This is a genomic window from Paenisporosarcina sp. NPDC076907 (genome assembly GCF_050269735.1).
In the GTDB taxonomy this organism is placed as follows: domain Bacteria; phylum Bacillota; class Bacilli; order Bacillales_A; family Planococcaceae; genus Paenisporosarcina.
On the sequence record NZ_JBNNIX010000002.1, the window covers coordinates 57,672 to 115,342 of the forward strand.

Here is a 57,671-nt window from a genome sequence, read left to right on the forward strand (position 1 = left end):
ATGTTGTTCTCCGCAACACTTCCTAAAGATGTGGAGAAACTATGCCATAAATATATGGACAATCCTCTGGACATCGAAATTGAAAAGACACAAAATGTAACCCAACAAATTGATCACTCTGTATACATCGTAAAAGAAGCAGAGAAATTTGCCTTGTTAAAAGACATTACGATGGTTGAAAATCCAGACAGCTGTATCATTTTTTGCCGTACAAAAGATAATGTCGATCAACTTGTGGACTTATTGGATGATGAAGGTTATACAGTCGATAAAATTCATGGCGGGATGGAACAAAATGAGCGTTTCGACGTGATGAATGATTTTAAACGTGGAGATTTCCGTTATTTAATTGCTACCGATGTTGCGGCTCGCGGAATTGATATTGACCGTATTACCCATGTCATCAATTACGATATGCCTTTGGAAAACGAGAGCTATGTTCATCGTACAGGTAGAACTGGGAGAGCAGGGGAAGTCGGAAAAGCGATTACACTTGTAACACCCTACGAGGATCGATTCCTTGCATCGGTTGAAAAGTATATCGGCTTTGATATTCCGTTGAAAGATGCGCCTTCAAAAGAACGCGTAGTTAAAGCAAAGGCTGCCTTTAAACAAAAAATGAATGAACAACCTGAAATCAAAGTCGATAAAAAAGAACAGTTAAATGAAGATATTACGAAATTGTACTTTAACGGTGGTAAGAAGAAGAAAATCCGTGCTGTGGACTTTGTCGGAACCATTGCAAAATTGGATGGAATGACTGCGCAAGATATCGGCATCATTACGATCCAGGACAATGTTTCTTATGTGGAAATTTTAAATGGAAAGGGACCCCTAGTTTTGAAGCAAATGAGAAACACAACAATAAAGGGGAAACTCTTAAAAGTTCATATCGCAAATAAATAACAAGATAATATTATTATGTAAACTAAATAACGAAACAAAACACAGCTTCCTAATCATGGAAGCTGTGTTTTTATTGAAGGGAAGAGAATATAAATCAATATATCGCTATAAAAATTTATGTTCTCTACTTGCACTCGATAAAAAAGAAGGTGGTCGGCTATTTCTTTCGCTTTCCGCGGACGAAACGCAAGCCTCCTCGACTCAGCTGTCTCTGACAGCGGAGCCTGCGGGGTCTAGCTTGTTCCGTTTATTCCGCAGGAGTCTTCAGAAATAGCCGACCACTATCCTATTAACTATTTTGAAGAGGAACGCTGACAGAGCGCGTTCTGTTGATTGGAGTGGAGGCGGCGAAAACAAGACTGCTCCTGCGGTTACTCCTCGCAAAGATTAGGACCAAATTGCCTTTGGTCCCAATCTTTTCAGCGGGAACAGCACGAACTGAAGGCCCCGCAAGAAATAAAGGAACGAAGACTAAGTGCGCCACATCGTGTTGCTCCTGCGATTACTCGTCGCAAAATGCAGGGCTAAGATATTTGGCAACGTCTTCGTGACCAACATCCTGTTGGCCCGAGGAGACTGAAGCCGTGCCCGCGAAACGCGTCCGCCGCAAGGGAAATCAACATTTTCTTACATTGCCACTTTTTAAGAGTATGCAGTTATATTAACTTGTTTTATTCTTTCTCTACAGTCAGACACAGCTGCCTAATTATAGCAGCTGCGTTTTTAATTGGTGTTGGCCGGTACTAAAAACCGAATGGCTTTTGGTTTTATGGTAATTTCTACTGGTGTTTGTAAATAAATTTCTCCATCCATATCCACATTTTTCGGTTCATCTGTTTTAATCACAATGTGTTTACCGGTATAGTGTGTCACGTTCATCAAATCGTCTGGCATAATGTCCGGCTGAGACAAAGAGAACCATTCGCGAATGGCTGTCATTGTTGACGATTGAATGAGGACCACATCCAATTGGCCATCAGAAGGGTCAATAATGTCTAGAGGGAAACGGTGGGTTCCGATTGATTTCCCATTCATGACTAGCAACATGACAGCTTGTTCCTTATAAGTAATCCCATCAATCTCTAAATGGATTGGAAATGGTTCACTTTGCTTGAACGTTTGTAACGCACTCATAAAATAGCTTAACTTTCCGTATTTCCCTTTAAGATCCGGATTAATGTTTTCTGACGCCTCCGCAATTAACCCAATTCCTGCAAAGTTCATGAACAGACCTTCATTGATTTGTGCTAAATCCACATCTCGAATGACTCCATTTACAATTTCCTCTGCCGCTTCTTTAAGGAAAGGTGGAATGCCTAGGGTACGGGCAAAATCATTGCAAGTGCCTCCAGGAAGCAAACCGATGATGGGGAAATTCTCAATCTTCTCCAATACTTGAACAGCTGTGTGCAGCGTGCCATCTCCACCCATCAAAAATAAAACATCCGCATACGATGCGTCCATGCATGCTTGTTTAAATTCTTCAGGAGATAGAGTCTGAACGATTGTTAGTTTGTGACAATGAGTTGCAATGACTGGAACTACATTTGATAGTGCTTGCTCTGCAGAGTCCTGCCCAGCTTGTCCATTAAATAATAGAACGCCATGTTTGAAACGGGGCATCTTTTCACCTTCTCATGAAGTATAATATTACTAAAATCAATTGAAATTACTATAACATACTTAATGGGAGTGATTGAATTGTCAAACCAAAAATTTGTTTATACCACGTATATCCGCACCAATCCAAATAGGCTTTGGCAAGCACTGACTAGTAGTGAAGATACTGAACGATATTTCTTTAACAGTAAAGTTCAGTCCACTTGGCAAGTTGGAGAAAATGTCACTTTTTTTAGGGATTCTAAATTAGATGTAATGGGTGAATTGCTAGAACTCGAGCATTGCAAAAAGTTATCCTTTACGTGGACATCCCCAGAAGATCCAACTTCGCGAAATGAGCCTACAGTCGTTACGTTTTTGATTAAAGAACTAGAAGAAACAGTGAAACTGACATTGATTCATTCTAATTTGGTGGAGAGCGACATCGTGGAAGATTCTGATACGTTTTGGGGACTTAACAATGGATGGCCGGCTATTTTGAGCAACTTGAAAAGTTACCTTGAAACAGGAAATACACTAAAGGCAATTCAAGCTTAATAGGCATACCACACAGTTTAAGAGGAAATTATCAACATTAGCCAGAGAATAAGTGTTCTGTTATACTCAAAAATATGTAAAATCGTTGTCTTCCACAAGATAGCGATTTTTTGTTTTTAAAAAGGAGTTTTCGTATGACATCGTTTTTTGAAAAACAAGCAAAATTACATAACGTACATTTAAATAAAGTGCAGCAAAAAGCAGTATGTGAAACGGATGGGCCACTGCTGTTATTGGCATGCCCTGGTTCAGGTAAAACAACTACATTGATTATGCGAATCGGATATTTAATTGAAGAAAAAGGCATAGAAGCCAAACGAATAAAAGCTATTACATTTAGTCGTGCATCAGCGAATGATATGAAAACACGTTTTGAGCAGTTTTTCCCTTCATTGAACCAACCTGGTTTTTCGACCATCCATAGTTTGGCATTTTCTATAACTTCGCGTTATTTAAAAAGTCGTGGGATTGCTTTCACCTTAATAGAAGGAACACCAATCACCAATGCACCGACGAAATCTCAACTACTGAAGGATTTATATAAACAATCACTGAAAGAAGATTGTTCTGATGATCAATTGCAAGAGATGGTTCAATTCATTAGTTTCATTAAAAACAAAATGATTCCTCAGACCAAATGGAAAGACGAAGAATTGCCAAATCCGGAAGCTGTGAAAATCACGATTCAATACGAAGCAATCAAAACCCAAAACCCTGCACATCTTTTGCTGGATTTTGATGATTTACTGGTACTTGCGTATGAAGCTTTATCTTACGACCAACACATTATGGCAAGTTTCTCAAAACTATATGATTATGTGCTAACTGATGAAAGTCAGGATACTTCAAGAATTCAGCATGCAATCGTGGAAAAACTGGTTTCTGGTCATCAAAACTTATGCGTCGTTGCAGATGATGATCAAACAATCTATTCTTGGAGGGCAGCAGATCCTTCCTATTTATTGAAATTCAAGGATACGTATCCAAAAGCCAAAATATTGAAAATGGAACAAAATTATCGTTCATCTTACAACATCGTTTCGGTTGCCAATCAATTCATTAAAAGGAATAAAAGTAGATATAAAAAAGAAATGTTTACGGAAAATAGACCGTCTCAAGATATTGCATTAAAACAACTTCATGATGATCAGGCCCAGATGAGGTATGTAATTTATGGACTACTTGATTTAAAGGAAACCGGCAGTGCTGCCATTCTATTTCGGAACAATGCGAGTGCCATTTTATATATAAGTGAATTGGAAAGAAGAGGCATTCCATTTTACATGAAGGATGTCGATCAGCGATTTTTTTCACATTGGGTAGTTGAAGATATCTTGAATTTCATGAGATTAACTTTTAATTTAGAGCGGAAAGATATTTTTCTTAAAATAGCACGTAAGTTCAATCTATATCTATCAAATGATCAAATCCGCAAATTTGAACGTGTCGAAGAGACAGGGAATGTTTTTCAGCTCCTTTCTCGACATGTACCATTAAAGGATTATCAAGTGCAATCGTTGCAAAACTATGCAAACGTATATGAGAAAATGAAAAATTCCCGACCGAAGAGCGTCATCCGTCTAATTAAAGAACAACTCGGCTATGAACAAGTCTTAAACAACCGGGCTGAAAAATTCGGATTTCGCATTGAAGTGTTAATGGATATGATCCGGACACTAGAACAAATTGCTGAGCCTTTCACGACGATGGAGGCATTTGCTAAACGTTTAAAAGAATTGGATGAACTTACGCAAAAAGCTAAGAAAACAAAAGATCCAAACGCTGTTACGCTATCTACATTTCACAGTGCTAAAGGATTGGAATTCGATCATGTCTATATGATTGATTGTCATAATGGTACGATTCCATCAGATGAAGATCAACGAGACAACGAGAAGCTTGAGGAAGCGCGACGATTATTTTATGTTGGCATGACAAGAGCGAGGAAACATCTTGAATTGTTGACGTATGCAGAGAAAGACGGGAAAGAGAAAGTGGAGTCACGATTTATCAGCGAAGTGAGGGGCATACTTCTGAAGAATGCGAAACAACCCGAAAACTTAAAAGAACAAACAGAGCCAGAAGATCCGAATACGATCCGCAAAGCAAGCGAAATGAAAGTCGGACTAGAAATAGTCCATAAAAAATTTGGCGTCGGTCAAATCGTTCAAATCAAACCAGACCGACTTGTTCTGCAATTCGGTGAAACATCCAAAGAACTGGTGACTCAAACGATCTTAGACAATGGTTTAATTGCAAAAAATCTTCCGTTGGTTAAGGCTTGATTGTTAAGTGAATGTTACACGAACGTCATGAAAGATTGGTAGTATTGGTAGGAATCTATAGAGGTTGGTGGTTTTTTTGAGTAAACGTATTAATTTAAGTCAAGGCAAACTGGAAAAATGGGAAGAGGCATTCGTGCCAGAGAAAGATGTATTTTTTCTTAGAGACCAAGATCTCCATTTACTGAAAGAATTCGGCATGAACTGTTTATTGTTCTCCAAAGAAGAATTTATGAAACACCCTACATATAAAGCGGTGTCATATGGGAGCAGTTATACGTACTGGACATTATCTCAAGATATTTCAACAGTTGTCGTATTGCCGCATCGTGTCTTTCCATTATTAAACCAACCAGTTAGAACAGCGATTTTAAAAATCCAACAACAAGTAGGACGAGGACTGGTATTTGAAGCCCGTTATTTCGAAGGCATTCTCAGAGAGCCTGCCAAAAGCTTATTGGCCCCTTACGAATTTGTTTCGAATGAACGCATATATATTGCCATCCAAAAAGAAGTTTGGAACCAATTGCCAAAATCATTAAAATCGGATTTATTGAACCGGATTGCTTTTGATTATGATACGCCGGGAATATTTGATCCGTATGTTCCTACTGAAAGTGTGACAAGTACGTATGTTAATACTTATCCAAATGCGCACGGAGCAAATTGCTTATCATCCACGTTATTTGCTGCCGCATCCATACAGGCTGGCTACACACTTGATTGGATTATTAAGGAATGGGTTCATCCGACAACCTTTTTAAATGGACTTACACAACTGGGATACAAAGAAGTTCCATTATCCATGGATGCCATTTTCCCACATGATATTCTTGTGTGGAAAGATGAGAAGAATCAAATTGTTCATGCAAGCTTCCATATTGATAAAAACTACTTTTTCAATAAGAATGGGCAAGTATTTTTCAATCCTTGGAAAACCGTCCACATGAGAGAGCTGGAAGAACAATGGAGTGCTTATAAAATACATGTGTACCGAAAATAAGAGGTTGTCTAAATGTGGAATATTCTCTAAACTGAAAGTATGAAGTTTGAGAGGAAGTGTCCACATGAAACAATGGACGAAATCAGTAGTTATTGAAGCACCAATTGAGACCGTGTGGCAGTATTTGGACGGGGATTTGGATAAAATGCAACAAATCATGCCAAACGTAGTAAGCAATACACCAGTACTGGTAACAGAAGAAGTTGTTGGCAGTGTCTTCCGTCAAGAATACCGAGAAGGCAAGAGGGTGGAAGCTTATGATGTACACGTGACTGAGTACAAAAATACCCCTACTGAAAAACACATGAAAGTTGCATTTACTCTTGCCAAATTATTTGATATTACAGCAGAATATGAATTAGAATCACTGACTGATGCTAAAACGAAATTTGTTTACACATGTACAAACAAACCGCTTAAATGGTTTATCAAATTATTCTTGGTATTTGCCAATGATAAAGTGGTAGTGAAATTTGTAGAACGAGTGAAACAGGTTGCAGAAAGTAATCGCGCATAACAATTTTGAGCGTCGCACGAAAGCGACGCTTTTTCATGTGTTTAAAGGAGAAAAGATATGGTACAAGCAATTGGAATAGATGTCGGTGGTACTTTAACCAAAATCGCCTACTTTGAAGAAGACCAACAGTTGAAATTGTTACATTTCCCTTCAGCTGACTTGCAAAAAGTAAGTGATTGGATTGCTTCTTTTAAAGAAGATATTCAAATTGGTTTAACTGGGGGACGTGCAGAACAATTAAAAACGTTTTTAAGGTCACATAAAAATCTTCATTACTTGGTTGAATTCGACGCAACCATTGCTGGTGTCAAATATCAGCTGAAAAAGGATGGTCAAGATTTCGCCGAGGCTGTCATTACCAATATTGGCACAGGAACATCCATTCATTCGCTGAGAGGGGATACCCATGTTCGAATTGCTGGAACTGGTATTGGTGGAGGTACGTTACTTGGAATGTCAGCGTTAATGACGGGCATTTATGAGTTCGAACAAATTGTTCAGCTTTCGGCAAGTGGCAGCCGTTCTGAGGTGGACATGTTAGTTAGTGATATTTATTACGGGAATAAAACGCCTATTGATGGTGGATTGACTGCAAGCAATTTTGGGGACGCGGGTTTAAGACCACTTCTGGAACGATCCAAAGAAGATATTTTAGCAACAGTTCAAGGCCTGGTTGGTGAAGTTATTTCAACATTAAGCATTCAATGTGCTGATGCTGAAAAAATGGAGCATATTGTGTATATTGGGTCGACTTTAGCTGAAAACGAACCACTTCAAAAGATTATTGGAAGCTATACAAAACGAAAAAACCGCACACCTGTTTTTCTTAAGGATAATGGATATAGTGGCGCGATTGGTGCACTTTTGAGCAAATTTGATGGAAACTGAAACGTTATTAAAAACTGATTTTTATAAAAATACATGAACATTTCATTTGCATTAACCTGGTTTTCATGTTACATTAATAGAGGATTATTTTTGTTCGGATATGAGTAAGACTTGTAAGAGATTTTATCTCCACGATTTGAGCAAGGATAGTAACACAATGTGTACTTAGTACACGAGGAGGAAACACACATGGAACAAGGTAAAGTAAAATGGTTTAACTCAGAAAAAGGTTTTGGATTCATCGAACGTGACGGCGGAGACGATGTATTCGTACATTTCAGCGCTATCCAAAGCGAAGGTTTCAAATCTCTTGACGAAGGTCAAGAAGTTACTTTTGAAATCGAGCAAGGACAACGTGGCCTACAAGCTACTAACGTAAACAAAGCTTAATTTTAAGAATAACCTATAAACAGATTCTCTTCGGAGAATCTGTTTTTTTGTACTTCATTTTCATAGAGGTATTCCAGCATAGTGGCTTTCCAAAAAACAGAGAAAAGGACTCATTCGCGTTATACGCTTATGAGTCCTTTTGCTTGATGATGGCTTTTCGTGCTAATTGATCGGCTGTGAGATTAGAGTTGTCGGGAACCCATTTAATAAAGAAGAAATCAAATGTATCGGCAATTTCAAGTGCCTTATCAAGTAATTCTTTATAAACAGGGTTTTTAGCGTATCTTTTTTCAACAGCAGCAACGACAATTTGTGAATCAGATCTGACGGATATCAGTTCTTTTGAAAGTTTCTGTGCTTCTTCAAGTCCTCGTAATAAGGCAATGAACTCTGTCGTATGATTATCATAAATCCCTACATATTCAGAAAAACGTAGTTGATGACCTTCGCCTTTGATGAAAATACCGATACCACTCGGGCCTGGATTCCCTGCACTTGCTCCATCAATATACACTTCAAGCATGAAAACAACTCCTTATTTTTCATCCACAGGTGTCATTCGTTTGGCAATATATCCAAATGGTGTACCTAGGATTGACACGAGGAACTTCAATACATAAGTAGAGATAAATACACTTAACCAAACGTCTGTCGGATAAACTCCCCAGAAAGCAATGGAAGTGAAAATCAAAGTATCAAGCAATTGACTGAGCATAGTTGATCCATTGTTACGAATCCAGAATGCACCATCAGATGGAAACAGTTTACGCAAGAAGCTGAATATAAGTACATCAGTGTATTGACTGACGAGATAGGCAATCATGCTTCCCAGCGCTATTCGTGGAATCAATCCGAAAATTGTGGATAGGGATTCTTGTGCAAAATCGTCAGCAGCTGGTTGGAACAGGAGCACCATTTGCATGATGACCGTCATCATTAAAAGAAAAATAAAACCTAACCATACCGCTTTTTTAGCTTCTTGCTTTCCATATTTTTCGTTCAATATATCGGTTACTAAAAAAATACTGCCATAAATCGCATTACCAAGTGTAGCAGTCAGACCGAAAATTTCAATTAGCTTTGTTACTTGTATATTCGCCAAAACAGTAGCAAATCCAACCCAGACGAATAAACCTGTTCTGCCAAAAAATTTATACATGATCAACACGAATAGCATGTTGACTATTGCAAATCCTAAGCCGAGCATTTCATTAAACATAAGAATCCTCCAGTAGTTTTGATAACGCGGGATGTTTACGAACCGCAAAAAAACGTGTTGTTTTCCAACTTGACTATTATAATGTCAGTTGCAAGCAAATGCAATGAGGGTGTAAGATAAAGTAGCACTTTCTTTGGATATGGATTGTAAAGCAAAGAAGTGTTTCATTTTTAATGAAAGGATGAAGCAATTTTGAACAAACTGACAGTTATCAGTGAAATTGATGATTTGCTTGAGACTTATTGCGATGGTTGCTTCATTAAAAGAGAACTCAAACTAAACGGTGGTAAAACGATGGCACACCGTTTTTGTATAAACAGTTGTACAGTTGGTGACCAATTGCAATTTTTAGGGCAAGAGCTCAACAAAGTGAAAATGAAATAATGAACAAGATAAAACCCACCAATCGATTGATTGGTGGGTCAACTTTATTATGTAATCAATAAGACATTTGCGGCTTGTGGACCTCGGTTACCGTCTATTATTTCGAAAGAGACAACTTGACCTTCATCTAACGTTCGGAACCCATCACCATGGATTCCAGTAAAATGGACGAACACATCTTCACCATCATTGTATTCAATAAATCCGTAACCTTTTTCATTGTTGAACCATTTTACTTTGCCTTGGTGCATGAACGTTCCTCCTCATAATATTCGAGTGAAATGTCAATTTCCAGAACCGCATATAACAAAATATTCTGCGAATGGATGGCTATACTATACATGAATTGTCGAAAGTAGTCAATTCACTGTCGATTCACTCTGTTGCGATTTTAGTTCCATCTGTGCAATGATACTATTAGTGACCTTTATTTGTCCTTGAAGGAAGGAAGATCAAATTGAATACGATTGAAAAATGCGAACAACTAGTAAAAGATATTTACAATCAATTTGACGCAAGTCATGATTTTCAACATATTGAACGCGTAAGAAAGAACGCACAAATTATTAGTCAGGAAGAAGGGGCAGTTCGTACTGATTTAATAGAACTTGCTGTACTTCTTCATGATGTCAGTGATGTGAAATACAGTGGCAGTGAAGGGAAAGCTAAAGAGAATGCCATACTGGATGAACTTGATTTGCCAATAAGTGATCGACAAGAAATTGTCGAGATTATCGAATCGGTATCATTCAGTGGCGGACATGAAAAAGAAGCCAAAACAATTGAAGCCAAGATTGTTCGTGATGCAGACAGACTTGATGCCATAGGTGCAGTGGGCATCGCCAGAACGTTTGCCTATGGCGGAGCGAAAGGCAGGCCTCTGTACGATTGGTCAGAGACGGCAAGAATGAACATGTCCGAATCTGAATACCGATCGAAAGAAACAGCATCCGTTACGCACTTTTACGAGAAATTACTCTTATTAAAAGATTTAATGGTTACCGAATCAGGGAAAAAATTAGCTTTGCAGCGTCATGAATTTATGTTGGCATTTATCGACCAACTGAAAATAGAAACGAGTGAAGAAAAATGAGTCATTTAATAGTTTCAAATTTAACCAAGACAGTAGGAGAAAAGACATTATTTGAAAACATCGATTTTACAATTTATGCTGGTGAACGAGCTGGCTTAATTGGTGTAAATGGAACAGGAAAATCAACCTTCCTTTCAATCATTTCAAAACAAATTGAGGCAGATAGTTTATCTATGGACCATCCAAATCAATACCGAATTGCATTTTTAGAGCAAGATCCGCAGTTTGATGATGATTTAACCGTACTTCAAGCTGTCTTTAGTGGAGACTCACCTGCCTTAGTAACGAATCGAAAGTATGAAGATGCTTTAAATAAATTAAATGAAGATTCCTCTTCTGTTGAATATCAAGATGCGTACATGGAAATCCAATCTCAAATGGATCTAAATAATGCGTGGGATATAAATTCGATGGCTAAGACAGCCTTACAGAACCTTGGAATAGATATGTTTGACCGTAAAGTGAACGAACTTTCTGGCGGACAACTTAAACGTGTTGCATTAGCAAAAGTGTTGGTGGAACCAGCAGATTTAATATTACTAGATGAGCCTACCAACCATCTTGATGTTCAATCGTCAAAATGGTTACAAGAAAGTTTAGCGCGTCTATCAAGTGCTATTATTTTCGTAACACATGATCGCTACTTTTTAGATGGCGTATCTACACATATCTATGAAATTGCTGACCAAACCATGTACACACATCGTGGAAATTATGGAGATTATTTAGAAGCAAGAGCTATCCGAGAAGATATGGCTGCTTCTTCTCAGTTAAAACTACAAAACCGTTTCCGTTCAGAGTTAAAATGGATTCGTCGTGGTGCCAAGGCAAGAACAACTAAACAAAAAGCACGTATCCAACGTTTTGATAAATTGGATGAACAAATGGAACGCAACAATGACAACACATCTCTAGAAATGAAACTGGCTACAACTCGTCTAGGAAAAAAAGTGCTTGAAGGAATAGATCTTTCAAAAGCATATGAAAACAAACAAATCATTAAAGATTTTTCTTTCCTATTACAACCAGGTGATCGCATCGGTATTGTCGGACCTAATGGTGCTGGTAAGAGTACACTTATTAATATGTTAGCTGAGAAAATTATGCCTGATAGTGGGGAATTGAGTGTTGGGCAAACCGTTAAAATTGCTCATTTTGAGCAAACGATACCTCCAATGAATCCAAATACTCGTATGATTGAGTATGTCCGAGAGTCTTCAAATGATATTGAAGGTTCAGATGGAGTTAGACATTCAGCTGCCCAAATGCTTGAACGATTCTTGTTCCCACTTAAAGTTCATGGCACACCGATTGGGAAATTGTCAGGTGGAGAACGCAAAAGACTTCATTTGCTTAAACTCTTAATGGAACAACCAAACGTTTTACTACTGGATGAGCCAACAAATGATTTGGACATTCAAACGTTGTCAGTGCTGGAAGATTTCATCGAACAATTCCCCGGGGTTGTAATTACAATTTCTCATGATCGCTTTTTCCTAGATCGTATCGCGAAAAAATTATGGGTTCTTGATGGAAAAGGAAATACACGAGAAGTACAAGAGATTTATTCTGACTTCCTGGAACAAGCACCAGAAATTCTAGTTGAACCAGTAGATATAGTAGAACAACCTGAACCAGTAAAAACGAAAGAACCGAAGAAAAAATTATCTTTTAAAGAACAAAAAGAATGGGAAACCATTGAATCAGATATTGAAAAAATTGAAGAAGCGATCATCATTGCGGAAAAAGAAGTGGAATCTGCTGGTGCAGACTTCGAAAAATTGCAAAAAGCAACGAACCAACTCGAAGCTTTAAACGAGCAATATAACCACTTAATAGAGCGATGGGGTTACCTGCAAGAAATTATTGGGTCATGATACGATCCAAGTAGGAGGCGTTTTGCGTGAAAATACTTACAATTGAACCGACACCAAGTCCGAATACCATGAAAGTAATCGTGGACCATGAACTTCCTTTTGGGAAAAGTTTTAATTATAAAAAGGATGAAAGTTCAGAGGCACCTCAGGAAATCGTCTCCATTTTAAATATACCAGGCGTTAAAGGGATTTATCATGTTGCGGATTTTTTGGCAATTGAACGATTGGCTAAGAATGACTGGGAACAAATATTAGCTGAAGTGCGTAATGTATTTGGAGAAAATGATCAAGCCATTTCAAATGGAGTCCAATTGGACGAACACTTTGGGGAAGTCTATGTACATGTACAACAAATCAAAGGAATTCCTCTTCAAGTGAAAGTATTTGACCAAACTTCTGAAGAACGTATCGGATTATCTCCACGGTTTATAGAAGCCATGAATGCAAGCATGCAAGATCAGGATGAAAATTACATTTTGCAACGTAAATGGGCAGATTTCGGTGTTCGCTATGGTGAGACAAAAGAAATAGCAGCTCAGATCAAAGAAGAAATCGAAGCTGCTTATCCGGATGCTCGTCTGACTCAATTGATAGAAGCTGTGAAGAGTCCAAAAAACGAAGTGATTGCTCATGGTCGTAAAATAACACTTGAAGAATTTCAAGTGGATGCTTGGGAAGAACGTTTCCAATTGCTTGACCAAATGGCCGACCCATCAGTCGACGACTTGCCACTATTGAGTGAAGCATTGGAAGATGACCAAATGTCCATTCGCCGCCTAGCGACAGTTTATTTAGGGATGATTGATAACGAAAAGGTCATACCTTATATGGAAAAGGCCTTACAGGATAAAAGTCCATCTGTAAGACGGACAGCAGGAGATTGCATGAGTGATTTAGGATTTCCTCAGTTTGAAAATGCGATGATGCTTGCACTGACGGACAAAAACAAACTTGTGCGATGGCGCGCAGCGATGTTCCTATATGAAACAGGAACTGAAGATTCTTTACCCGCCCTTCATCAGGCGAAAGAAGACCCTGAATTTGAAGTGAAGCTCCAAGTCAATATGGCGATTGCACGTATCGAGCAAGGGGAAGAAGCAAAAGGCTCCGTTTGGAAACAGATGACGGAAGCCAGAAATCAGTAAATCAATTTAAACAAACCAAAAATGTTAGCAAAGGTGATCCAGATCACATTTTGCTAACATTTTTTGCTTTACTATTAAATTATGTTCCGAGCTCATAAGTTTCATCGATTGTAGATATAACGTAACCACTTATTGAACAGAATTTGCAATATCAACTAATACTTTTAGAGAAACACTTTTTGAAATCCGTTTATCTACTAGCAATATATATTGCCACTCATTTTTTTCGAATGCCAGTAAATCAAGGGGCATTTTAGTGCTATATATCGCTTCACTTCCATCATTTAGTTTAACTTTATGATCAATTTTTTCTTTACTGAATTCTAATTTATACTTAACCGGTTTTACCCTAATTTGATAATGATTCTGTGCAATATCTTTATTTAGATAAGTAATTTGAAAACTATCATTCGCATTCCCTTCCAAATTACTGAATCTGCCTAAATTGTGAGTGAAGGCAATAGGTGGTAGTTGGGAGGGCAATGCGATATCACGTTTAAAGTGATTTGTGCTTTCCATATAGGCTTTATTAACTTCTTTATAGCCAATGTCATATAAAAGTTTTTCAAATTGAAATTCGTCCGCTTTAACTTTGATAGTAAATGATAGTACTAAACAAAAAATAATCGTTATTCCTAAAAAACTTATCTTTTTCATGGCAGTCACCTCATCATACAGTTTGTGTAAGTAAAAGTGGCTCATACATGTTATAAAAAATGAATGAATAGTAATGCACTGCATGAAATTAATAAAAAATAAACGGGTAAAAACATCGTGGATAAGTGAAATCTATTGAAATACAAGTTATGATAGGATTGAAAAGCTTTCTGCCAAATAAACCTAATGAATCTGAAAGAGGCGAAATAGATGAATGCATACGATGAATACATGAAAGAAGTCGTTAAACCAATGAGAGCTGAACTTGTGAAAGTTGGCTTTAAAGAATTGACGACAGCAGATATGGTGAACGAACATATGGCGGAGGCTACAGGGACATCACTAGTTGTAATTAATTCAGTTTGTGGATGTGCAGCGGGATTAGCACGTCCTGCAGTTTCTGAAGCGTTGGCTGAAGTGCAAAATAAACCCGAACATCTTGTAACAGTTTTTGCAGGACAAGATCAAGAAGCGACATATCAAATGCGCGCTTATTTTGAAGAAGTTCCGCCAAGTTCACCATCCATTGCCATAGTTAAAGACGGTCAGTTAGCATACTTCATTCCACGTGAACAAATCGAAGGTTTTCCGATGGAACAAATTAAAGATCATTTAGTTCAAGTGTTGAACCAAGTTACGACTGCGTGAAAACAATCATAACTACTGCCGGCAGGCCAACCGATCTGACGATACAGTTAGCTAAAAATGCTTCCTGCAAGTTGGGTTTGCCTTATATTGACCGTCAGAAAAGAACCGTAACACAATTACAGCAACATTATCAAAGTGATGTGCTTGTAGCGGCTAAGAGTCACTGGGAATATCATGGATTAAAGTCAAAGGAACCATTCTTTTACCATCCGAGTTCCGCGATGTTCCGATTGAAACGAGTTTCCAGAGGTGAACATGATCCTTTTCTGGATGTATGTCAGCTTCAGCCCGGGGATTCTTTCCTGGATTGTACACTTGGATATGCATCGGATAGTTTACTGGCTGCATTTGCCGTGGGGGAGTCTGGTTCTGTGCAGGGATGTGAAGCAAACCCTGTTCTTGCATTTATTTTAAATGAAGCTTTTCATGAAGGCCGAACTGATCACATGGAATTTATAACTCTTATGAATCGCATTAAGGTGATTTCTTCTGATGCTGTCACTTATCTAAAACAGTTGAAAGATCAATCAGTTGATGTGGTTTATATGGATCCAATGTTCGAAACTTCAATAGAGGAGTCAGTTAATATCAGTCCGTTAAGGGCTTTGGGGATTCAGGATACTTTAAACGATGAATGGGTCCAAGAAGCGAAACGTGTTGCGAAAAAGCGTGTTGTATTAAAAGCACATTTTAGTTCACCTTGGTTTGAAAAGTTCGAATTTGAACAGATCAAACGCCCAAATACAAAATTCCATTATGGATTCATAGAAAAAGCTGCCTTCAATAATTGAAGGCAGCTTTTCATGTTTAGTCTGTAAAGTTTAAAGAAGTCAAGTACGCAAGCAAAAGCAACAAACCAATTCCAATCACTGTATGCATGTCCATAATTATTCCTCCTACTTAAAAAAACGAAGCTGTTTCTACATTTTTATTGTACAATGAATAATAGAAAGATGAAACCTTTTCGTGCTTGAATTCGTATAAGTAATGAAATCTTGTTAAAAATTGTACATACTTGAAGGTGATAATTGATGAAAAATTGGGTTCAAAAAACGTTAGTCATTGCAGTTGCGCTTCTGACATTTGGTTTAATTTCTCCTGATCATGCGATTTGGGAAAGTTTACTGGATGAAAAAGCGAACCAAAAATCGATTTCTTCCCATGATTCGCAACCTACTTATGCAGTAGAATGGTCTGAGGAATTACCATCTACTTTTATTGAAGATGCCATTATGCAAGCAAAAGAACAGTCGTTATTAAAGTTCGGTTCACGAATAGGTCCAGTAATTACAAATGAATTTGACGAAGTCATCTTCCCTAAAATCCAGGAAACAATTGAAATGACATTGTTTGATATGGACAATCCTACACTTAATTCATTGGCGATTAGTGAGAAACCTTCCGGAGATCACAGTGAAAAGATATTTCATATTTACGATTCAACAACTAAATCCGATCTAATTCGATTTCATGTAAGAACTGAGAACCGTCCGCAAGAAGGATTTTTCTTTAATTTTCACTACCATACAGCCGCCGACCAATTCGCCAAACACTATAAGTTAGGTGATATTTATTGGTCCAAAAATATGCCACCTAAGTGGTTATCATAACGTTTCAGACCTTTTTCAATGCCTAGCGCTGAAAAAGGTTTTTTCACATCTAAATTTCTGGAGGTTTTATATATGGATCAGTATTTGCAACTTTGTCAAACAATTTTAGCTAATGGTGCAGTTAAAGATGATCGAACAGGAACCGGTACAAAAAGTATTTTCGGCTACCAAATGCGTTTCGATTTAACAAAAGGGTTCCCTTTGCTAACGACAAAACGGACAGCGATGCGATTAATTGTTTCAGAATTGCTTTGGTTTCTGAAAGGCGATACCAATGTAAGAACGTTAATCGCTGAAGACAACCACATTTGGGACGAATGGGCTTTTGAAAAATGGGTGAAGAGCGAAGACTATAATGGTCCTGATATGACCGACTTTGGTTTGCGAGCTGCACAAGATGAAGCATTCCAACAAATTGTGGATGAACAAATGACCGTTTTTAGAGAACGAATCCTGTCAGATGATGAGTTTGCGAAATCGTTTGGAGATCTTGGTCCGGTTTATGGCCGTCAATGGCGTTCATGGCCGTCGGCTGATGGCACATCAATTGATCAGCTGAAAAACGTCATACATTCGCTTAAAAACAATCCCGATTCAAGACGACATATTGTGACTGCCTGGAATCCTTCGGAAGTGGATCAAATGGCGTTACCACCTTGTCATACATTTTTCCAATTCTATGTTGCCGACAACAAGTTATCATGTCAATTGTATCAGCGCAGTGCGGATGTCTTCTTGGGAGTTCCATTTAATATTGCTTCCTACGCATTATTGACCCATTTAATTGCAAGAGAATGTAATTTGGAAGTCGGTGAATTTGTTCACACTCTTGGTGACGCTCATATTTATTCAAACCATATGGATCAAGTAAATGAACAACTTTCGAGAGAACCTAGAGATTTGCCTACACTGACGATTTCAAATGAAAAAAAGTCAATATTTGAATTGGAAACCTCTGATATTTCAATTGAAGGGTATAATCCACATCCACGAATCAAAGCGCCGATTGCTGTATAGAAAGTAGGAGTATTTATGATTTCATTAATTGTTGCACATGATATTAATCGCGTAATTGGCAAGGATAATAAAATGCCTTGGCATATCCCGAATGAATTGGCTTACTTCAAAGAAAAAACGATGGGGAAAGCCATTGTGATGGGACGCAATACTTTTGAATCCATTGGACGCCCTCTACCTGGTCGCTTGAACATCGTGATTTCACGGAATACGGCTTATAAAGCTGATGGCGTAACGGTTGTCCATTCAATTGAAGATGCGATTGAACTTGCCAGAAAACACCATGAAGAAGTCATGATCATTGGTGGGGAACAAATTTTTAAAGAAGTTCTGCCTTATACCGATTTGATGTATGTCACGCTCATTCAAAAAGAGTTTGAAGGTGACACATTTTTCCCGTCTTATGACCGAGAATGGAGTATTGCCTCTGCATCCAAACCCATTACGACAGACAATGGTTTAAAGTACCAATACTTGATCTATAAAAAGGAAAATGGGGGACAGGAAGTTGTATAATTCTGTCCGGACTTTCTCATTTTTGTTTGGTTATTTGCCCTTCAGTTTGAAAGATTTACGCCAAGTACAAAAACAACGGGATCTTTTATCTACAGAAGATTATGACGTACTTGTACACCGTCAGCCTAAGAAATGGGCTGACGGTATTTTAAAGCGGACGAAAAGCACCTTTGAAATCGATGGGTTGGATTTCATTCCAGAAGGACCAGTCTTATTTGTAAGCAATCATGAAGGTAATTTCGATATTCCATCGCTTATCGCCCATATTCCGAAACCATTTGCTTTTATGTCGAAAATAGAAGTGAAAAAATTGCCGATCATCAGAGATTGGATGGAAGCAATGAATTGTGTATTCATTGATCGGACCAATCGCAGAAGTGCCATGCAATCCATTTCAGATATGGTGAAAACATTGAAAAATGGACATTCCATGATAATTTTCCCTGAAGGTACCCGAAGCAAAGGAAAGCCAGTCCAGGAATTTAAGTCTGGTTTTTCGAGAATCGCAAAAGAAGCGAATGTCACAATTGTTCCGATTGCCATTACGGGTACATCAAAAATTATGGAAATGAATAATAATAGAATTAAACCGGCCCATGTAAACATACGCATTTTAGAACCTATATCGGTAGAATCCATTCATACACTTTCTTCAAAGGAATTGATCGACCAAGTCCAAATGAAAATTGCAAATGCAGTGGAACAGTTACACCAGGAAAAAACCAGAAGCTAATAGCCAGAGCAACTGGTTTTTTCTTTATTCGTGCATATCAGAAGTCGTATAGCCTCTAATAGTTTACAGAACGTTCCTATCTTTTTTATAATAAATACATGAACAGAAAGGTGTGACCGGCTTGGCGAAAATTCATATCGTAACCGATTCAACAGCAGATTTAACAACTGAACAAATTACAAAATATTCAATCCATGTTGTACCGCTAACGATACAAATTGATGGAAAAACATACATTGATAGAGTAGAAATCCAAGCAGAATCGTTTTTGGAAATGATGAAGTCGTCAAAAGAACTTCCGAAAAGTTCTCAACCTGCTGTTGGTGTATTCCAGGAACTCTACGACGAGTTAGGTAAAAACGGAGATCAAATCATATCCATTCACATGACAGGTGGTATGAGTGGCACTGTTAAATCTGCACAAGCAGCTTCACAAATGACCAATTCAGACGTAACAGTGATTGACTCTCGGTTTATTTCATATGCTTTATCATTTCAAGTATTAGAAGCAGCAAAATTGGCAAGTCAAGGTGCCACCGTAGAAGAAATCGTAAAAAAGCTTCATTTCATGAGAGAAAACACAAACCTTTTTGTTGTGGTTGATACGTTGGAGAACTTGGTGAAGGGCGGTAGGATTGGAAAAGGAAAAGCTTTAATAGGCTCATTGCTGTCAATAAAACCGATTGCCTCGCTTGAGGGTGGAGAATACACACCAGTCCATAAAGCAAGAAGTCATAAACAAGTCGTACAATATTTATACAAACAATATTTAGAGGACACTAAAGGTAAGAAAGTAAAATCTGTTGGCATTTCGCAAGCTAATGGATTTGCCATGTCAGATCCATTAAAAAAATTAATTGAGGAATCTGGGTTCAACGATGTTCAAGTGGCATATACGACACCAATTATTAGTACTCATACCGGTATTGGTGCCATCGGTTTTATGTACACGGTCGAATAAAGTGGGTAACGAGCAGGGAGAGATCCCTGCTTTTCTAATGAGAGGGAGAGGGAACATGATAAAACGATTGATACTTGTCACCGTGGTGAACTCATTCATCTTGGCAGGATGTCAATTTGACCATGAAAGTAGCCCCGATTTTTCAACAAGGCAACCATTTTCAATGAAAGATTTTGTTATAAGCGAAACGTTCTTTCCAGATGATATCATGTTGGTTGGATTAGGCGATTCTTTAACACAAGGAGTAGGGGATGAACGGAAATTGGGAGGGTATTTGGGACGTCTGGCGTCTGAAATGAAAACTTTTCAAGGAATCCGTGAAGTTGACTTGAAGAACGAAGCGAAGAGGGGAAGACGAAGTGACCAATTATTGAAGCAACTGAAATCTGGTGACATTAACGAGCCCATTAAGGAAGCTGATGTAATCATTGTGACGATCGGTGGAAACGACATTATGCGCATCGTCAAGCAAGATTTATTTCAATTGCGAATTGCTGCTTTTCAAAAAGAGTTAGTGGCATTCTCTGAGCGTTATTCGGAAATTCTCATGGAAATCAGAAAAATCAATCCGAATTCACCCATACTAATGGTCGGCTTATACAATCCGTTTACAGTTGTAACGAATGAAAAAAATGAGTTTGATGAAATCATGGTGAACTGGAACGAAGCAATCCTTAACACTTCTTATACCGACGTGAATGCTTGTTTTGTACCGGTCAGCGATTTATTCAATTCGAACGCAAACATGGTATATCATACGGATTTTTTCCATCCAAATAGTAAAGGCTATGACCAAATGACAGACCGGATTCTGGAATCCCTTGGATCTTGCGGTTTAAAACACTTAACAAAAGGGGAAATGGATTTTTAAGGAGTTGACATATTAATGAATGGTTGGAAAGTTGCTTTTTTACTTTTAATCGCACTAATTATCACTACAGTAGTTGTATTTGTTATTTGGATTACTTCACCTTCAGAAAAAACGATTATTCCTGAACCACAGGCAGCTTCCGAAGGAAATGTGTTGACCGTGAAAACAACCAAAAAAGATTTTGAAGGCATTGCCAACTCTTACATAAGGGAAGCGATAGATATACAGCCGATGCCAGTCGTTTTAAGTGTGGAGGAGCAAATACTCTTGTCTACTGAACTAACTATTTTTTCAACCAAACTTCCCGTCATCATGAAATTTGATCCAGTAGTCGAGCCGGATGGCAACTTGAGACTGGTTCAAACAGGCGTAGAAGTTGGTCCATTAGAGATTGATCCTAAATACGTGTTAAACTTGCTTAAAGATTCCGTAGCGTTGCCGAAATGGATGATTGTGCGTCCTGAAGAGGAAGATGTATATATCGATTTATCTCGTATTCCAATGAAATCCAATGTGAAAGTTAAAGCAAAAGAATTCAATTTGGAAAAAGATGAAATTATACTCGAAATACTAGTTCCGACTAACTAAGGGAGGTCCACTTATGACTGTAGAAAAAGCCACATTTGCTGGTGGATGTTTTTGGTGCATGGTTAAACCATTTGATTCGTACGAGGGCATACATTCTGTAGTATCAGGATATACAGGTGGGGATGTGGAAAATCCTACTTACGAACAAGTTTGTACGAACTCCACCGGACACAAAGAAGCTGTCCAAATTACATTCGATCCCAATGTTTTTCCTTATGAACAACTAGTCGAACTGTTTTGGATGCAAATTGACCCAACGGATGCAGGAGGGCAATTTTTTGATCGGGGATCATCTTATGAGACAGCAATTTTTTACCATAGTGAAGAACAAAAACAAATTGCTGAAAGATCCAAACAGGAATTGCAGGCAAGCGGAAAATTTTTGCAACCAATAGTCACCCCAATAGTGGAAGCGAAAGCATTTTACCCAGCAGAACAATATCATCAGGATTATTACAGAAAAAACCCAACACACTACGAACGATATCAAGTAGGGTCTGGAAGAGCAGGATTTAAACAAAAAATGTGGGGTGAGCAATAATGAATAAAGAAGAATTGAAAATTAAACTGACACCAATTCAGTACCATGTCACACAAGAAAATGGGACAGAGCCGCCTCACCGAAATGAATTTGATCAACATTTCAGTGATGGTATATATGTCGATATTGTTTCAGGTAAACCTTTGTTCAGTTCGAAGGATAAATACGATGCGGGTTGCGGATGGCCAAGTTTTAGTAAGCCCATCGATGGTCCAGAAGTAACGGAGCATACGGATGTATCTCATGGCATGACACGAACTGAAGTGAGAAGCAAGACAGCTAATTCACATTTGGGGCACGTTTTTCCAGATGGTCCTGGTCCTGAAGGATTACGTTATTGCATAAATTCAGCTGCATTGAAATTCATCCCAAAAGAAAAGTTGCAAGAAGAAGGTTACGGTGACTATTTGAATCACTTTTAATGAACGGGCTAAACTCGAATTTTCCTGGGTTTAGCTTTTTCTATTCCATCAGACTTTTACTTTGCAGGTAAAAACCTGTATATATAGAATAAACAATGCTTATTCTTGGAGGAAACTATGAATCATACATTTTATAAATACACCTTAAATTTTAGAGGAGGCCCCAAATCGGACCTTAAAGCTATGTTTGCTGAAGCGATGTTTCAGGATTTGCCTTTTCCAAAACAATCGACCGATTTTGATGAAATCTCACGTTACATTGAAGAATTGGCACACCCAGATATGAGTGCAAATATTTTTGATGAAATTTGGTCTTTGTATGAAACAAATGTCCTTTCTCAATCGTAAAGATTAATAGAAACAAATTAGGAGGAATGGATATGTCAATTTTCAATAAAGTTTTAGCTTCAGTAGGAGTCGGAAATGCAAAAGTAGATACTAAACTGAACAATTCCGCTTTTGTCGCAGGAGAAACAATTTCAGGGGTTACTGAAGTTGTTGGAGGAAACACATCTCAGAACGTGGATAGCATTTACATTAAAGTTTATACAACGTATGAACGTGAATCGAATGATAATAAATACACAGATTCAGTCGCAATTTATTCCCACAAATTGAATGAACCATTCACGATTGAAAAAGGGGAGAAAAAAGCATTTCCATTTTCATTTAGTCTGCCACTTATTACGCCGGTTACCATGGGAAGAACAAGGGTTTGGCTTCAAACCGGTCTCGATATTAAAAATGCTGTTGACCCTGGGGATAAAGATATGATTGAAATTCGACCGAATGCTTTTATTCAGGCAGGCTTGACTGCTGCTCAGAATTTAGGTTTCAAATTACGTAAAGTGGACTGTGAAGAAGCACCTCGTGCATACAGAGGGATTACTCCTTTTGTTCAGGAATTCGAGTTTATCGCTGCATCAGGACCATTTAGAGGGAAGTTTGATGAAGTTGAATTTACATTCATTCCAAAAGGTTCGGATCAAGTTGAATTGCTAATTCAGGTCGATCGGAAAGTGCGTGGACTGGGTAGTTTATTCTCAGAAGCGCTAAATATGGATGAGTCTTATATTCGCATGACATTGTCAAAAGCTGATTTATCCTCACTAGAATCAAGATTAAATCAAGAAATTGCACGTTATGCTTAACATCATTTGCATATCTTCACGAAAAACAGTATGATAGTACGGAAATGTTTATAAAGTGAGGGTACAAAGATGAGTGTTCATATTAATGCTAAAAAAGGCGATATCGCTGATACGATTTTATTACCAGGAGATCCATTACGTGCAAAGTACATTGCCGAAACGTTTTTAGAGGACGTTGTTCAGTACAATGAAGTACGTAACATGTTCGGATACACAGGAACGTATAAAGGAAAACGTATTTCTGTTCAAGGAACAGGAATGGGTGTACCTTCGATTTCGATTTACGTTACAGAATTAATGGCTGAATACGATGTTCAAAAATTAATTCGCGTTGGTACTTGTGGTTCAATTCACAAAGACGTTAAAGTACGTGACGTAATCATTGCACAAAGTGCTTCAACAGACTCTAAAATGAACGAAATTATTTTCAACGGCATTAACTTTGCCCCAACAGCAGATTTCGATTTACTGTTAAAGGCTTACAATGCAGGTAAAGAAAAAGGCTTGAATCTTAAAGTAGGGAACGTATTCACTGAAGACGTCTTCTACAATGAGCATGCTGAGCATGAAAAATGGGCTCAATATGGAATTTTGGCACTTGAAATGGAGTCATCTGCTCTTTATACTTTGGCAGCTAAATTTGGCCGTCAAGCATTATCAATCCTTACAGTAAGTGATCACTTGTTGACTGGAGAAGTTACATCTTCAGAAGAACGCCAAATGACATTTAATGACATGATTGAAGTAGCATTGGATGCTGCAATTCAAGACTAATTAGAATATCTGAAAAAGGCTGTCATTCGTTTTTTGACAGCCTTTTTCTTTCCGTTTACGTGTTTTAACTGATAAACTATACATAACTATTGAAGTGTATTTAAATGGTTTCCATTTGAAAGTGGTGAATAACTTGGATGAATTGAAAAACAATACGGAACAACAAGCAGGACAACCCGACCAACCTGAACACGAACATCATGAAGGACCCGCAGGAAAGTATATACGCTTGAAACCTTTCTTTTTCATCATGCTGATTTTCACGTTAATTTTGAGTACTGCAGGATTAACGATCTTCGCATTAACATTCGGTGACGAAAAAGTAGTCGAAGTAGGTGCTCCTGAAAGAAGAGAGTTTACAAAGCTATACCAAGCTTATGATGAATTAAAAGCAGGCTATTATGCTGATATCGACCAAGATGCAATCGTCAATGGCGCAATTAACGGAATGATTGATGCACTTGGTGATCCCTATTCTGATTATATGAATCAAGATGAAGCCGCACAATTTGAAGAAAGTATTTCTTCAAGCTTCCAGGGAATCGGAGCTGAAATTCAAGAACGTAATGGAGTAATTTCGGTCGTATCACCCATTAAAAATTCTCCAGCAGAAAAAGCAGGGATTTTACCAAATGACAAAATCATTGCAGTCGATGGGGAAAATATTCAAGGCATGAGTGCTTCTGAAGCGGTCTTGCTGATTCGTGGAGAAAAAGGTACATCCGTTACGTTGACTATTCAACGTGGTGAATTGGAAGAGCCGCTTGAAGTTGAAATTGTACGCGATGAAATTCCGATAGAAACTGTTTATGCTGAACTGTTGGAAGGTAATGTGGCGCACATTCAGATTACAAGTTTTTCAACTAATACGTATGATGAGTTGCTTACTGCCATCACTGAAATGGAAGAAAAGGGAATGAAAGCGTTAGTGCTTGATGTACGTCAAAATCCAGGTGGCCTATTGACTTCAGCCATTGACATCTCCAATTTGTTTGTTGAAGATGGCAAACCTTTGTTCCAGACTCAAGAAAAAGGAAAAGAAGCGGAAGTTTACACCGCAACGGATGGAACGAAAGTTAAAGTACCGGTTTCTCTATTAATAGATGAAGGAAGTGCTTCAGCTTCTGAAATTCTTGCAGCTGCAATGAGCGAATCAGCTGGTACGAAACTGGTTGGCTTAAATTCATTCGGTAAAGGTACGGTTCAAACCGCAAATGAATTAAAAGATGGTTCAAATATGAAATTCACAACTGCGAAATGGTTAACACCTGAAGGCAATTGGATTCACGAAAAAGGAATTGCTCCAGACGTGAAAGTAGAATATCCATCGTATACACAACTTCCTTATTTGGATGCATCCATCGAAATGAAGAATGGTGTTTTGTCTGATCAAGTAAAATCTGCAGAAGAAATGCTTACTGCAATTGGCATTGATACAGGGAAAGTGGACGGATTGTTCGATGATCAAACGGAAGCTGCTGTTAAACAAGTACAGAAAGAAGCAAAACTTGAAGAGACAGGTATCTTGACTGGTGAGGCAACTTTCGCTTTAATGGACCGCTTACGTGTAAAAATTGAAAAAGACGATCCGCAATTGTTAAAAGCAAAAGAATTGGTATTGGAACAACTATCAAAATAAACAAAAGCTGGCCTGCAACTTGAGGCCAGCTTTTTTCACAAGAAAGGAAGTATACAATGAAAGACGTTTATTTATTCAGTGGTTTTTTGGGAAGTGGCAAAACTTCTTTATTAACAGACACGATTCGGCAGTTAAAAGAAAAAGGTTTAAAACCGGCTATCTTGATGAATGAACTGGGCAAGCTCCCTTTTGATTCTCAAGCAGTGGATGAGGATATTCCTTTGAAGGAAATGCTAGAAGGGTGTATATGTTGTACCGGTTCAGAAAAAACGGAGGCTCAGTTACAAACTTTATTAGCAGGGGAACCATTTGATGTATTAATTATTGAAACGACCGGAGCAGCACATCCTGTCGAAGCGCTGGATGCTGTTTATTCACCATTGTTTGCAAAACAATTGAATGTAAAAGGAATCGTGACAGTGGTAGACAGCTTGCTATGGTTAAATCGTCAAACATTGCCGTCACAAGTCCGTTCTCTCTTTTTGGAACAAATTCGTCATGCACATCTATTGTTAGCCAATAAAATGGACTTGCTCTCTGATGACCAACAAGCCAAAATCACTTACGAGTTACAAAGTTTCAATCCAACCGCAGCGATTATTCAAACATCACACGGCAAATGTCCTTTATCTATTATAGAAAGATTGAAAGGCACTGTGCGAACTACAGATGTAAATCAAGCCAGAATCGGTGAAGAGCTGTCACTGTCCACAAGACTCGTGTCCTTTACACAGTCAGTAGATAAAGAAGAATTTGAAGATTGGCTACGTACATTGCCTTCATCCGTTTATCGCATGAAAGGTTATGTTCCGGTCCTAGGTATGAAAAATCCAATGCTTTTCCAATATTCATATGGAATGGTTCAGTGGTTGCCTGAGTATGTAAAGATGGAACCGGTCATTGTCATGATTGGTGAACAAATTTCGCAATTGCAGGTTCCAGGGAGCAAGATTGAACATGAATGACGTGATACAAGCATATCAATCGTTGTTTCCTTTCAGACAGGGTACAAAGTCAATAGAAACAATAGACCAATTAAAAGATAGCATACGCATTGAGTTATTAGATGAGCTCACGCATCCGCGTGTAAGGAAGAGTCCGGCTGAAAAACTGCAGATAGCAATTGATAGAATCGAAAAAAGTGCCATCGATTTGCCGGAAAAAGTAAAGCTAAAAGAGGTATATGAAGACGTTTATCAGACCGTCAATAGCTAATTTGAAGAAAGATATGGTAATTTCTCTAATTCCACTCAAATTTATAGTCTTTAAACCTTTGAAAATAGTACCTTTTCAATCTCTCTGGTATCAGTGGGAAAGATTAGGTATTTTTTTTATAGATTTTAATTATAGACTAGGTGGCAGAGGAGGGAATAAAAAAATGAAAAAAATGTTACTAGGTTTAACAATGGGAGCGATGGTGTTCTCAGCAGGTCAAGCTACAACAGCAGAAGCATCATTTTCATCAAATACACCCACATGCAAGACACAGGTGAATACAAACTGGTCGGCAGGTTCTCAACAAATATCAGAGGGTTCTTATTCAGATATTCAAAAACAATTGATGGATCAGCTACATGCACAACTTAATGGTGCAGGATTCAAAGCAGCAACAGCTAAACCTGTAGCAGAAAAGCCAGCAGCAACAGCTAAGCCTGTAGCAGAAAAGCCGGCAGCAACAGCTAAGCCTGTAGCACAGAAGCCAGCAGAAAAACCGGTTGCACAAAAACCAGCAGCAAATCAACCTGTTGCACAAAAACCAGCAACAGCACCAACAGCACCTTCAACACAAGCATCAGGTAATGTTTCTTCAATTGAACAACAAGTTCTTACATTGACGAATCAAGAACGTGCAAAAGCTGGATTAAAAGCTCTTGCAACAGATGCAGCATTAATGGATAGTGCTCGTGCAAAATCTGCAGATATGAGTAAAAATAATTATTTCTCTCATACAAGCCCAACAATGGGATCTCCATTCGATCAAATGAAAGCTAAAGGCATCCAATACAAGGCTGCAGCTGAAAATATCGCAATGGGTCAAAAATCGGCTTCAGAAGTCGTTAAAGGATGGATGGAATCACCTGGTCATCGCGCTAATATCATGAATGGTAACTTCACTCATATTGGTATTGGGTACGTTGCAGAAGGTAATTACTGGACACAACAATTCATTCAAAAATAATATATATAAGCCATCTCAATTCGTTGAGGTGGTTTTTTTGTGTTTTATTTAAATTATTAAAGCTCCGCATGAACCACCAAGTTTGCAAATCTCTCGCTTCGATAGTGCTGTGCCTGCGGTTACGCGTCTCAAAGAAAAGGATTAAACTACTTTGTGAGCCTATTTTTTTTGGCATGCAAAGAGGGAAGCAGGTTACAGTAAAAATACCCGATTATTTATGACTGAAATGACAATAGGTCCTAAAACATCCCTCAAAACGAGAAGCTTAAGCAGGCATATGGAGCAGTATTTTAGAACGTCAACACCTAATTGAAAGAAAGATATGGTATTTTCTCTAAATCCACTCAAATATTTAGTCTTTAAACCTTTGAAAATAGTACCTTTTCAATCTTCCTGGTAGCAGTGGGAAAGATTAGGTGTTTTTTAAAAAGATTTTAAAGATAGACTAGGTGGCAGAGGAGGGAATTACAAATGAAAAAAATGTTACTAGGTTTAACAATGGGAGCGATGGTGTTCTCATTCAGTCAAGGTACGACCGCAGAAGCTTCATTTTCATCAAATAACCCCACGTGTCAGACTCAGAGCACTAAAAACTGGTCAGCACCTACTCAAGCAAAACCGGTGGAGTCTTCAAATATAGAAAAACAATTGTTAAATCAACTTTATGGGCAGCTATCTGCTGCAGGGGTTAATACTACTCAAGAAAAACCAGTTGCACAGAAACCAGCTGAATCGGCTAAGCCTGCAGCATCTGCAGCAAAACCGGTGGCTCAAAAGCCAGCAACAAATACACAAACTGCTGAAAAACCAGCAGCACCAGCATCAGGTAATGTTTCTTCAATAGAACAACAAGTTCTTACTTTGACGAATCAAGAACGTGCAAAAGCTGGATTAAAAGCTCTTGCAACAGATGCAGCATTAATGGATAGTGCTCGTGCAAAATCTGCAGATATGAGTAAAAATAATTATTTCTCTCATACAAGCCCAACAATGGGATCTCCATTCGATCAAATGAAAGCTAAAGGCATCCAATACAAGGCTGCAGCTGAAAATATCGCAATGGGTCAAAAATCGGCTTCAGAAGTCGTTAAAGGATGGATGGAATCACCTGGTCATCGCGCTAATATCATGAATGGTAACTTCACTCATATTGGTATTGGGTACGTTGCACAAGGTAATTACTGGACACAACAATTCATTCAAAAATAATATATATAAGCCATCTCAATTCGTTGAGGTGGCTTTTTTTGTTTTTTACTATTACCTAGGTTCATGTTGCTTTAATCAATACCTCAAACATGTGGTGCTCGATCTTCTAAGCTCTTGAGACGTGCAAAGCGTAAATGAAATGCACTCATTTGATTTTACATAACCGATTTTATAATAAGTTTAAATAGTACATATAAACCCTATACTAATGAAAAAATGGGGTGATATCATGGAATCTTTCACTAAACTATCCGTCTATATAAAGGAATTATTTCATGACTCTTCAGATTTAATTGTTAGGCAGATAGATTGGCCAGGGGATGAAGCAATACTTTGCCAGTTCTCATCACTTATGGATCATGCAGTTATTAATGAACAGCTTAAATTGATTCAGGAAAGATATAAAGAGAATCTTCCCAATTGGGGAGACACACCAAGTTCTTCTTTTGAAGCCTTTCACCCTTCAAATTTAGTGGAGTATGTATGTCGTGGAGAATCGGTCATCATTTTGGTTGAATCCAACCTACTGTTACGAATTAACCTACCACGTGCAGCTTATCGTGCGCCAATGGAACCATCAAGTGAACAAATCGTTCAAGGTCCACACGATGGTTTTGTAGAAAGCATGGATGTCAATATTTCATTGATTCGCAAACGGTTAACGATCCCAAATTTAGTTGTTCGTAAAGTGGTAGTCAGCAGTTTTTCTAAAAGTCCTGTTTGCTATTTGTATATAGAATCTAAAGTAGACGAAGTGACGTTAAGTGAAGTGGAAAACCGATTGAGAAAAATTGATACTGAGTATTTAATCAGTGCTGGCCATCTTGCCGATTTTCTTGAAGATACCGTTTGGTCACCTTTTCCGCAATTGATGACCACAGAACGACCAGACAAGGTCGTATCAAACCTGATGGAAGGAAAAGTAGTGATTTTGGTAGATCAATCTCCTACTGTATTGATTGGTCCTGTCACGTTTTTTTCTTTTTATCAATCCCCTGATGATTTTAATGGACGAGTTCTAGTCGGATCTTTTTATCGGCTTTTAAGGATTTTTAGTTTCATGACGGCGATTTTTCTACCGGCATTTTATATCGCAATTGTAAGCTTCCATTTTGAAGTTCTTCCTTTGGAACTCAGTAAAACCGTGAAAGCATCTGTAAACGAAATTCCTTACCCGCCTTTTTTTGAAGCGTTGATTTTAGAAATTACGATTGAACTTATACGGGAAGCCAGTATACGACTTCCGAATCCTATTGGCCAAACCATTGGTATTGTAGGCGGGTTAGTTATTGGAGATGCGATTGTGAGTGCAGGACTTGTATCAAATATCATGGTCATCGTCGTTGCAATCACCGCGATTTCAAGTTTCGTTATTCCTTCAATAGAGATGAACACAACAATTCGGTTACTCAGGTATCCATTTATGATTGTTGCTTCCATGTTCGGATTTTTTGGCATAGCTATTGGAACTCTCATTTTGTTTATCCATCTGATTAATTTGCGATCTCTGAACCAACCATACTTTTATCCAGTCGTCCCGTTTAAGCCACTTGTTTTTAAAGAAATTTTTTTCCGTCTACCATTCACAAAACCACATGTACAAGCTTCTTCTTTTGTTCCTGAAAAAAGTGTGAAAGAATCGGGAGAAGAAAAATCATGAAATTCTTTATTTCAAAAAATCAATTCTTTTTGGGATTGTTTATTGTACAGACTGGATCGGTATTTATTTCGTTCCAAACCCCATTAATTGAAGCAGCCTCACAAGATGCTTGGATTATTTTCATTGTTTGTTGTGTAATTCAATTCATTCAGCTTTATTTATATGAAAGATATTATTCGTATTTTAAAATAAATAAATTTTTGCAATGGATGTATTCTGCTTATTGGCTACTTCTAGTTGTGACATTTTTAGCCTATATTCAAAAATCACTTAGCTTATGGGCATTTCCATTAACACCACCTTCCGTAATTATTGGAGCAGTTGTATTAGTTTCTTTTTATGCAAACATCAGCAGACCGGAATCAGTTGTCAATTTGGGTGTTTTGTTACTCCCGTTATTTCCATTAATCTTCATTTTCCTTTCATTGGCTACGCCTGACTTGGTCTGGACCAATTTATTTCCGATGGGTAATATTACATTGAAGGAGTGGGGAATCGGTTTAAAAGAAGCTAAATTTGCTTTTATCGGAACAGAATTATATTTATTTTACCGAGCATTTCTCCTGAAATCCGAGAAAATAAACGTGAAGTCTATCTTGAAATTCGTATCTACAATCAGTGCTTTTTATTTCTTCACCATTGTCTTCATTTTAATGTTCTTTTCTTTGGAAGAACTCAAGATTATTCCTGAACCGCTTGTATATATTTTGAAATCTCAGGAAGTTACATTTATAGAACGTCTTGACCTATTTTTCATTTTCATCTGGATGGCTTGGAGCATTATTACCGTAGTCTACTTGATTTTCACGATTAGCTTGTTCATGAAGAAAAAAACAGACAAATCGACGACCTTAAAAAAAGTCATTCTCCATGTGTTATTATTCGTTCTGCCATTGATAATTATTTCACAGGAATCGTTTAGCATTTCTCGTGACCTTCTCATTTACGGTCACTTTCTATTTTCGATGATCATTCCTTTCTTCGTCATAGTCATTAACAAGTGGAGGGGTAATAATGCGGAAAAAGCTTAGTATCCTATTTTGTGTACTATTATTGAGTGGTTGCTGGGATGAACGCCAATATAAGGACTTCTCTGTTGTCTCCATGGTGGGGCATGAGGGTCAAGTAGGGGAAATAACATCTTATTTCAGTGTTCCTACAATCAAGGAAGGTGCAACTACTTCATCCATTATCAAAGGAATGGGGAAATCAACGCGTGATGCACGAATGGATGCGGATTTGAAATCTAATCAAACAATTGATGTTTCAAAATTGTCAGTTCTCCTATATTCGGATGAAAGCGCAAAAAGTGATATTTATGAATATTTGGATGTCTATTATCGTAATGCCACAAATCAGTTGAGCACGTATATTGCAATTACCGAAGGAAGTCCTGAACCTTTCATTGAATTAGGGAATGAATTACAGGATGAAGCGGGATCTTATTATAAGAAATTTATCAAGGGCTTATCTTTCGTATCAATCTATCCTGAAACCGATTTACAAATGGTGTGCTCTTTACTATTTGATGATGCAATGGATTTAACTTTACCCTACTTATCCATTAATAAGGAAGAAAATATTGCTGAGTTAAAAGGTCTTGCCCTATTCAATGGAAGAGAATATACGGGAAATTATTTAACAGTCCAGCAATCCAAATTGCTGACCGTTTTGAAAGACAAGGCTGGTAGGAGAGCCAATTTTACGGTCATCTATAAAGATACCCCTGTAACAATGGTCATACGCAAAATTGATAAAAAATGGGATTACAGTGAAATTGACGAATCAGGAATGATTAAATTGTCGTACAAATTGAAAGCAGATGTTCAAGAATTTTCAAAAGACCATATTAAAGAGGGTGAAGATAGGAAGGAATTAGAACAATTCCTCTCTGAGCAACTTAATGTAGAAACTAAGAAATTATTTGAGGTTTTACAAGAAGCAAAGAGCGATCCACTCGGATTAGGACGGAGAGTTCGAGCCTTCCATCCAGAAGTATGGGAAAAAGGCGATTGGAATGATACGTTCAGTGAAATTACTATAAAACCAGATATCAAAGTCGACATTAAACGTACGGGGATCTTAAAATAAAGCCGCAACAAACCAAAATGAAAACATGACGTTATCCTCTAAGGACAGCGTCATGTTTTTTTCTCTGTATGAGTATTAGCCTAAGTGACAATGTGATGGCACCGGCTGTCAAGCCTATAATCAAACCGATCCAATACCCAAATGGTCCAAAATCAGTGAACTTCGCTAGGAGATAGCCTATTGGTAACCCAATAATCCAATACGAAATAATGGCCATGATAAATGTGACATTAACATCCTTATAACCACGCAATGATCCTTGGACTGGTGCTTGAATAGCATCAGACAGCTGAAAGAGTGCAGCAAAGATAAAGAATTGAATGGTCAAATGAATGACCGTTTCATCTGTCGTATATAAACCGGCAATTTGTTCTCGGAAGAAGTATAAAATACAGACGGAAAAGAAGCTGAATATTATGGCTGTACTAACACTGAGCCAACTGTAGATTTTGGCATCATGGAAACGTTTTGCTCCAACTTCAAATCCTACTAAAACCGTGGCGCCAATCGAAATGCTTAAGGGAACCATATATAGTAAAGATGTAAAATTCAATGCGATTTGATGTGCTGAAATGACGGCGGTACTATAAGTACTCATCATCAAAGTAACTGCGGAAAAAATACTCGTTTCAGCAAAAATAGATAATCCGATAGGAACACCAATTTTACTGATGTCTTTCCACTTCGAAAACTGGACCCGCTGCCAGTTGTTAAAGAGCTCATATTGTTTGAATGGATATTGATAGTGCGCAACTCCAAGTGCGATTAAAAAGATCAGCCAATACGTAATGGCAGAAGCATAACCTGCACCAGCTCCTCCAAGTTCCGGAAATCCAAAATTGCCGAAAATAAGCAGGTAATTAAAAAACACGTTAATAGGTGCAGACAATAAAGTAATAAACATGGTCACTCTTGTCTTACCGAGAGCATCCATATAAGAGCGAAGGACATTATAAGCAAATAAAGGAATGATTCCGATCATCATGGCGTACAAATAAGATTTAGCAATCGTTTCGACTCTAGGTTCGAGCGTCATGGATTGTAAAAGGGGTTCCAATAAAAACAACAAAATCACGATAACTATAGTTGATAATGCCAGTGACAAAAATAGTCCCTGCTGGACGACCAATTTAACTTCTTCCTTTTTTTTCGCCCCAACTAATTGAGCGACTATCGGCGTAACCGCAAGTAGAATTCCAGCTAAGCCAGTATATACGGGTACCCAAAGAGAGGATCCTACGGCTACCCCAGCCAGATCTTCACTCCCATATCTACTCGACATTAAGATATCGAAAAACGAGACTAAGTATAATGCCACTTGTGTAACTAAAATCGGAAAAATAATCTTCAGCATAAGTGACCATTTTTCTTTAAGATTTGAAGTTTCATGCATGAGTGATCACCTTGAATTTCTACAAATTTTCACCAGTATATCATATTTATCTAATGGTTAGAGGATTTGGAAATTATCAATTATTCACGTGAATTTCATGTCATCAGATACCCCCCATTTTAAGTTAACGTTCATGTTAATGCTTGAAATGGTGTATATTATGTAAAGGGTAAATTTTAGATTAAGTTGGTTATACCCAATCAATTCAACAAAATACAAAATTAAGTGGCTTTAAAAGATAGGAGCTTTACACATGAAGAAAAAAACCATTGTTTTAACTGGCGGAGGAACTGCCGGTCACGTTTCATTAAATCAAGCAATTATCCCAACATTAGAAAAACAATCATTTGAAGTTCATTATATCGGTTCAAAAGATGGCATTGAATTGGAACTGATTCGCGATGCATTTCCTCATATAAAATACCATGCGATTTCCAGTGGAAAATTAAGACGGTACGCGTCCATCAAAAATTTCACAGATCCTCTACGCGTGATGAAGGGGTTACTAGAAGCATTACTAATTTTAAAAAAAGTAAAACCTTCTGTGATTTTCTCTAAAGGTGGTTTTGTATCTGTTCCTGTTGTTATGGCTGGAAAAATGACGAAAATCCCTGTTGTGATTCACGAATCTGACGTAACTCCAGGACTTGCAAATAAAATTGCCATGCCATTTGCTCATCATATTTTCACTGTTTTCCCAGAGACATTAAAGCATTTGCCATCAGAGAAATCAAGTTGTTCAGGCTCCATTATCCGTTCAGAATTATTTGAAGGGAGAAGAGAGGCTGGATTGCGTCTATGTAAGTTTGAAGGGTTTAAACCTGTCCTTCTAATAATGGGCGGCAGTCAGGGATCGGTTGTAGTGAATGAAGCAATACGCAGTAATCTACCGAGATTGCTTGAAAAGTATGATGTCATTCATTTATGCGGTAAAGGCAAGCTGGATGAAACTTTAAAAAACATGAAAGGCTATCAGCAATTTGAATATGTAACACAGGAATTGCCAGATTTGTTGCATGCAGCGAATATCATCGTTTCTCGAGCGGGGTCAAATTCTATTTTTGAATTTTTAGCTTTACGCAAGCCGATGTTGTTAATTCCATTATCGAAATTACAAAGTCGTGGAGATCAACTATTGAATGCCCAAATCTTTAAAAAACAAGGTTGGGCATCTGTCATTGAAGAAGAGGATGTAACTCCGGCAACATTTATGGCTGCCTTGGATGATATTAGATCAAGAGCTGAACATGTCCAGGAATTGATGGGAAGTTCGGAACTTCCAAAAACGCCTGATGAAATGGTTACTCTAATTACTTCATACGCAAAATAAAAAATACCGTTCACTCATTATTTCTTGAGTGGACGGTATTTTTGTCTTTGTACAGTTACAGAAGAAGCTATTACTTACATTGCTTGCTCTTCTTCTTCGGTAAATCTGGAGGCAGCCGTAGCCAGGTAGAACAAATCTTTAGGAATTTGATAAAGTTCATATTGGTGCTTCCCAGCATTAATTTCTTCCAGTAGGGCAGGGTGAGTTTCCTTGGCGTTCATCGTGTAAGGCAGTTTTTCAGCCGCGCGAATTGATTTCTCGTTATGTTTCTTGATTCGTAAGAACACCGTATTAATATTGTGTTGATAGAAGAGTTCTTCTAAAAACAAGTTCTTTGCTTTCTGATTAAATCCTTTACCTTGGAAAGGTTGACCAATCCATGTTCCAAGAAAACCTGCTTGATCTTGAATATCATATAAATTAATGGTCCCAATTGGCATCCCATAATCATCGGTAATTGTACGTGAAATTACTTCTCCACGCTCTTCTTCTTCCATTAACTGTTTCGTCATGAACATAAATTCATCAGCTGAAGTAGCTTTTTGACGGACAAAAGGGAAGACAGATGGGTGAGATAAATACTCGAATAAAGACCCACATTCGTGTAATTCTCGTCGTTTAATCATAATTAACGCCTCCGTACCAGGGCAGATTAAGACAGTAGTCCGCTCTAACCCCTCGAAATTTTTCATTTTGTGTTGCATAAAAAATTTCGGGGTGGGAATCGAACCCACTAGAACCAGTCAAAATGCTGGTGGCGCACCATTTGCCTTCCCTCACGATTTATGGTGAATAAAATCGTTTTATGAAATTGTTTGTTTGCATTCTTACTATACTAACTTTTTTTCAAATTGCAAAGAAAAAAATTCGTAAAAAATGTGTAAGTTTTGTTACAAGATTGCACCTTGATTTCAAAGGAATAGTTGTAACCGTTTTCGATTAGATTTATGATGAAAAGATAGAGTATCTGGGGGGATAATCATGACCTTAACATTTCATAAAGTTCACGGTTCAGGCAACACGTTTTATTTACATGAAGAAGTAGCAAACGCGGTTTATAATTGGCCTTTAACTGCACAGAAAATGTGCGATCCTTCTAATGAAAATGGAGCGGACGGATTATTAATCATTTCACCATCGACCAAAGCGGATGCTAGAATGCGTGTCTATAATGCAGATGGATCAGAAGCATCTATGTGCGGCAATGGACTTCGTTGTGTTGCAAGATTTGTATTGAGCAAGTCTGGTAAACAATCAGCAACGATCGAAACAATGAAAGCGATCTTAACTGTGCAAAAAGTAGATTCAATTTTTAACACAATTGATACATATGCAGTTGAAATTTCTCCGGTTTCATTCGAGCTGTCTTCACTGCCAATGAACTATCAAAAAAACGAACAAATTATCAATAAAATAGTTCCGGAGTTTTCTGCGGATATTCACTTTACGGCAGTCTCAGTTCCGAATCCTCACTTAATAGGAATTGTCCCTATTCAGTATATTGAAGATACAGGTTTTCAAGAACAACTTGCTGCATCATTTAATAGAGAAAATGACTTTTTCCCAGATGGTGTTAATGTAAGTTTTGTGCACCCGGTTGATGAAAAAAGTATTTTTGTGCGTACGTATGAACGTGGAGTAGGTTTTACAAATGCATGTGGAACTGCAATGACTGCTTCGGCTTTGGTTTCTGCCACGATCAATCTTGTTCCTTACGGAGAAACAACTGTATATAATCCAGGGGGCTTCGTTAAGTGTGCGATTGAACAAAATGATTCTTCTACTCATCTATCATTGATAGGCAATGCAACGTTCTTTGCAACTTACAACGGAATGCTGACTGTTAATTATGAGTTCACCTATGATTCAAAAATTCTTCATGAGGCAGAAATTAATGAATACGAAGAATTAGAGCAACAGGCAAAACAAAAAGTAAAAGATGGATGGTCTAGCGAAGAGTACATGTAGGAGATGAAAGGGAATGGAACATTTTTTCACTCAAGCACAGTTTGATTTATTATATGGAGACTCTTCAGATTTAGTGTTTTTTTTAATCCAAAGGGAACACTCCTTTGAATACTTATTTGTTAACCAAAGTGCTAGACTCATTTTTAAAGAAAACCCGATTCATTCAAACTTGCATGAAATGGTATCCGCTTCATATGGAGAAAAAATTCTTCAACACTACGTGCAAGCTATTGATGAGAAAAGGGTAATAACCTATCAAGACTTCTTTTTGTTTTCAGATGTTGAATTGGTAAATGAGACAATTGTTAAGCCGATCATCACGGATACTGCCACGTATATTTTGGCCAAGACAAAGGAAGTTTCAAACCAAAAGGAAATAGAAGAAAAATATCTATTTATGCAATCACTCCTAAATGCGAATGTGGATCCAACCATTGTTGTGACAAATGAAGGCAATATTTTCGACATGAATCCGAAATTTGAAGAAGTGTTTGGCTATCATTTGAAGGAGTGGCGTGGTAAACATTTTCTAAACTTACCTTTTGTACCTGTAAAAGAACGCAGTACGGTTGAGCATCTTTTTGATTCGAATTTACGGGGAGATGGTAAATCTTCAGTGCTTGTCAAAAGAATGAAATCGACGGGTGACAAGGGAACGTTTTTAGTCAGCTATTCTCCGATTAAGAAAAACGGAGAAAATGTAGCCATGTATATTTTGCTTCAGGAAGTAACGGATGAAGTGGCTTTAAAAGAGAGCCTTCGAAACACAAGACATATTCTAGAGAGTTATAAACGCGCCATTAGTAAGGCGGCTATGGTTTTAATGACCAATCGAAAAGGATACATAGTATATGTTAATGATTTGTTTGAAGATATCACAGGTTATTCCACAAAAGACATTGTAGGAAAACATATCACCGTTCTTGAGGTTAACCAATACAACGACTTTAAAATGAAGCGTATGTGGAAAGATGTTTTTAAAAAGAAAATGTGGCGCGGAGAACTTCGAAACCGAGCGTCAAATGGTTCGTTTTACTGGGGAGATACGACGGTTATCCCCTTATACAATGACCAGCACAATATTGAAAACGTTCTTATTATTCAATTTGATATCACCGAAAAAAAGAATGTGATGATCGAGCTTCAATCAATCGAAAAAACATTTGGTCTTATTACTGAAAATACCAATGACTTAATTGCGATTACGGATGAAAAAGGTCAAATTGTATATACTTCTCCTTCTCATGAAAGAATATTAGGTTTTTCCAACGATGATATGGCAAACAAGAAATTCAGTGATTTGTTGCCAGAGCATTTTATTCAAACTTGGGAAGATGACATTACAAACCGAGTGAATGAGGATCAAGAAGTTCGTTTGGAATTACAGTTCATTCGTAAAGATCAATCAAAACTTTGGACGGAAACATCGATTGTTGCGGTAAAAGACCGTGAACAACCAGAGAAACTTCAACATGTCATTGTTTCAAGAGACATAACGGAACGCAAAAATTTCGAAGAGCATCTTAGCTTTATGGCTTATCATGATAGTCTTACACAATTGCCGAATCGCAGTTATTTACTAAAAGAATTCCCTAAATTATCCAATAGCGCTGAAGTCAAAGAAACATCAATTGCCGTCCTTTATCTGGATGGGGATGATTTCAAGTCCGTCAATGACTCCTTTGGGCACGATGTGGGAGATGAATTTATTCGTAAGTTTGGCGAAGCATTGTTAAAAAGTGTTCGACCACAGGATTTGGTAGCTCGAATCGGTGGAGATGAATTTGTTATTGTGTTAAATGATTTATCTCTGGATACTGATGAACGCATTGAAACAACGAATACAATCATTCACGAAATTAAGTCGTCCCTAAGAAAAGGATGGTCGATCAAACAATTGACTTTCCAACCAACAACATCTATCGGCATTGCCTACTTCCCTGAGAACGGTAACAGCATTGATGAACTGTTGGAAAAAGCAGATGCGGCTTTATATGAAGTGAAACGCATGGGTAAAAATCAATATGTTTATTATTTAGAATAAATCTTAAAAGAACCGGTCCACAAATTGGAGCGGTTCTTTTAAAAATATAGAAAAGGGTGAAACGATGGGAAGTCGCGTCTTATTGGTGGAAGATGAAAAAAACATCGCCCGATTTATTGAACTCGAAATGCGTCATGAGAATTTCGAGGTTGTCCATGTAGTATCTGGCAGAGAAGGGTTGGAAGCAGCCAAAACTCAGGAGTTTGACGTTGTCTTGCTTGATGTCATGCTACCAGAACTGAACGGAATTGAAGTGTGTCGACGAATCCGTTCCTTTTCCCAAGTGCCTGTCCTGTTAATCACAGCAAGGGATGCCGTCATTGACCGTGTCGCTGGTCTAGATGCTGGAGCAGATGATTATATCGTCAAACCGTTTGCCATAGAAGAACTACTGGCTCGAATACGCTCCGTTTTAAGAAGATCAAGCAATGCAAATCATATGAATTCCCGCTTGCAGTTTAAGGACATTGTTGTTGACACAGATGCACATACCGTTGAAGTAAATAACCAAAATGTTGAACTGACTAAGACTGAATATGACTTGCTGGTTTATTTGATGCAACAAAAAAATCGGGTAGTATCAAGAGATTTAATTTTGGAGAATGTTTGGGGATATTTAGCAGACATCGAAACGAATGTGGTGGATGTATATATTCGTCATCTGCGAGCAAAATTGCCCAAACTTGCATCCAGTTATATTGAAACGGTTAGAGGGGTCGGGTATGTGATGCGTGAATGAATGTGTGGAAAAAGTTAAGCCAAACAATCGCAACACAATCATTGAAGAAAAAATGGGCAATCAGTTCGGCAACCGCCATTTTTCTAAGTTTTGCAGCCATGAGCATCATTTTATATGTGGCTCTTAAAGGTTGGTTATATCAACAAGAAGAACAAGAAGTAAATCGAACCATGCAGGATTTAACGGATTTCTTTGAATCACAAGGTCCATTTTTGACCGTACAGGACATTCAATCGAACACAGGGTTAATGACATCTATTGTCGATAAAGATCAGACGGTAAGATTGTTGAATGCGGATGGAATTGAAGTCTTGCAAATCAATGATTCAGCGACTTTCAAAGAATTTGATGATATTGAAGTTCCTGAAGAAGGCTATGTGCTGACGAAAGAGAATAAATCGTTCATTTCTGCTATTGGAAATGTTCGACTTGGACGTTTTAAAGGTTATATCCAGCTTGAACATCCCTTAAAGTCATTCCATTCTAGTAATAACTATATATTGACCGCTATGTTGTTATTTAGCGTATGCGCATTGCTATTATCCGGTTGGATCGGTTACATTCTGGCTTCTTATTTATTAAAACCCCTTCAGGATTTAAAGATGACAATGGACGACGTCGTGGCAAATGGTTTCGAAAAAGAGTTAACGATTTCGTACGACGCTAAAGATGAAATTGGCGAGCTGATCATTGTTTATGAAAGCATGATGGCCAAATTGAAGTATTCTTTTGAACAACAGCAACAATTCATGGCGGATGCTTCTCACGAACTACGGACGCCCATTCAAGTAGTCGAAGGGCATTTATCCCTGTTAAACAGATGGGGGAAAGATGATCCGGAGATTTTGGTAGAGTCACTTGGCATTGCCTTACGTGAAGTCAGTCAAATGAAAACGTTAATTGATGAGATGTTGGAACTGGCGCGCGGTGAACAAATGAAAGATCTTCCACCGACAAATATTATCGAGCACACTGAAGAAGTGATAGAAGAACTAGTTCAAGTTTATCCAACGACATACATTGAACATGAACTTCCCGATGATCAAAATTTGAAAGTGCGAATAACCTCAAATACTTACCAGCAAATTATTCGCAACCTATTGATCAATGCAATCAGATACAGTCTAGAGCCTGCGCAAGTTCGTATTTCATATGAACTTACAGAAAAGAACGTTACGATTCATGTGAATGACAAGGGGATTGGTATAGAGCCGCAGCATGTAACGAAAATATTTGATCGATTTTACCGAGTCGATACTGCCAGATCACGAGATTTGGGGGGCAGCGGATTAGGATTGAGTATTGTCAAGATGCTTGTGGAGAATGCAAGAGGTTCCATTCATGTGACCAGCGAACCTGGTAAAGGGTCAACTTTTTCAGTCGTTTTACCTTTTTTAAAATGAAGAAACCTTGTCTAAATGTCGAGTTATTTCGACTTAACGAAAAAGTTTGCCTAATTTACTAAAAAGCATTGTATTTTCCTACCAGAGTAGTAAGATTGAAATGGAAAAAATGTTCTGCCATTTGCATTGCGTTCGATTCCTTTGATATCAAGAACTAACGTGATAAAATAATGTAGATTGTATTAATAGAAATAGGAAATGCCGCTTGGCAAAAGTTGGAGGGTTTTCTTAATGTCAAAAAACGGGACACCGAATGGGTCACCATGGACTAAACTTTCTGGTCCGAATTTAGGTTATGTATTAGAAATGTACGATTTGTTCATGCAATCACCAGAATCTGTTGACGCGGAACTAGGTGAACTATTTAAACAATATGGCGCTCCATCTACAGATGAAAATATGGTCGATTTCTCTGCAGCAGGTCAAGTTGATCCGAACCATGTAGGAAAAGTATTGGCAGCTGTGCAATTAGCAGATGCTATTCGTGCGCATGGTCATTTAGCAGCAGATATTTATCCATTAAATGATCGACCGAAAGATTCAACAAGATTGGATCCTTCATCATATGGATTGACGGAGTCTGATCTTATAGAAATTCCGGCTACTTTATTAATGAAAAATGCTCCAAAGGATATTCAAAATGGATTACAAGTAATCGAGCATCTGAAATCATTTTATACGGACAAAATTGCGTATGAATTTGCTCATATCATCAATCCACAAGAACGTCAGTGGATTCAATCTAAAATTGAATCATCATCAATGAAATTAACTTTATCAACAGAAGAACGCAAAGCATTGTTAAAACGCTTGTCTGAAATTGAAGGATTTGAAAAATTCATCCACCGTACTTTTGTCGGTGCAAAACGATTTTCAATTGAAGGGCTGGATACACTGGTCGTCCTGCTTGATGAATTAGTGCGTCAATCCGAGAAACAGAAAACAAAGCAGATTCTAATCGGTATGGCTCATCGTGGGCGTTTAAATGTCTTAACACACATTATTAATAAACCATATGACATGATGTTTGCGGATTTTGCACATGTTCCGAACGAATCGTTCTTGCCAAAAGATGATTCATTGAAAATTACGAGTGGTTGGTTTGGCGATGTGAAGTACCACATGGGTGCTACTCATACTGCAAAATCAGGTTTGAAAGTTAAACTTGCATATAACCCTTCACATCTTGAAGTTGTAAGTCCGATTGTTACTGGTCAAACACGTGCAGCTCAAGAAGAAACGACTAAAACTGGGGTACCTACTCAAAATTCAAAAGCGGCTTATTCCGTATTGATTCATGGAGATGCAGCATTCCCGGGTCAAGGTATCGTTACGGAGACGCTAAACTATAGCCGTATCCGTGGATTCCAAACAGGTGGATCCATCCATATCATTGCCAACAACATGATTGGATTCACAACTGAATATTACGATTCACGTTCAACACATTATTCTTCGGATCCTGCGAAGGGCTTTGAAGTGCCAGTTGTACATGTTAACGCTGACGATGTTGAAGCAGTAATCGCAGTCGCACGTCTTGCATTTGAATACCGTGAGCAGTTCGGCAAGGACATCCTGATCGACTTAATCGGTTACCGTCGTTTCGGTCACAACGAAATGGATGAGCCGTTGGTTACAAACCCAACGATGTACCATGCTATTCACAAACATCCTACAGTGCGTGCAATGTACGGTAAGCAACTAGTTGCTGAAAAAGTTGTGGCAGAAGATGAAGTGAAAAAACTTGAATCTGAAGTACAAAAAACAATGCAGGCTGCATATGACCGCGTAAAAGAAGTGCCACATGCAGAACACCAGGATATTGTGATTCCGGAAGTCGTGTTAAATGGTTACCCGGAAGTTCCTACAGGTGTGAAAGAAGAAACACTTGTGAAAATGAATGCTGAACTATTGTCATGGCCTTCTGAATTTACGGCATTTAAGAAACTTGAAAAAATTCTTAAACGTCGTGAAGAACCTTTCAAAGGAAAAGGGAAAATCGATTGGGCTCATGCTGAAACTTTGGCATTTGGTTCGATTATCCAAGAGGGCAATCCAATACGTTTGACTGGTCAAGACGCACAGCGTGGAACATTCGCACACAGACATCTTGTGTTGCATGATGAAAAAACAGGAGCTGAATTGGTTCCTTTACACCATATCTCGGATGCTAATGCTTCGTTCGTTGTTTACAATAGTCCATTGACTGAAGCAGCGGTTCTAGGTTACGAATTTGGTTATAACTTAGAAAACGAAAAAGCGTTAGTCATCTGGGAAGCGCAATATGGCGATTTTGCAAACATGGCGCAAGTTATGTTCGATCAGTTTATTTCTGCAAGTCGTTCAAAATGGGGTCAAAAATCAGGGTTGGTTATGTTACTTCCACATGCTTATGAAGGCCAAGGACCCGAGCATTCAAGTGCTCGTCTAGAGCGTTATTTGCAAATGGCTGGAGAAAATAACTGGACTGTTGCAAATCTATCAAGTGCTGCGAACTATTTCCATATTTTACGTCGACAAGCAAAAATGCTTGGAGAAGAGACGATGAGACCTTTAATTATCGTGTCGCCTAAATCCTTGCTTCGTCATCCTCTTGTTGGGGCTGCAGTTGAAGACCTTACAACTGGTCAGTTTGAAACTATTCTCGAACAACCAGGTCTTGGCAAGCAAACAGATAAAGTGGAAAGAATTTTATTAGCAAGTGGTAAAATGGCGATTGATTTAGCTGATAAAGTAAAAGATGGTAAGGATTTTGACCATCTGCACTTGATTAGAGTTGAACAATTATATCCATTCCCATCTGAAAAAATTCAAGCAATTGTTGAACGTTATCCAAATGCGAAAGAAATCGCTTGGGTACAAGAAGAGCCACAAAACATGGGCTCTTGGACATTTGCTGATCCATATTTACGTGATTTGGCTGGAACGAAGAGTGTCAGATATATTGGCCGTGTTAAACGTTCAAGTCCAGCTGAGGGCGATGGTGAAACACATAAAATTGAACAATCCCGCATTATTGAAGAAGCGGTTTCACGTTAATACCGATTGATTAGAGGAGGAAAATATAGTGGCAGAAATTAAAGTACCCGAATTAGCAGAGTCGATTACAGAAGGAACAATCGCTCAATGGTTGAAACAACCAGGCGACACAGTTGAAAAAGGTGAATTCATCGTTGAACTTGAAACAGATAAAGTAAACGTTGAAGTCATTTCAGAAGAAGCGGGAGTAGTTCAAGAACTACTTGCTGCTGAAGGCGATACAGTTGAGGTTGGCCAAGTGATTGCTGTTGTTGGTGAAGGCACAGGTTCTGGAAGCACAACTAAGAGCCCAGTTGAAGCAGATCCTGCGGAAGCTGACGCACCAGTAAAAAATGTAGAAACAGCTCCTAAACAACAAGCGGCGGCTCCTGCTCCTAAAGAAGAAGCTTCTTCTACAGAGCGTACAATCGCAAGCCCAGCTGCACGTAAGCTTGCTCGTGAAAAAGGAATTGATTTACAAGCCGTTTCAACTGTTGATCCAATGGGTCGTGTACGAGTTCAAGACGTGGAGGCACATTCAAATGCTCCTAAACAAGCACCAGCAGCACCAGCGGCTCCAAAAGCAGCTCCTGCACCAAAACCAGCCGATGATCGTGTGAAACGTGAGAAAATGTCTCGTCGTCGTCAAACAATCGCTAACCGTTTGTTAGAAGTTAAGCAATCAACTGCGATGTTGACTACTTTCAACGAAATCGATATGACAAACGTTATGGCTTTACGTTCTCGTAAGAAAGATAAATTCTTTGAAGATCATGATGTCCGTTTAGGCTTCATGTCATTCTTCACGAAAGCTGTTACTTCTGCACTTAAAAAATACCCATACGTTAACGCAGAACTTGATGGGGACGAAATCCTATTGAAACAGTTCTATGATGTAGGTATTGCGGTTTCAACTGAAGAAGGATTGGTTGTACCAATCGTTCGTGATACTGACCGTAAAAACTTCGCAGAAATCGAAGCGACAATCGGCGAGTTAGCTAAAAAAGCTCGCGACAAAAAACTTCAAATTTCTGATATGACGGGTGGATCATTCACGATCACAAATGGTGGAGTATTCGGTTCCCTAATGTCTACACCAATTTTGAACGGTACTCAAGTAGGTATTCTTGGAATGCATACAATCCAAAAACGTCCAGTTGCTATCGGTGACGAAGTTCAAATCCGTCCAATGATGTACGTGGCTCTATCTTATGACCACCGCGTAATTGATGGAAAAGACTCAGTTGGATTCTTGAAAACTGTTAAAGAATTAATTGAAAATCCAGAAGACTTATTGTTAGAGTCTTAAGAAATAGATTGCAGCTTCGCATTTACTTGCGAAGCTGCTTTTTTTTGTTTCGCTAATAAAGCGTGGTGGGAGAAACAGCTAGGTTCATTCGATTCACAACAAGAATACTGATTTTGTACAACCTGGAGAGCGATTCTGTCTACCTGGAATCGAATTCTGTCAACCTGGAAAGCAAAAATGTCTACCTGGAGCGCAGTTCTGTCAACCTGGAGTCGAACACTGTCAACTTTTCTAAACAATCCTAAGTAGATCAGAATTATGATGGTTGGATTGTTGATAATCCGTAAGCGCTTGCTTATACTAGAGAGAGTAAGAATTGAGGAGATGAATCATGTTACATAACGTTTGGAAAGAGACACCTACCATTAAAACTGTCACTTGCGTTCATACTAACGCAGCAAAATTCTCTGTATCGAATGTGTTGACTGTAGGAAAATCATATGAAGTGAAAAATGAAACAGAAGAATTTATTTTTGTCGTTGATAACACTGGTCACATCGGTGGCTTTTATAAGGAATATTTTGAATAACCGATGAATCTTTCATCGGTTTTTTCTTATTAGCAAATTAACTTTTTATCTTTATTTTTATATAGGAATGTCAGCCAGCGAAAATGTAGCTTTTGATTTTTGTATGGCCGCAGAACATGTTCCAACTACATAGCTTCATCATTCCAATAGAAATCACTAAAAACGGCTATATTTAATGGGGAGCAATATGTTCTTCTTTTAGGAAGTAAAACAATTTGAATGCACAATCACTAATATTACAATCTCAATCTACTCGTACACAACGAACACATTCAGAAGATCATTCAGCATTGATTGGTCGCGGTGGATATATGTCACCATTGCCACATTTATGGGAGGATTTATTACTGAGTGTCGTATTGCAAAAAAACATTTTACTTAAAGGGCCATCAGGGTCAGGGAAGACGAAACTGGCTGAGTCAATTTCATCCTTTTTCACACAACCTATGCACAGTATCAATTGCTCCGTTGATCTAGACGCTGAGGCACTTCTTGGTTTTAAAACACTTGTTCAGGACAACGGACAAACCAATATTGATTTTGTTGAAGGACCTGTAATTCAAGCGATGAGATACGGTCATATTTTATATATTGATGAAATCAATATGGCGAAACCTGAAACTTTGCCGATCCTGCATAGTGTTCTGGATCACCGTCGTATGCTGACAAATCCTTTCACTGGAGAAGTTTTGCACGCGCATGAGGATTTTACTGTAATCGCCGCAATAAATGAGGGATATATCGGGACTTCACCATTAAATGAAGCGTTGAAAAATCGTTTTATTTCTTTTGCCATTCCGTATTTGACTGGCGAGCCCCTTCGTGAATTATTCGTTCGCGAATACCCAAAAGCTTCACCTAATCTTATTCAAACCATGCTTCATCTCTCGGAAGATATGTTTATTCAAGTCCAAAATGGTTTACTCAGTGAAGAAGCCGCTTCGATTCGCAGTCTGCTTGATGCGACAGAACTTGCTCAACACATCGATCCGCTTCGAGCAATTCGATACGCCATTGCAGAAAAACTGGACGATGAAAGTGAGAAAGAATTAGTCATGGAACTCGCGAGTACTTGGATTAAGTGAGGTGAGTTAAATGTCATCAGTGAATCGATTTATTCAATTCAATAACGAAACAATCAATGCAAGAAGAATGATTCAGATGGAACAGCTAGCGAGGGCTTTGAGTCGAACTCCATCTTTAACTTTGACTGTTCGTAAATTGATGGAATTCCGACCTAAAGAAGGCGCAATTTCCATAAGCCATTTTTGGCAACATCGAGATTCAGAGATTGAACAGAACGGTCAATTGTCAGATTTGTATTTACTAACGGCTGGTTATTGGCGTCATTTTAATCTTCAATCATGGAATCGGTATAAAAAAGAAGTTATGCAATTTCCACTTAAAGAATTTGCATTGCAGCTTGCTTTAAGTGCAGAAGAATTCAGACTTTCCAACTTGATTCGACAAGAACGTCCCGGAACAGACAAGGCATTTTCTGTGCGTGAAAATGTCTATACGACTTACCATGAACAGCAGATGAGCGTAAATCTAAATAAAGGTTTTATCAGTGATAGTTTGTTTAATTTTTTATATTTGTCACTCCGTAAAGGCTCACTAGCTGTCATTATAAATGAAGATTTCCCCGAATACTTCCAAAGAATTCTTGCAAAATGGCAATTTGTTTATGATGCAAAATCAACAGCCGACTGTTGCAGAATCTGTCTTGACATTCTTTATGCATTGGAAGAAGAGTTAACAAAAGATTTGACTCACACCTTCCTGACACTTCATGAAAACTTACTGTCACCGGCTTATGAAGCTAAAGCTCAGCGTCAAATTAATCAGCAAAATACAGATGAACAACCGGCACAGGATTCCATTGAAGAGATGTTCAGAGCATGGCACCGTGAAAGTGAGAAACAAGCCGGTCCACATCTGGAATTTGATTTATCAAAAGGAAACAAAGGGAAGACGGACAATGGGCGATTTGAAGAAGGCGACGATGCCAATGAAATACAAAGTGAAGGTGTCGGTTCTTCTCATTCCAATAAGAAATCAAAACAAGATGCTCAAGTGAATGGTCAGTCCGAAAAGAAAAGTACAAAACATTCCGGTGAGCGATTCGGGGATGAGCATCAATTCGTAACCATCGAGGAAAAAAGAATCGTTCCTAAGGAGTTTTCGTCGTTAAAAAACAATATTTTTACGATTCGTGCAGAGCAAAAGCCTTATGTAAAAGCATTTACAAAAGAAATGAGAAAACGAATCGATCAGAAAATGGAAAACAAACGGTCTAATTTAACTAAAGGTCGATTAACGCCAAATTTGACCACTTTGTTAACAGAACAACGTCCTAAACCTTTCTATAAAAAAAATAATCCTTCGTTGCCATTGAATGCGGTTTTTGGACTATTGGTAGATAGCTCGGCGTCCATGATTGACAAGATGGATGAAACGAAAAAAGCGGTACTGCTGTTTCATGATGTATTGAGGGATTTAGGTATTCGTCATGATATTGTGTCTTATTCTGAAGATGCCTATGAAGCTTCTGAACATGAACAGCCGAATTCATTTTTATTTTGTCATCAAGTGGAAGATGGTATGAAAGATCATGCGGCAGAGATTCTTTCACTCGAAGCACACGAAGATAATCGGGATGGATTGGCGATTCGCTGGATGGCAGAAAGACTTCATAAACGTCCTGAGAAGCATAAATTTCTTTTGCTGTTTTCTGATGGGGAACCTTCAGCTTATGGATACGCTGCAAATGGCATTGTCGATACAGCAGAAGCAGTCATTGAATCCGAAAAAAAAGGGATTCATATACTGCATTTATATTTAAGTGCAGCGCAACCAGTGGAAGAACAATTACAATTATTTAAAATGATGTTCGGTCCAAGAACCGCAACTGCTAGAAATGTCGATGAGTTTACAACACAGACATTACGACTGTTACGTCGCATGTTATACCTCATTGTAAAATGAATCGCAGTTAACAAAGGGGATGTCCTCATGAACCAATTACAAAATAAATTAGCCATTGTAACAGGTGCAAGCCGACTACAAGGAATCGGTGCAGCTATATGCAGAGAACTTGCAGATGCAGGTTATGATATCTTTTTTACTTTTTGGACAGAATATGATAAAAAAATGCCATGGAGCATAAACATCGAAGAACCTGTGAGACTAAAAAAAGAGTTATTGAACAAAGGTGTAAAAGTGTCGTGTATGGAGTTGGATTTGAGCAATCCAACTGCACCTGAACAGCTATTTATGAAAGTTGAAGAAGATTTAGGTCATCCAGATATTTTGATCAATAATGCTGCATACTCAACAAACAATGATTACTCTTCCATAACTGCAGAAGAAATGGATAAACACTATATGATTAATATCCGCGCCACAACTTTATTAAGTAGCAAATTTGCCAAGAACTTCATGAAGAAAACCGGAGGAAGGATAATCAATATAACTTCCGGACAATTTCAAGGACCAATGCCTGGTGAACTTGCCTACGCAACAACAAAAGGAGCAGTTGATGCTCTGACGATTACACTGGCAGCTGAACTTGCACCTCTAGGTATTACTGTCAATGCAATCAATCCGGGTCCTACCAATACGGGATGGATGACTGCGGAAATAAAAAGCGAGCTTACAGCAAAATTTCCTTTCGGTAGGATAGGGGAGCCTAACGATGTTGCAAAAGCCATAAAATTTCTTGTGAGTGAAGATGCAAGTTGGATCACAGGCCAAATTATCCATTCTGAAGGTGGATTTAAAAGATAAAAGCAGCATAAGAAAACCGTCCTCATTAACGAGGACGGTTTTCTTGTTCTTGATGGACGATTAATAATCGTTGTTTTAGTTGTTCTTCCATCCGCGCGATTTCAACTTCGGCGGCTTTACGTTTCACGCGACCATCTGCTTGTATACGAAGCGTTTCTTCAATTGTTTGAAGCAAGTTCTCCTGAGTTTGCTTTAACGTATCAATTTCTACAATACCGCGCTCATTTTCTTTCGCGGTTTCAAGACTGTTGATTTTCAGCATTTCAGAGTTCTTTAACAATAAATCATTTGTTGTTTTCGTCACTTGCTTTTGAGCCTCTACAGCTTTCATTTGACGGTTAAGTGTTAAAGCTATGGCAATTTGATTTTTCCATAATGGAATGGACGTCATGACGGATGATTGAATCTTCTCTGCTAACGTCTGATTCGTTTGTTGAATCATCCTAATTTGTGGCGCGCTTTGTATCGTGATTTGACGTGATAGCTGCAAATCGTATAGACGTTTTTCAAGACGGTCCAAAAATTGTGCCATATCGTTTACTTCCTGATATGCCATTTGATCAGAAGATGCCTCTGCTTTTTGACGGAGGGAGGGGATGGTTTCATTAAGAATTTCATCCCGTTTGATTTCAGCTGCTGCAATATAAATATTTAATGCCTGAAAATAAGCTTTGTTTTGTTCATACAATTTATCTAGCATCTGAACATCTTCAATCAGTCCACGTTTGGAATGTTCCAGTTGAATTCCAATCCGGTCAATTTGAGTGCTCAGTTTTTGATATTTAGTCATTAATTCCTGAACAGATCGAGAGACTTTGCCGAATAACCGTTTAATTCCTGACTTTTTTTGAGTGGATAATTCTTCAGGATTTAATTGACTAAGCTTGTCCATAAGGTCTTTCAAAATATCGCCTACAGGACCAATATCTTTCTTTTGCACGTGATCCAGCATTTGATGAGAAAATGAAGACAATTCCGTTTGTGCATTGGCTCCATATGTTAGAATGGCTTCATAATTACCTGCAGGAATTTGAGAAGCAAGGGCGAGTGCTTTTTGCTTTTCTTCTTCTGATAATCTATCCATTATCTTTACAGGAAGTTTTTCATTTATTGGGTCTTGTGTCATTCTCTGTGGTTGCATATCAAAAGGTGAATTCAGTAAATCATCTAAAGTTTTGGGTTGGTTAGTAGCCGATTGATTTTGTGTCATCTGGTGTTTCTCCTTTCATAAGTAGAGGTGACGCATGATTTCTCATTGAAACTTTGGCGAAATCCAGTTCCATTTTTAAATGTTCAATGTCTGAAGACAACACTTGTCGTAAGTCTTTTTCCATCACTTGATTTAGCTCCAATAAAGTTTCACGAGTGTCTTGAAGGGCTATTTGAACATCAGGTGCTTTTATAGGTTGTGATACTAGCAAGGTATATTTAGAAGTCAATTCCACCGCAGTATCCAGATGTGCATAAAAAAATGGTTCGACTTGATAAAACTTTTTCGGGTTGGTTTTTACAATTTGAAAAATTCGTTTAGCTAAACGATTCATTTCAAAAAGTTGCTTAAATGCTCTTATTGAGCGCACTTTCAGAAAATATCCATTCAATTGTTTAAGTTTTGCATTTGCTTCTTTTAACTGAATGAGGATATGTCGGTATTCAGCAAAGGTCAAGCCATATTTGGTAACAATCAACCTGGATTGAACGACTTTCATTACTTGGTTGGACGCGGCGTATGTTCCAATCGCCAATAAGCCGGATAACATGAAAGGTATATTAAATCCTGACTGAAATGCGATCCAGCTACCTATAAATATGGGGAATCCGAGAAATTGTCGAATCATAAAATATTTCAAATCGATCATGTTGAAACCCTCCTTAAGAGTTCTTATATAATACTTACGGTTGAGGCAACAAAAGGTTTCATCCTTGTTAAGACTAAACTTATATCAAATTTATTCCGTTATCAATCATTTCGAATTGTTTAGATGTTTATAGATGAATGAAAGGGTGAAAAGAGAAAGGAGCGAATGACTAGACGTCAGGAAATCGTTTGCTAAAATGAGATTATGGATTGAAAGAAAAGGATGGAATAATCATGAATGAAATCATCTATATGAAAGCTGGATATGAACCTTGGTGGATGTTTTGTGGTTGGGAAGAAACCATTGTAGAAAAACAGGTATTTGCGAACGATCAGGAAGCGAGTATTTATTTGACTTCGCTGCTTGAAAAATTCAGGAAATCTTATCCAAATGAAGCTTGTCAAAAAGGGGCATGTTGGGCATTTTGGACGGAAGATGAACAAGAGTTTTGCGAAGCATGTGACGATGATTTACAAACGTATCATGGCGTTTTATGGCTTGTTAATGGTAAGCCTAAACAAATTGTATTGACAGAATAAGCTATGAAAATACAAATATTAAAATTGACAGTTGTTGGGCAAATGATATAATATTCTTAACAATTGAAATTGTTTTACCGGAGACCTGAATTCACATAATTTCGATAGTGATCGGCGTTTGCTGGTACTGTTGACTATGTGGTTTTTTAGGTTTACAAGAAATAATCAAGATTGTTAACTTTATTTTTTTGGAGGTTTTGTTCATGAAACAAGGTACAGTAAAGTGGTTTAACTCAGAAAAAGGTTTCGGTTTCATTGAAATTGAGGGAGAAAACGATGTATTCGTTCATTTCTCAGCAATCCAAGGAGATGGCTTCAAAACACTGGATGAAGGTCAAAAAGTTGAGTTCGAAGTTGTTGATGGCAACCGCGGACCACAAGCTGCTAACGTAACTAAAGTCTAATCTTACAATGTAAAAGAGGCATCCATATTCGGATTGCCTCTTCTTTTTTGATTTATTCAACTGTCTCCAGAGTAGAAGTCACAATGAATTCTGCATCATTTTCCTTCATCAGAAATTCCCGTTTAACTTCACCAAAACCTTCTACTAAATATTTACGTTGAATTGCTCCGCTATCATCTGTTTTTTCGAGTACAATCACACCGTCAAACGTTTCAAATGGTGTTTCCAGCATTTGATCGACATTCACCAATGTCCACTCATCAAACGTCGTTCCTTTTTCCAAAGGCAACTTTAAGAATGTTGAAAGGGTCGGCAGTGACTTTAGATCATCATTGGTCGGGTTAAATTGCTCATAAAATTCACCTTGTTCTTTTATTAAATCAATTGAGCCCTCAGTAATTCGATAGGTACGGATTACGGTAGTCCCTCCGTTGTCCTCATAGATTGAAACCGTATCATCGTTATGCCATTGTGTGCGGGCTTGATAGCTGGCATATTCATTGCCTTCTCCTAAATAACTAGCAACCGCTCCATCACGCATAAAGAAATTCTTAAGTTCAATCTTTTCTTCAATTGGAGTTTTGGATTCTTCCTTAACAACTTCTTGAGTTTCTTCATCTTTAGATGTATTTACTGTGTCGGTAGGAGTTTCAACTGCTGAATTTTCCCCGCAAGCACTAAATAGGAGCAAAAGTACCATGAGACCAAGAAATCTGAATGCCGACATAAAGCAACCTCCAATCAAGTCATTTATACAGTTGACGAATGTAAGTGTCGAAACGTTTCAATAATCTGTTTTTTTGGTATAGTAACTGGTATGGAAGGAGAATGATTATGACGCAATATGAACTTAAACAGGAACTACCGACACCACAAAAACAACAGGACTTTTATGAAAAATTACGCGGGAAAATTACTTCTTATTTAGAATCCCACGGAAGTGCAAGCAAAATTGCGCCCTATTTATTATTTGCACCCGATTTGTTTCATTTATTGACTAAATCCATGTTGGATCAACGGATTGACGGTAAAAGCAAAGCATTAATCGGAAGTGGTATATTGTATTTTATCGCACCCATTGATGTAATACCCGAAGGTTTGATTGGGCCAGGTGGATTTATGGATGACATCATCGTAGCCACGTTTGTAGTAAATATGCTATTGAATAAATTTTCTCCTGAAATATTGGAAGAACACTGGGTTGGAGATCAAAAGTTACTGGATGCCTTAAAGAAAATTTCTGAAACCAGCGATGGGGTGCTCGGCAAATTACCTGCACGTTCACTTCTTGGTCGATTTATCAAAAAGTCAAAATAAAAAAGTGCGAAGGAGATTTCCTTCGCACTTTTATCTATATTATGATTTAATTCCTTGAGCTTCTTTCCACTCCAAAAATTCATCAAATGATAATTGTTTATCCAAAATTGATCCGTCAGGCATAATTTCTATGACACGATTGGCAATCGTTTGAATGAACTGATGGTCATGAGATGTGAAAATCATAGCGCCTTTGAATGCAATCAAACCGTTATTTAACGCTTGTATCGATTCCAAGTCTAAGTGGTTAGTCGGTTCATCCAGCAATAAAACGTTGGCATTGGCTAACATCATTTTTGATAGCATACAACGAACTTTTTCTCCACCTGATAGTACAGCTGGTTTTTTCTTCACTTCTTCGCCAGAGAACAACATACGTCCAAGGAACCCACGTAAGAATGTTTCGCTTTCGTCGTCTGGTGAATATTGACGTAACCAATCAACTAAAGAATTTTCTTTTCCAGTGAAGTATTCACTGTAGTCGATAGGGAAGTAAGTACGAGTTGTTGTGACACCCCAACGAATAGAACCTTCAATAGGTTGCACTTCTTCAGCCAATACACGTAGTAAAGATGATTTGGCAATTGGATCTCCGATTAAGATGATTTTGTCATCTTTATTTACGGAGAAATGGATGTTTTTAAATAATGTTTGGCCTTCATGTTCCATTGTAATGCCTTGAACTGACAATACATCATTTCCGATGTCACGGCCCATTTGGAAGTTTACATATGGATATTTACGTGAAGATGGTCGGATATCGTCCAATTCGATTTTATCCAACATTTTTTTACGGGAAGTAGCTTGTTTAGACTTCGATGCATTCGCACTGAAACGAGCAATGAATGCTTGAAGTTCTTTAATTTTTTCTTCTTTTTTGCTGTTTTGGTCTTGAGACATTTTAAGGGCTAATTGACTTGATTCATACCAGAAATCATAGTTTCCGACATACACTTGAATTTTACCAAAATCAAGATCAGCGATATGCGTACAAACTTTATTCAAGAAGTGACGGTCATGGGAAACAACGATAACCGTGTTTTCGAAGTTAATTAAGAATTCTTCCAACCATTGAATTGCTTTTAAGTCCAGATGGTTAGTAGGCTCATCGAGTAAAAGAACATCTGGCTTGCCGAATAAAGCTTGTGCCAAAAGCACTTTCACTTTTTCAGAACCAGTTAAATCAGCCATTTTTTTTGCGTGGAATTCTTCGCCAATGCCCAAACCTTGAAGGAGAATAGCTGCTTCAGATTCCGCTTCCCATCCATTCATATCAGCAAATTCACCTTCGAGTTCAGCTGCGCGCATGCCGTCTTCATCAGAGAAATCTTCTTTCATATAAATGGCGTTCTTTTCGTTCATTACTTCATACAAACGTTTATGGCCCATCATAACTGTTTCCAAAACAGGATACTCTTCATATTCAAAGTGATTTTGTTTTAGGACAGCCATACGTTCGTTCGGGTTCATGATGACATTACCTTCTTGCGTATCAATGTCACCTGATAATATTTTAATAAATGTAGATTTTCCAGCACCGTTTGCACCAATTAGTCCGTAACAGTTACCTGGGTTGAATTTTATATTGACGTCTTCGAAAAGCTTACGATCTCCGAAGCGTAGACTTACATTACTTACAGCAATCATGCTTGTACCTCCTTATTTTTCACAATGCTTCAATTATACCATGAATGCCACCAAGAATGCTCAAACTTTCACAGTGGAAAATATCTCGAATTCAAGATATGATTATTTCAGGGAGGGGATATTTATGAAAGAGATACATCAACATATCTTCATTGAAGGAACAGATCCAAAAAAAGTCCTAATTTTGCTACATGGCACTGGTGGAAACGAACACGATCTGATTAATGTAGGAAAACATATTGATTCCACAGCATCCATACTTGGAGTTCGCGGAAATGTATTGGAAGGCGGTATGCCCCGATACTTCAGAAGATTAGCTGAAGGTGTTTTTGATGAGGAGGATTTGTTTTTCCGAGCTGAACAACTCCATCTTTTCTTAAAAGATGCTCTTTTGCATTATGCGCCTAACAGTGAACTCGTGACAGCAATCGGTTATTCCAACGGGGCCAATATTGCAGCGACTTTATTGATGAAACATGAAAAAATATTGGATCGTTCGATTTTATTCCATGCAATGGTACCTTATCGGAACCAACCCGTTCATGAATTAAGTCATGCACAAATCTTTATAGGGGCAGGATTAAATGACCCTATCATTCCTAAAAATGAAACACAGGAATTAATTGATGTATTGCGTGCTAACGGCGCAGATGTCCAGGATTATTGGTACAGCAATGGGCATCAATTAACGATGGAAGAAGTACAACAAGCTCATAATTGGTATAACTCAATTTAGGTAGCCATATTTAGTACTTTCAGTTATACTAAGGCATGAGTGAGGTGGTATATTATGGGTAATATGGAACAAGTATTTGAAACATCATTTCAAGAAATGACTTGGAATGGACCTGTAATTTTTATGCACTGGGTAATGGATGAAGGAAAACAAGAAGTTAAACATATAACACCGAATGTACAGAGAATTTTTGGGTATGAGCCTGAAGAAATGATATCAGGCTCCATCCCTTTACTATCCATTATTTTCGAAGAAGATCGTCAAAAGTTTCAAATCATCATGAAACAACGCATCACTTCCAAAAGTCCATTCTGGGAATCTTCCTACCGGATTTATTCTAAAGATGGAGACATTCGATTCATTAAATCTTATACATACATTAAACAGGACCAAACAGGTAATGAAAGTTCGATATATTCATATTTATTTGATCAAACGGAAATTCAAAAAGAGCTGAATATGCATATAACCCTTGAACATCGATGGGCGACAGCTATTGATAGTGCGAGGGAAGGTGTC

At 38.1% G+C, this 57,671-nt stretch carries 60 protein-coding genes (2 of these 60 cut by a window edge); 49 read left to right on the plus strand and 11 right to left on the minus strand.

Annotated elements, in window-relative coordinates; translation table 11 throughout:
• Positions 1-906 carry the 3' portion of a DEAD/DEAH box helicase gene (locus tag ACQKEV_RS07885; protein ID WP_427446154.1) on the plus strand. Its footprint begins 540 nt before the window's first position, so the window shows 906 of its 1,446 coding nt (coding positions 541-1,446); the start codon falls outside the window, past its left edge; it ends in the stop codon at positions 904-906.
• Positions 907-1,629: 723 nt separating this feature from the next.
• Here ACQKEV_RS07885 and ACQKEV_RS07890 read toward each other — a convergent pair.
• Positions 1,630-2,529: a diacylglycerol/lipid kinase family protein gene (locus ACQKEV_RS07890; RefSeq protein WP_427446152.1), complete on the minus strand. Its 900-nt coding sequence runs from the start codon at positions 2,527-2,529 to the stop codon at positions 1,630-1,632.
• Between the two features lie 78 nt (positions 2,530-2,607).
• On the opposite strand from ACQKEV_RS07890, the gene ACQKEV_RS07895 reads away from it, so the two are divergent.
• The 6 genes from ACQKEV_RS07895 to ACQKEV_RS07920 all read left to right on the plus strand — a co-directional run bounded on the left by ACQKEV_RS07895 (position 2,608) and on the right by ACQKEV_RS07920 (position 8,143).
• On the plus strand, positions 2,608-3,063 hold the full coding sequence (locus ACQKEV_RS07895) for an SRPBCC family protein (protein ID WP_427446150.1): 456 nt from the start codon (positions 2,608-2,610) through the stop codon (positions 3,061-3,063).
• A 134-nt stretch (positions 3,064-3,197) separates the two neighbouring features.
• Positions 3,198-5,348 (plus strand): ATP-dependent helicase, encoded by a 2,151-nt coding sequence (locus ACQKEV_RS07900; RefSeq protein ID WP_427446148.1) that lies wholly within the window; start codon positions 3,198-3,200, stop codon positions 5,346-5,348.
• A 67-nt stretch (positions 5,349-5,415) separates the two neighbouring features.
• Positions 5,416-6,348 carry a hypothetical protein gene (locus tag ACQKEV_RS07905; RefSeq protein ID WP_427457871.1) on the plus strand — a complete coding sequence of 311 codons (933 nt, stop codon included), beginning with the start codon at positions 5,416-5,418 and terminating at the stop codon, positions 6,346-6,348.
• 64 nt (positions 6,349-6,412) lie between these two features.
• Positions 6,413-6,865 (plus strand): SRPBCC family protein, encoded by a 453-nt coding sequence (locus ACQKEV_RS07910; protein ID WP_427446146.1) that lies wholly within the window; start codon positions 6,413-6,415, stop codon positions 6,863-6,865.
• Between the two features lie 57 nt (positions 6,866-6,922).
• Entirely contained in the window at positions 6,923-7,753 is an 831-nt protein-coding gene (gene coaW, locus ACQKEV_RS07915; protein WP_427446145.1) for a type II pantothenate kinase, read from the plus strand.
• A gap of 189 nt (positions 7,754-7,942) precedes the next feature.
• Complete coding sequence (locus tag ACQKEV_RS07920; RefSeq protein WP_016427350.1) at positions 7,943-8,143, plus strand: cold-shock protein; 201 nt, start codon at positions 7,943-7,945, stop codon at positions 8,141-8,143.
• 127 nt (positions 8,144-8,270) lie between these two features.
• Here the strand turns inward: ACQKEV_RS07920 and ACQKEV_RS07925 are convergent, their stop codons facing one another.
• Positions 8,271-8,666 (minus strand): reverse transcriptase-like protein, encoded by a 396-nt coding sequence (locus ACQKEV_RS07925; RefSeq protein ID WP_427446144.1) that lies wholly within the window; start codon positions 8,664-8,666, stop codon positions 8,271-8,273.
• A gap of 12 nt (positions 8,667-8,678) precedes the next feature.
• The gene (locus ACQKEV_RS07930) at positions 8,679-9,362 is read right to left on the minus strand and encodes a queuosine precursor transporter (protein ID WP_427446143.1); all 684 of its coding nucleotides are present in this window, start codon (positions 9,360-9,362) and stop codon (positions 8,679-8,681) included.
• A 192-nt stretch (positions 9,363-9,554) separates the two neighbouring features.
• On the opposite strand from ACQKEV_RS07930, the gene ACQKEV_RS07935 reads away from it, so the two are divergent.
• Positions 9,555-9,746: a zinc-finger domain-containing protein gene (locus tag ACQKEV_RS07935; protein WP_427446141.1), complete on the plus strand. Its 192-nt coding sequence runs from the start codon at positions 9,555-9,557 to the stop codon at positions 9,744-9,746.
• Positions 9,747-9,793: 47 nt separating this feature from the next.
• Here the strand turns inward: ACQKEV_RS07935 and ACQKEV_RS07940 are convergent, their stop codons facing one another.
• On the minus strand, positions 9,794-9,997 hold the full coding sequence (locus tag ACQKEV_RS07940) for a cold-shock protein (protein ID WP_427446139.1): 204 nt from the start codon (positions 9,995-9,997) through the stop codon (positions 9,794-9,796).
• 206 nt (positions 9,998-10,203) lie between these two features.
• Here ACQKEV_RS07940 and ACQKEV_RS07945 point away from each other — a divergent pair, with 206 nt between their 5' ends.
• Genes ACQKEV_RS07945 through ACQKEV_RS07955 form a run of 3 tightly spaced genes read left to right on the plus strand, consistent with a single transcriptional unit; the run spans position 10,204 to position 13,861 of the window.
• The gene (locus ACQKEV_RS07945; protein ID WP_427446138.1) at positions 10,204-10,839 is read left to right on the plus strand and encodes an HD domain-containing protein; all 636 of its coding nucleotides are present in this window, start codon (positions 10,204-10,206) and stop codon (positions 10,837-10,839) included.
• Positions 10,836-12,716 (plus strand): ABC-F family ATP-binding cassette domain-containing protein, encoded by a 1,881-nt coding sequence (locus ACQKEV_RS07950; protein ID WP_427446136.1) that lies wholly within the window; start codon positions 10,836-10,838, stop codon positions 12,714-12,716. The genes ACQKEV_RS07945 and ACQKEV_RS07950 overlap by 4 nt, the downstream gene beginning before the upstream one ends.
• 26 nt (positions 12,717-12,742) lie before the next feature.
• Positions 12,743-13,861 (plus strand): virulence factor, encoded by a 1,119-nt coding sequence (locus tag ACQKEV_RS07955; protein ID WP_427446135.1) that lies wholly within the window; start codon positions 12,743-12,745, stop codon positions 13,859-13,861.
• Between the two features lie 129 nt (positions 13,862-13,990).
• On the opposite strand, the gene ACQKEV_RS07960 is transcribed toward ACQKEV_RS07955, so the two are convergent.
• Positions 13,991-14,518 carry a hypothetical protein gene (locus ACQKEV_RS07960; RefSeq protein ID WP_427446133.1) on the minus strand — a complete coding sequence of 176 codons (528 nt, stop codon included), beginning with the start codon at positions 14,516-14,518 and terminating at the stop codon, positions 13,991-13,993.
• Positions 14,519-14,728: 210 nt separating this feature from the next.
• Here ACQKEV_RS07960 and ACQKEV_RS07965 point away from each other — a divergent pair, with 210 nt between their 5' ends.
• The 22 genes from ACQKEV_RS07965 (at position 14,729) to ACQKEV_RS08070 (ending at position 33,128) form a co-directional block, all read left to right on the plus strand.
• Positions 14,729-15,166 (plus strand): BrxA/BrxB family bacilliredoxin, encoded by a 438-nt coding sequence (locus ACQKEV_RS07965; protein WP_427446131.1) that lies wholly within the window; start codon positions 14,729-14,731, stop codon positions 15,164-15,166.
• Positions 15,163-15,957: a class I SAM-dependent methyltransferase gene (locus ACQKEV_RS07970; protein WP_427446130.1), complete on the plus strand. Its 795-nt coding sequence runs from the start codon at positions 15,163-15,165 to the stop codon at positions 15,955-15,957. Before ACQKEV_RS07965 ends, ACQKEV_RS07970 begins: the two co-directional genes overlap by 4 nt.
• A 240-nt stretch (positions 15,958-16,197) precedes the next feature.
• Complete coding sequence (locus ACQKEV_RS07975) at positions 16,198-16,776, plus strand: YpjP family protein (RefSeq protein WP_427446128.1); 579 nt, start codon at positions 16,198-16,200, stop codon at positions 16,774-16,776.
• 72 nt (positions 16,777-16,848) lie between these two features.
• A complete protein-coding gene (locus tag ACQKEV_RS07980) occupies positions 16,849-17,793 on the plus strand; it encodes a thymidylate synthase (protein ID WP_427446127.1) in 945 nt (314 codons plus the stop codon).
• A gap of 15 nt (positions 17,794-17,808) precedes the next feature.
• Complete coding sequence (locus tag ACQKEV_RS07985; protein ID WP_427446126.1) at positions 17,809-18,309, plus strand: dihydrofolate reductase; 501 nt, start codon at positions 17,809-17,811, stop codon at positions 18,307-18,309.
• Positions 18,302-19,042, plus strand: a complete 741-nt coding sequence (locus ACQKEV_RS07990) for a lysophospholipid acyltransferase family protein (RefSeq protein ID WP_427446125.1) — start codon at positions 18,302-18,304, stop codon at positions 19,040-19,042. Before ACQKEV_RS07985 ends, ACQKEV_RS07990 begins: the two co-directional genes overlap by 8 nt.
• Positions 19,043-19,163: 121 nt before the next feature.
• Positions 19,164-20,003, plus strand: a complete 840-nt coding sequence (locus tag ACQKEV_RS07995; protein ID WP_427446124.1) for a DegV family protein — start codon at positions 19,164-19,166, stop codon at positions 20,001-20,003.
• Positions 20,004-20,058: 55 nt separating this feature from the next.
• Positions 20,059-20,874 (plus strand): GDSL-type esterase/lipase family protein, encoded by an 816-nt coding sequence (locus tag ACQKEV_RS08000; RefSeq protein WP_427446122.1) that lies wholly within the window; start codon positions 20,059-20,061, stop codon positions 20,872-20,874.
• A 15-nt stretch (positions 20,875-20,889) separates the two neighbouring features.
• Positions 20,890-21,462 carry a YpmS family protein gene (locus tag ACQKEV_RS08005; RefSeq protein ID WP_427446120.1) on the plus strand — a complete coding sequence of 191 codons (573 nt, stop codon included), beginning with the start codon at positions 20,890-20,892 and terminating at the stop codon, positions 21,460-21,462.
• A gap of 13 nt (positions 21,463-21,475) precedes the next feature.
• Complete coding sequence (gene msrA / locus ACQKEV_RS08010) at positions 21,476-22,003, plus strand: peptide-methionine (S)-S-oxide reductase MsrA (RefSeq protein ID WP_427446119.1); 528 nt, start codon at positions 21,476-21,478, stop codon at positions 22,001-22,003.
• Complete coding sequence (gene msrB, locus ACQKEV_RS08015) at positions 22,003-22,425, plus strand: peptide-methionine (R)-S-oxide reductase MsrB (protein WP_427446117.1); 423 nt, start codon at positions 22,003-22,005, stop codon at positions 22,423-22,425. Before msrA ends, msrB begins: the two co-directional genes overlap by 1 nt.
• A 117-nt stretch (positions 22,426-22,542) precedes the next feature.
• A complete protein-coding gene (locus ACQKEV_RS08020; RefSeq protein ID WP_427446116.1) occupies positions 22,543-22,773 on the plus strand; it encodes a YozE family protein in 231 nt (76 codons plus the stop codon).
• Positions 22,774-22,805: 32 nt separating this feature from the next.
• On the plus strand, positions 22,806-23,576 hold the full coding sequence (locus tag ACQKEV_RS08025; RefSeq protein ID WP_427446114.1) for a sporulation protein: 771 nt from the start codon (positions 22,806-22,808) through the stop codon (positions 23,574-23,576).
• 69 nt (positions 23,577-23,645) lie between these two features.
• Entirely contained in the window at positions 23,646-24,350 is a 705-nt protein-coding gene (gene deoD / locus ACQKEV_RS08030) for a purine-nucleoside phosphorylase (protein WP_427446113.1), read from the plus strand.
• A gap of 133 nt (positions 24,351-24,483) precedes the next feature.
• A complete protein-coding gene (locus tag ACQKEV_RS08035) occupies positions 24,484-25,989 on the plus strand; it encodes a S41 family peptidase (protein WP_427446253.1) in 1,506 nt (501 codons plus the stop codon).
• Between the two features lie 56 nt (positions 25,990-26,045).
• Positions 26,046-26,954: a CobW family GTP-binding protein gene (locus ACQKEV_RS08040; protein WP_427446111.1), complete on the plus strand. Its 909-nt coding sequence runs from the start codon at positions 26,046-26,048 to the stop codon at positions 26,952-26,954.
• Positions 26,947-27,204, plus strand: coding sequence for a hypothetical protein (locus ACQKEV_RS08045; protein WP_427446110.1), 258 nt, complete (start codon positions 26,947-26,949; stop codon positions 27,202-27,204). Before ACQKEV_RS08040 ends, ACQKEV_RS08045 begins: the two co-directional genes overlap by 8 nt.
• 163 nt (positions 27,205-27,367) lie before the next feature.
• The gene (locus ACQKEV_RS08050; RefSeq protein WP_427446109.1) at positions 27,368-28,168 is read left to right on the plus strand and encodes a CAP domain-containing protein; all 801 of its coding nucleotides are present in this window, start codon (positions 27,368-27,370) and stop codon (positions 28,166-28,168) included.
• 471 nt (positions 28,169-28,639) lie between these two features.
• The gene (locus ACQKEV_RS08055) at positions 28,640-29,377 is read left to right on the plus strand and encodes a CAP domain-containing protein (RefSeq protein WP_427446107.1); all 738 of its coding nucleotides are present in this window, start codon (positions 28,640-28,642) and stop codon (positions 29,375-29,377) included.
• Between the two features lie 229 nt (positions 29,378-29,606).
• Positions 29,607-31,037: a spore germination protein gene (locus ACQKEV_RS08060; RefSeq protein WP_427446106.1), complete on the plus strand. Its 1,431-nt coding sequence runs from the start codon at positions 29,607-29,609 to the stop codon at positions 31,035-31,037.
• Positions 31,034-32,068, plus strand: a complete 1,035-nt coding sequence (locus ACQKEV_RS08065; protein ID WP_427446105.1) for a GerAB/ArcD/ProY family transporter — start codon at positions 31,034-31,036, stop codon at positions 32,066-32,068. The genes ACQKEV_RS08060 and ACQKEV_RS08065 overlap by 4 nt, the downstream gene beginning before the upstream one ends.
• On the plus strand, positions 32,052-33,128 hold the full coding sequence (locus tag ACQKEV_RS08070) for a Ger(x)C family spore germination protein (protein ID WP_427446104.1): 1,077 nt from the start codon (positions 32,052-32,054) through the stop codon (positions 33,126-33,128). Before ACQKEV_RS08065 ends, ACQKEV_RS08070 begins: the two co-directional genes overlap by 17 nt.
• Positions 33,129-33,159: 31 nt before the next feature.
• Here ACQKEV_RS08070 and ACQKEV_RS08075 read toward each other — a convergent pair whose 3' ends face one another.
• Entirely contained in the window at positions 33,160-34,521 is a 1,362-nt protein-coding gene (locus tag ACQKEV_RS08075; protein WP_427446102.1) for an MATE family efflux transporter, read from the minus strand.
• A gap of 253 nt (positions 34,522-34,774) precedes the next feature.
• Between ACQKEV_RS08075 and ACQKEV_RS08080 the strand changes: the two genes are divergently transcribed.
• On the plus strand, positions 34,775-35,851 hold the full coding sequence (locus ACQKEV_RS08080; RefSeq protein WP_427446100.1) for an undecaprenyldiphospho-muramoylpentapeptide beta-N-acetylglucosaminyltransferase: 1,077 nt from the start codon (positions 34,775-34,777) through the stop codon (positions 35,849-35,851).
• 74 nt (positions 35,852-35,925) lie between these two features.
• Here the strand turns inward: ACQKEV_RS08080 and ACQKEV_RS08085 are convergent, their stop codons facing one another.
• Positions 35,926-36,477, minus strand: coding sequence for a GNAT family N-acetyltransferase (locus ACQKEV_RS08085; protein ID WP_427446098.1), 552 nt, complete (start codon positions 36,475-36,477; stop codon positions 35,926-35,928).
• Positions 36,478-36,832: 355 nt separating this feature from the next.
• Between ACQKEV_RS08085 and dapF the strand changes: the two genes are divergently transcribed.
• The 10 genes from dapF (at position 36,833) to ACQKEV_RS08135 (ending at position 50,650) form a co-directional block, all read left to right on the plus strand.
• Entirely contained in the window at positions 36,833-37,819 is a 987-nt protein-coding gene (gene dapF / locus ACQKEV_RS08090) for a diaminopimelate epimerase (RefSeq protein ID WP_427446096.1), read from the plus strand.
• A gap of 13 nt (positions 37,820-37,832) precedes the next feature.
• Entirely contained in the window at positions 37,833-39,863 is a 2,031-nt protein-coding gene (locus ACQKEV_RS08095) for a PAS domain S-box protein (RefSeq protein ID WP_427446094.1), read from the plus strand.
• 64 nt (positions 39,864-39,927) lie between these two features.
• Positions 39,928-40,602 (plus strand): response regulator transcription factor, encoded by a 675-nt coding sequence (locus tag ACQKEV_RS08100; protein WP_427446092.1) that lies wholly within the window; start codon positions 39,928-39,930, stop codon positions 40,600-40,602.
• Positions 40,599-42,005 carry a HAMP domain-containing sensor histidine kinase gene (locus ACQKEV_RS08105; protein ID WP_427446090.1) on the plus strand — a complete coding sequence of 469 codons (1,407 nt, stop codon included), beginning with the start codon at positions 40,599-40,601 and terminating at the stop codon, positions 42,003-42,005. The genes ACQKEV_RS08100 and ACQKEV_RS08105 overlap by 4 nt, the downstream gene beginning before the upstream one ends.
• A 231-nt stretch (positions 42,006-42,236) precedes the next feature.
• The gene (locus tag ACQKEV_RS08110) at positions 42,237-45,044 is read left to right on the plus strand and encodes a 2-oxoglutarate dehydrogenase E1 component (protein WP_427446088.1); all 2,808 of its coding nucleotides are present in this window, start codon (positions 42,237-42,239) and stop codon (positions 45,042-45,044) included.
• A 28-nt stretch (positions 45,045-45,072) separates the two neighbouring features.
• Positions 45,073-46,332, plus strand: coding sequence for a 2-oxoglutarate dehydrogenase complex dihydrolipoyllysine-residue succinyltransferase (gene odhB / locus ACQKEV_RS08115; RefSeq protein ID WP_427446086.1), 1,260 nt, complete (start codon positions 45,073-45,075; stop codon positions 46,330-46,332).
• A gap of 331 nt (positions 46,333-46,663) precedes the next feature.
• The gene (locus ACQKEV_RS08120; RefSeq protein WP_427446084.1) at positions 46,664-46,861 is read left to right on the plus strand and encodes a DUF6501 family protein; all 198 of its coding nucleotides are present in this window, start codon (positions 46,664-46,666) and stop codon (positions 46,859-46,861) included.
• Positions 46,862-47,076: 215 nt separating this feature from the next.
• A complete protein-coding gene (locus ACQKEV_RS08125) occupies positions 47,077-47,946 on the plus strand; it encodes an AAA family ATPase (RefSeq protein WP_427446082.1) in 870 nt (289 codons plus the stop codon).
• Between the two features lie 10 nt (positions 47,947-47,956).
• On the plus strand, positions 47,957-49,849 hold the full coding sequence (locus ACQKEV_RS08130) for a vWA domain-containing protein (protein ID WP_427446080.1): 1,893 nt from the start codon (positions 47,957-47,959) through the stop codon (positions 49,847-49,849).
• Between the two features lie 27 nt (positions 49,850-49,876).
• Positions 49,877-50,650, plus strand: a complete 774-nt coding sequence (locus ACQKEV_RS08135; protein ID WP_427446078.1) for an SDR family oxidoreductase — start codon at positions 49,877-49,879, stop codon at positions 50,648-50,650.
• 25 nt (positions 50,651-50,675) lie between these two features.
• On the opposite strand, the gene ACQKEV_RS08140 is transcribed toward ACQKEV_RS08135, so the two are convergent.
• Together ACQKEV_RS08140 and ACQKEV_RS08145 are read right to left on the minus strand one after the other, a co-directional pair.
• The gene (locus ACQKEV_RS08140; RefSeq protein WP_427446076.1) at positions 50,676-51,860 is read right to left on the minus strand and encodes a toxic anion resistance protein; all 1,185 of its coding nucleotides are present in this window, start codon (positions 51,858-51,860) and stop codon (positions 50,676-50,678) included.
• Positions 51,835-52,509 (minus strand): 5-bromo-4-chloroindolyl phosphate hydrolysis family protein, encoded by a 675-nt coding sequence (locus tag ACQKEV_RS08145; RefSeq protein ID WP_427446074.1) that lies wholly within the window; start codon positions 52,507-52,509, stop codon positions 51,835-51,837. Before ACQKEV_RS08145 ends, ACQKEV_RS08140 begins: the two co-directional genes overlap by 26 nt.
• A 233-nt stretch (positions 52,510-52,742) precedes the next feature.
• Between ACQKEV_RS08145 and ACQKEV_RS08150 the strand changes: the two genes are divergently transcribed.
• Positions 52,743-53,048, plus strand: coding sequence for a DUF1033 family protein (locus ACQKEV_RS08150; RefSeq protein WP_427446072.1), 306 nt, complete (start codon positions 52,743-52,745; stop codon positions 53,046-53,048).
• A 203-nt stretch (positions 53,049-53,251) separates the two neighbouring features.
• Positions 53,252-53,452 (plus strand): cold-shock protein, encoded by a 201-nt coding sequence (locus tag ACQKEV_RS08155; protein ID WP_016427303.1) that lies wholly within the window; start codon positions 53,252-53,254, stop codon positions 53,450-53,452.
• A gap of 52 nt (positions 53,453-53,504) precedes the next feature.
• Here the strand turns inward: ACQKEV_RS08155 and ACQKEV_RS08160 are convergent, their stop codons facing one another.
• A complete protein-coding gene (locus ACQKEV_RS08160; RefSeq protein WP_427446069.1) occupies positions 53,505-54,179 on the minus strand; it encodes a hypothetical protein in 675 nt (224 codons plus the stop codon).
• Between the two features lie 107 nt (positions 54,180-54,286).
• Between ACQKEV_RS08160 and ACQKEV_RS08165 the strand changes: the two genes are divergently transcribed.
• Positions 54,287-54,769, plus strand: a complete 483-nt coding sequence (locus ACQKEV_RS08165) for a YkvA family protein (protein ID WP_427446067.1) — start codon at positions 54,287-54,289, stop codon at positions 54,767-54,769.
• A gap of 39 nt (positions 54,770-54,808) precedes the next feature.
• Here ACQKEV_RS08165 and ACQKEV_RS08170 read toward each other — a convergent pair whose 3' ends face one another.
• Entirely contained in the window at positions 54,809-56,416 is a 1,608-nt protein-coding gene (locus ACQKEV_RS08170; RefSeq protein WP_427446065.1) for an ABC-F family ATP-binding cassette domain-containing protein, read from the minus strand.
• A gap of 124 nt (positions 56,417-56,540) precedes the next feature.
• Here ACQKEV_RS08170 and ACQKEV_RS08175 point away from each other — a divergent pair, with 124 nt between their 5' ends.
• Positions 56,541-57,152, plus strand: coding sequence for an alpha/beta hydrolase (locus ACQKEV_RS08175; protein WP_427446063.1), 612 nt, complete (start codon positions 56,541-56,543; stop codon positions 57,150-57,152).
• Positions 57,153-57,206: 54 nt separating this feature from the next.
• Positions 57,207-57,671 carry the 5' end (the start) of a sensor domain-containing diguanylate cyclase gene (locus ACQKEV_RS08180; protein WP_427446061.1) on the plus strand. The gene runs 894 nt beyond the window's last position, so only the first 465 of its 1,359 coding nucleotides appear in the window; its start codon is at positions 57,207-57,209; the stop codon falls past the right edge of the window.

What these genes read in the sequence shown, in the direction of transcription:
- ACQKEV_RS07890 (WP_427446152.1), bottom strand. Translation starts at nt 2,529, where the DNA reads ATGCCCCGTTTCAAACATGGCGTTCTATTATTTAATGGACAAGCTGGG.
- ACQKEV_RS07900 (WP_427446148.1), top strand. Translation starts at nt 3,198, where the DNA reads ATGACATCGTTTTTTGAAAAACAAGCAAAATTACATAACGTACATTTA.
- ACQKEV_RS07910 (WP_427446146.1), top strand. Translation starts at nt 6,413, where the DNA reads ATGAAACAATGGACGAAATCAGTAGTTATTGAAGCACCAATTGAGACC.
- coaW (WP_427446145.1), top strand. Translation starts at nt 6,923, where the DNA reads ATGGTACAAGCAATTGGAATAGATGTCGGTGGTACTTTAACCAAAATC.
- ACQKEV_RS07920 (WP_016427350.1), top strand. Translation starts at nt 7,943, where the DNA reads ATGGAACAAGGTAAAGTAAAATGGTTTAACTCAGAAAAAGGTTTTGGA.
- ACQKEV_RS07925 (WP_427446144.1), bottom strand. Translation starts at nt 8,666, where the DNA reads ATGCTTGAAGTGTATATTGATGGAGCAAGTGCAGGGAATCCAGGCCCG.
- ACQKEV_RS07930 (WP_427446143.1), bottom strand. Translation starts at nt 9,362, where the DNA reads ATGTTTAATGAAATGCTCGGCTTAGGATTTGCAATAGTCAACATGCTA.
- ACQKEV_RS07940 (WP_427446139.1), bottom strand. Translation starts at nt 9,997, where the DNA reads ATGCACCAAGGCAAAGTAAAATGGTTCAACAATGAAAAAGGTTACGGA.
- ACQKEV_RS07950 (WP_427446136.1), top strand. Translation starts at nt 10,836, where the DNA reads ATGAGTCATTTAATAGTTTCAAATTTAACCAAGACAGTAGGAGAAAAG.
- ACQKEV_RS07960 (WP_427446133.1), bottom strand. Translation starts at nt 14,518, where the DNA reads ATGAAAAAGATAAGTTTTTTAGGAATAACGATTATTTTTTGTTTAGTA.
- ACQKEV_RS07965 (WP_427446131.1), top strand. Translation starts at nt 14,729, where the DNA reads ATGAATGCATACGATGAATACATGAAAGAAGTCGTTAAACCAATGAGA.
- ACQKEV_RS07975 (WP_427446128.1), top strand. Translation starts at nt 16,198, where the DNA reads ATGAAAAATTGGGTTCAAAAAACGTTAGTCATTGCAGTTGCGCTTCTG.
- ACQKEV_RS07980 (WP_427446127.1), top strand. Translation starts at nt 16,849, where the DNA reads ATGGATCAGTATTTGCAACTTTGTCAAACAATTTTAGCTAATGGTGCA.
- ACQKEV_RS07985 (WP_427446126.1), top strand. Translation starts at nt 17,809, where the DNA reads ATGATTTCATTAATTGTTGCACATGATATTAATCGCGTAATTGGCAAG.
- ACQKEV_RS08000 (WP_427446122.1), top strand. Translation starts at nt 20,059, where the DNA reads ATGATAAAACGATTGATACTTGTCACCGTGGTGAACTCATTCATCTTG.
- ACQKEV_RS08005 (WP_427446120.1), top strand. Translation starts at nt 20,890, where the DNA reads ATGAATGGTTGGAAAGTTGCTTTTTTACTTTTAATCGCACTAATTATC.
- msrA (WP_427446119.1), top strand. Translation starts at nt 21,476, where the DNA reads ATGACTGTAGAAAAAGCCACATTTGCTGGTGGATGTTTTTGGTGCATG.
- msrB (WP_427446117.1), top strand. Translation starts at nt 22,003, where the DNA reads ATGAATAAAGAAGAATTGAAAATTAAACTGACACCAATTCAGTACCAT.
- ACQKEV_RS08020 (WP_427446116.1), top strand. Translation starts at nt 22,543, where the DNA reads ATGAATCATACATTTTATAAATACACCTTAAATTTTAGAGGAGGCCCC.
- ACQKEV_RS08025 (WP_427446114.1), top strand. Translation starts at nt 22,806, where the DNA reads ATGTCAATTTTCAATAAAGTTTTAGCTTCAGTAGGAGTCGGAAATGCA.
- deoD (WP_427446113.1), top strand. Translation starts at nt 23,646, where the DNA reads ATGAGTGTTCATATTAATGCTAAAAAAGGCGATATCGCTGATACGATT.
- ACQKEV_RS08040 (WP_427446111.1), top strand. Translation starts at nt 26,046, where the DNA reads ATGAAAGACGTTTATTTATTCAGTGGTTTTTTGGGAAGTGGCAAAACT.
- ACQKEV_RS08045 (WP_427446110.1), top strand. Translation starts at nt 26,947, where the DNA reads ATGAATGACGTGATACAAGCATATCAATCGTTGTTTCCTTTCAGACAG.
- ACQKEV_RS08050 (WP_427446109.1), top strand. Translation starts at nt 27,368, where the DNA reads ATGAAAAAAATGTTACTAGGTTTAACAATGGGAGCGATGGTGTTCTCA.
- ACQKEV_RS08055 (WP_427446107.1), top strand. Translation starts at nt 28,640, where the DNA reads ATGAAAAAAATGTTACTAGGTTTAACAATGGGAGCGATGGTGTTCTCA.
- ACQKEV_RS08060 (WP_427446106.1), top strand. Translation starts at nt 29,607, where the DNA reads ATGGAATCTTTCACTAAACTATCCGTCTATATAAAGGAATTATTTCAT.
- ACQKEV_RS08065 (WP_427446105.1), top strand. Translation starts at nt 31,034, where the DNA reads ATGAAATTCTTTATTTCAAAAAATCAATTCTTTTTGGGATTGTTTATT.
- ACQKEV_RS08070 (WP_427446104.1), top strand. Translation starts at nt 32,052, where the DNA reads ATGCGGAAAAAGCTTAGTATCCTATTTTGTGTACTATTATTGAGTGGT.
- ACQKEV_RS08075 (WP_427446102.1), bottom strand. Translation starts at nt 34,521, where the DNA reads ATGCATGAAACTTCAAATCTTAAAGAAAAATGGTCACTTATGCTGAAG.
- ACQKEV_RS08080 (WP_427446100.1), top strand. Translation starts at nt 34,775, where the DNA reads ATGAAGAAAAAAACCATTGTTTTAACTGGCGGAGGAACTGCCGGTCAC.
- ACQKEV_RS08085 (WP_427446098.1), bottom strand. Translation starts at nt 36,477, where the DNA reads ATGATTAAACGACGAGAATTACACGAATGTGGGTCTTTATTCGAGTAT.
- dapF (WP_427446096.1), top strand. Translation starts at nt 36,833, where the DNA reads ATGACCTTAACATTTCATAAAGTTCACGGTTCAGGCAACACGTTTTAT.
- ACQKEV_RS08095 (WP_427446094.1), top strand. Translation starts at nt 37,833, where the DNA reads ATGGAACATTTTTTCACTCAAGCACAGTTTGATTTATTATATGGAGAC.
- ACQKEV_RS08100 (WP_427446092.1), top strand. Translation starts at nt 39,928, where the DNA reads ATGGGAAGTCGCGTCTTATTGGTGGAAGATGAAAAAAACATCGCCCGA.
- ACQKEV_RS08105 (WP_427446090.1), top strand. Translation starts at nt 40,599, where the DNA reads ATGAATGTGTGGAAAAAGTTAAGCCAAACAATCGCAACACAATCATTG.
- ACQKEV_RS08110 (WP_427446088.1), top strand. Translation starts at nt 42,237, where the DNA reads ATGTCAAAAAACGGGACACCGAATGGGTCACCATGGACTAAACTTTCT.
- ACQKEV_RS08120 (WP_427446084.1), top strand. Translation starts at nt 46,664, where the DNA reads ATGTTACATAACGTTTGGAAAGAGACACCTACCATTAAAACTGTCACT.
- ACQKEV_RS08130 (WP_427446080.1), top strand. Translation starts at nt 47,957, where the DNA reads ATGTCATCAGTGAATCGATTTATTCAATTCAATAACGAAACAATCAAT.
- ACQKEV_RS08135 (WP_427446078.1), top strand. Translation starts at nt 49,877, where the DNA reads ATGAACCAATTACAAAATAAATTAGCCATTGTAACAGGTGCAAGCCGA.
- ACQKEV_RS08140 (WP_427446076.1), bottom strand. Translation starts at nt 51,860, where the DNA reads ATGACACAAAATCAATCGGCTACTAACCAACCCAAAACTTTAGATGAT.
- ACQKEV_RS08145 (WP_427446074.1), bottom strand. Translation starts at nt 52,509, where the DNA reads ATGATCGATTTGAAATATTTTATGATTCGACAATTTCTCGGATTCCCC.
- ACQKEV_RS08150 (WP_427446072.1), top strand. Translation starts at nt 52,743, where the DNA reads ATGAATGAAATCATCTATATGAAAGCTGGATATGAACCTTGGTGGATG.
- ACQKEV_RS08155 (WP_016427303.1), top strand. Translation starts at nt 53,252, where the DNA reads ATGAAACAAGGTACAGTAAAGTGGTTTAACTCAGAAAAAGGTTTCGGT.
- ACQKEV_RS08160 (WP_427446069.1), bottom strand. Translation starts at nt 54,179, where the DNA reads ATGTCGGCATTCAGATTTCTTGGTCTCATGGTACTTTTGCTCCTATTT.
- ACQKEV_RS08165 (WP_427446067.1), top strand. Translation starts at nt 54,287, where the DNA reads ATGACGCAATATGAACTTAAACAGGAACTACCGACACCACAAAAACAA.
- ACQKEV_RS08170 (WP_427446065.1), bottom strand. Translation starts at nt 56,416, where the DNA reads ATGATTGCTGTAAGTAATGTAAGTCTACGCTTCGGAGATCGTAAGCTT.
- ACQKEV_RS08175 (WP_427446063.1), top strand. Translation starts at nt 56,541, where the DNA reads ATGAAAGAGATACATCAACATATCTTCATTGAAGGAACAGATCCAAAA.